At 61.2% G+C, this 57,671-nt stretch carries 46 protein-coding genes and 9 pseudogenes (2 of these 55 running past the window's edge); 36 read left to right on the top strand and 19 right to left on the bottom strand.

Annotation, left to right across the window (positions count from 1 at the left end):
- Window positions 1-174: the start of an IS5 family transposase gene (locus tag BF95_RS01245; protein ID WP_043148740.1), read on the bottom strand. 648 nt of this gene lie to the left of the window's left edge; only the first 174 of its 822 coding nucleotides appear in the window; the start codon lies at window positions 172-174; the stop codon falls past the left edge of the window.
- Between the two features lie 417 nt (window positions 175-591).
- Between BF95_RS01245 and BF95_RS01240 the strand changes: the two genes are divergently transcribed.
- Window positions 592-810: a DUF433 domain-containing protein gene (locus BF95_RS01240; protein ID WP_043148739.1), complete on the top strand. Its 219-nt coding sequence runs from the start codon at window positions 592-594 to the stop codon at window positions 808-810.
- Window positions 811-890: 80 nt separating this feature from the next.
- Here BF95_RS01240 and BF95_RS01235 read toward each other — a convergent pair whose 3' ends face one another.
- Window positions 891-2,102, bottom strand: coding sequence for a hypothetical protein (locus BF95_RS01235; protein ID WP_152542514.1), 1,212 nt, complete (start codon window positions 2,100-2,102; stop codon window positions 891-893).
- Window positions 2,103-2,338: 236 nt separating this feature from the next.
- Here BF95_RS01235 and BF95_RS01230 point away from each other — a divergent pair, with 236 nt between their 5' ends.
- Together BF95_RS01230 and BF95_RS01225 are read left to right on the top strand one after the other, a co-directional pair.
- Complete coding sequence (locus BF95_RS01230) at window positions 2,339-3,367, top strand: hypothetical protein (RefSeq protein WP_043148737.1); 1,029 nt, start codon at window positions 2,339-2,341, stop codon at window positions 3,365-3,367.
- A 234-nt stretch (window positions 3,368-3,601) separates the two neighbouring features.
- Window positions 3,602-3,816, top strand: a pseudogene (locus BF95_RS01225) (cold-shock protein).
- A gap of 101 nt (window positions 3,817-3,917) precedes the next feature.
- Here BF95_RS01225 and BF95_RS28135 read toward each other — a convergent pair.
- Window positions 3,918-4,181, bottom strand: coding sequence for a hypothetical protein (locus BF95_RS28135; RefSeq protein ID WP_200866862.1), 264 nt, complete (start codon window positions 4,179-4,181; stop codon window positions 3,918-3,920).
- Between BF95_RS28135 and BF95_RS01215 the strand changes: the two genes are divergently transcribed.
- Complete coding sequence (locus BF95_RS01215; protein WP_043148733.1) at window positions 4,180-4,392, top strand: hypothetical protein; 213 nt, start codon at window positions 4,180-4,182, stop codon at window positions 4,390-4,392. The genes BF95_RS28135 and BF95_RS01215 overlap by 2 nt on opposite strands.
- A gap of 133 nt (window positions 4,393-4,525) precedes the next feature.
- A complete protein-coding gene (locus BF95_RS01210; protein ID WP_043148732.1) occupies window positions 4,526-4,885 on the top strand; it encodes a glycine zipper 2TM domain-containing protein in 360 nt (119 codons plus the stop codon).
- 75 nt (window positions 4,886-4,960) lie between these two features.
- Here BF95_RS01210 and BF95_RS01205 read toward each other — a convergent pair whose 3' ends face one another.
- Window positions 4,961-5,890: an electron transfer flavoprotein subunit alpha/FixB family protein gene (locus BF95_RS01205; RefSeq protein ID WP_043148731.1), complete on the bottom strand. Its 930-nt coding sequence runs from the start codon at window positions 5,888-5,890 to the stop codon at window positions 4,961-4,963.
- Entirely contained in the window at window positions 5,887-6,636 is a 750-nt protein-coding gene (locus tag BF95_RS01200; RefSeq protein WP_043148729.1) for an electron transfer flavoprotein subunit beta/FixA family protein, read from the bottom strand. The genes BF95_RS01205 and BF95_RS01200 overlap by 4 nt, the downstream gene beginning before the upstream one ends.
- Window positions 6,637-6,766: 130 nt before the next feature.
- Here BF95_RS01200 and BF95_RS01195 point away from each other — a divergent pair, with 130 nt between their 5' ends.
- The 3 genes and pseudogenes from BF95_RS01195 to BF95_RS26010 form a co-directional block, all read left to right on the top strand.
- Window positions 6,767-7,501, top strand: coding sequence for a FadR/GntR family transcriptional regulator (locus BF95_RS01195; RefSeq protein WP_043148728.1), 735 nt, complete (start codon window positions 6,767-6,769; stop codon window positions 7,499-7,501).
- Window positions 7,502-7,570: 69 nt separating this feature from the next.
- Window positions 7,571-8,756 (top strand): annotated as a pseudogene (locus BF95_RS01190) (CaiB/BaiF CoA transferase family protein).
- A gap of 44 nt (window positions 8,757-8,800) precedes the next feature.
- Window positions 8,801-9,105: pseudogene (locus tag BF95_RS26010) on the top strand (transposase); the annotation flags it as partial.
- A 76-nt stretch (window positions 9,106-9,181) separates the two neighbouring features.
- Here BF95_RS26010 and BF95_RS01185 read toward each other — a convergent pair.
- The 5 genes and pseudogenes from BF95_RS01185 to BF95_RS01175 form a co-directional block, all read right to left on the bottom strand.
- Window positions 9,182-9,423 (bottom strand): annotated as a pseudogene (locus tag BF95_RS01185) (hypothetical protein).
- Window positions 9,424-10,267: 844 nt separating this feature from the next.
- Window positions 10,268-10,609 (bottom strand): annotated as a pseudogene (locus BF95_RS26000) (transposase); the annotation flags it as partial.
- Between the two features lie 231 nt (window positions 10,610-10,840).
- On the bottom strand, window positions 10,841-10,975 hold the full coding sequence (locus BF95_RS30900) for a transposase (protein ID WP_081764292.1): 135 nt from the start codon (window positions 10,973-10,975) through the stop codon (window positions 10,841-10,843).
- An 86-nt stretch (window positions 10,976-11,061) separates the two neighbouring features.
- Window positions 11,062-11,454 carry a GNAT family N-acetyltransferase gene (locus BF95_RS25990; RefSeq protein WP_200866861.1) on the bottom strand — a complete coding sequence of 131 codons (393 nt, stop codon included), beginning with the start codon at window positions 11,452-11,454 and terminating at the stop codon, window positions 11,062-11,064.
- Window positions 11,455-11,773: 319 nt separating this feature from the next.
- A complete protein-coding gene (locus BF95_RS01175) occupies window positions 11,774-12,259 on the bottom strand; it encodes a pyridoxamine 5'-phosphate oxidase family protein (protein ID WP_043148726.1) in 486 nt (161 codons plus the stop codon).
- 70 nt (window positions 12,260-12,329) lie between these two features.
- Here BF95_RS01175 and BF95_RS25985 point away from each other — a divergent pair, with 70 nt between their 5' ends.
- Window positions 12,330-12,554 (top strand): BLUF domain-containing protein, encoded by a 225-nt coding sequence (locus BF95_RS25985; protein WP_152542512.1) that lies wholly within the window; start codon window positions 12,330-12,332, stop codon window positions 12,552-12,554.
- A 64-nt stretch (window positions 12,555-12,618) separates the two neighbouring features.
- Window positions 12,619-13,807 (top strand): annotated as a pseudogene (locus BF95_RS25980) (IS256 family transposase).
- 262 nt (window positions 13,808-14,069) lie between these two features.
- On the opposite strand, the gene BF95_RS01160 reads toward BF95_RS25980, so the two are convergent.
- Window positions 14,070-15,209, bottom strand: coding sequence for an acyl-CoA dehydrogenase family protein (locus BF95_RS01160; protein ID WP_051519802.1), 1,140 nt, complete (start codon window positions 15,207-15,209; stop codon window positions 14,070-14,072).
- A gap of 203 nt (window positions 15,210-15,412) precedes the next feature.
- Between BF95_RS01160 and BF95_RS01155 the strand changes: the two genes are divergently transcribed.
- Window positions 15,413-16,645 carry a LysR family transcriptional regulator gene (locus BF95_RS01155; RefSeq protein WP_043148724.1) on the top strand — a complete coding sequence of 411 codons (1,233 nt, stop codon included), beginning with the start codon at window positions 15,413-15,415 and terminating at the stop codon, window positions 16,643-16,645.
- A 2-nt stretch (window positions 16,646-16,647) separates the two neighbouring features.
- On the opposite strand, the gene BF95_RS28050 is transcribed toward BF95_RS01155, so the two are convergent.
- The 6 genes from BF95_RS28050 to BF95_RS01125 all read right to left on the bottom strand — a co-directional run bounded on the left by BF95_RS28050 (window position 16,648) and on the right by BF95_RS01125 (window position 23,845).
- A complete protein-coding gene (locus BF95_RS28050; RefSeq protein ID WP_043148723.1) occupies window positions 16,648-16,866 on the bottom strand; it encodes a hypothetical protein in 219 nt (72 codons plus the stop codon).
- 10 nt (window positions 16,867-16,876) lie between these two features.
- Window positions 16,877-18,364: an aldehyde dehydrogenase family protein gene (locus BF95_RS01145; protein WP_051519801.1), complete on the bottom strand. Its 1,488-nt coding sequence runs from the start codon at window positions 18,362-18,364 to the stop codon at window positions 16,877-16,879.
- Entirely contained in the window at window positions 18,361-20,004 is a 1,644-nt protein-coding gene (locus tag BF95_RS01140) for a GMC family oxidoreductase (RefSeq protein WP_043148722.1), read from the bottom strand. Before BF95_RS01140 ends, BF95_RS01145 begins: the two co-directional genes overlap by 4 nt.
- A complete protein-coding gene (locus tag BF95_RS01135; protein WP_043148721.1) occupies window positions 20,001-21,371 on the bottom strand; it encodes an MFS transporter in 1,371 nt (456 codons plus the stop codon). The genes BF95_RS01140 and BF95_RS01135 overlap by 4 nt, the downstream gene beginning before the upstream one ends.
- Before the next feature lie 80 nt (window positions 21,372-21,451).
- The gene (locus BF95_RS01130; RefSeq protein WP_043148720.1) at window positions 21,452-22,384 is read right to left on the bottom strand and encodes a PDR/VanB family oxidoreductase; all 933 of its coding nucleotides are present in this window, start codon (window positions 22,382-22,384) and stop codon (window positions 21,452-21,454) included.
- Between the two features lie 147 nt (window positions 22,385-22,531).
- Entirely contained in the window at window positions 22,532-23,845 is a 1,314-nt protein-coding gene (locus tag BF95_RS01125) for a Rieske 2Fe-2S domain-containing protein (RefSeq protein WP_037479160.1), read from the bottom strand.
- Window positions 23,846-24,065: 220 nt separating this feature from the next.
- On the opposite strand from BF95_RS01125, the gene BF95_RS28130 reads away from it, so the two are divergent.
- The 5 genes from BF95_RS28130 (at window position 24,066) to BF95_RS01105 (ending at window position 29,148) form a co-directional block, all read left to right on the top strand.
- Entirely contained in the window at window positions 24,066-24,653 is a 588-nt protein-coding gene (locus BF95_RS28130; protein WP_200866859.1) for a TonB-dependent receptor plug domain-containing protein, read from the top strand.
- Window positions 24,545-26,317 carry a TonB-dependent receptor gene (locus BF95_RS01120; RefSeq protein WP_200866858.1) on the top strand — a complete coding sequence of 591 codons (1,773 nt, stop codon included), beginning with the start codon at window positions 24,545-24,547 and terminating at the stop codon, window positions 26,315-26,317. The genes BF95_RS28130 and BF95_RS01120 overlap by 109 nt, the downstream gene beginning before the upstream one ends.
- Before the next feature lie 59 nt (window positions 26,318-26,376).
- Window positions 26,377-27,156 (top strand): SDR family NAD(P)-dependent oxidoreductase, encoded by a 780-nt coding sequence (locus BF95_RS01115; RefSeq protein WP_051519799.1) that lies wholly within the window; start codon window positions 26,377-26,379, stop codon window positions 27,154-27,156.
- Window positions 27,157-27,301: 145 nt separating this feature from the next.
- The gene (locus BF95_RS01110; RefSeq protein ID WP_043148825.1) at window positions 27,302-28,345 is read left to right on the top strand and encodes an aromatic ring-hydroxylating dioxygenase subunit alpha; all 1,044 of its coding nucleotides are present in this window, start codon (window positions 27,302-27,304) and stop codon (window positions 28,343-28,345) included.
- A 71-nt stretch (window positions 28,346-28,416) separates the two neighbouring features.
- Entirely contained in the window at window positions 28,417-29,148 is a 732-nt protein-coding gene (locus tag BF95_RS01105; protein WP_043148719.1) for a MerR family transcriptional regulator, read from the top strand.
- Here BF95_RS01105 and BF95_RS01100 read toward each other — a convergent pair.
- A complete protein-coding gene (locus BF95_RS01100; protein ID WP_043148717.1) occupies window positions 29,135-30,238 on the bottom strand; it encodes an NAD(P)-dependent alcohol dehydrogenase in 1,104 nt (367 codons plus the stop codon). The genes BF95_RS01105 and BF95_RS01100 overlap by 14 nt on opposite strands.
- A 221-nt stretch (window positions 30,239-30,459) precedes the next feature.
- On the opposite strand from BF95_RS01100, the gene BF95_RS01095 reads away from it, so the two are divergent.
- The 6 genes and pseudogenes from BF95_RS01095 to BF95_RS01070 all read left to right on the top strand — a co-directional run bounded on the left by BF95_RS01095 (window position 30,460) and on the right by BF95_RS01070 (window position 36,955).
- Window positions 30,460-31,521 (top strand): cytochrome P450, encoded by a 1,062-nt coding sequence (locus tag BF95_RS01095; protein WP_200866857.1) that lies wholly within the window; start codon window positions 30,460-30,462, stop codon window positions 31,519-31,521.
- Window positions 31,522-31,562: 41 nt separating this feature from the next.
- A pseudogene (locus tag BF95_RS28615) lies at window positions 31,563-32,012 on the top strand (helix-turn-helix domain-containing protein); the annotation flags it as partial.
- Window positions 31,910-32,644: an IS630 family transposase gene (locus BF95_RS25975; protein WP_235209509.1), complete on the top strand. Its 735-nt coding sequence runs from the start codon at window positions 31,910-31,912 to the stop codon at window positions 32,642-32,644. The pseudogene BF95_RS28615 and the gene BF95_RS25975, both read left to right, overlap by 103 nt.
- Window positions 32,641-32,925 carry a cytochrome P450 gene (locus BF95_RS01080; protein WP_043148712.1) on the top strand — a complete coding sequence of 95 codons (285 nt, stop codon included), beginning with the start codon at window positions 32,641-32,643 and terminating at the stop codon, window positions 32,923-32,925. The genes BF95_RS25975 and BF95_RS01080 overlap by 4 nt, the downstream gene beginning before the upstream one ends.
- Window positions 32,926-33,015: 90 nt before the next feature.
- Entirely contained in the window at window positions 33,016-35,379 is a 2,364-nt protein-coding gene (locus BF95_RS01075) for a TonB-dependent receptor (RefSeq protein ID WP_043148711.1), read from the top strand.
- Window positions 35,380-35,524: 145 nt separating this feature from the next.
- Window positions 35,525-36,955, top strand: coding sequence for an aldehyde dehydrogenase family protein (locus BF95_RS01070; RefSeq protein WP_043148709.1), 1,431 nt, complete (start codon window positions 35,525-35,527; stop codon window positions 36,953-36,955).
- A 173-nt stretch (window positions 36,956-37,128) separates the two neighbouring features.
- Here the strand turns inward: BF95_RS01070 and BF95_RS01065 are convergent, their stop codons facing one another.
- Window positions 37,129-38,838 carry a recombinase family protein gene (locus BF95_RS01065; protein ID WP_081763988.1) on the bottom strand — a complete coding sequence of 570 codons (1,710 nt, stop codon included), beginning with the start codon at window positions 38,836-38,838 and terminating at the stop codon, window positions 37,129-37,131.
- A gap of 413 nt (window positions 38,839-39,251) precedes the next feature.
- On the opposite strand from BF95_RS01065, the gene BF95_RS01060 reads away from it, so the two are divergent.
- From BF95_RS01060 to BF95_RS27180, 14 genes and pseudogenes are all read left to right on the top strand, one after another.
- Entirely contained in the window at window positions 39,252-40,148 is an 897-nt protein-coding gene (locus BF95_RS01060) for a LysR family transcriptional regulator (RefSeq protein ID WP_043148707.1), read from the top strand.
- An 82-nt stretch (window positions 40,149-40,230) separates the two neighbouring features.
- Window positions 40,231-41,466 carry an amidohydrolase family protein gene (locus BF95_RS01055; RefSeq protein ID WP_043148706.1) on the top strand — a complete coding sequence of 412 codons (1,236 nt, stop codon included), beginning with the start codon at window positions 40,231-40,233 and terminating at the stop codon, window positions 41,464-41,466.
- 22 nt (window positions 41,467-41,488) lie between these two features.
- A complete protein-coding gene (locus tag BF95_RS01050) occupies window positions 41,489-42,991 on the top strand; it encodes a bifunctional 3-(3-hydroxy-phenyl)propionate/3-hydroxycinnamic acid hydroxylase (protein WP_043148704.1) in 1,503 nt (500 codons plus the stop codon).
- Complete coding sequence (locus tag BF95_RS01045) at window positions 42,988-43,419, top strand: GlcG/HbpS family heme-binding protein (RefSeq protein WP_043148702.1); 432 nt, start codon at window positions 42,988-42,990, stop codon at window positions 43,417-43,419. Before BF95_RS01050 ends, BF95_RS01045 begins: the two co-directional genes overlap by 4 nt.
- Window positions 43,416-44,324, top strand: a complete 909-nt coding sequence (locus BF95_RS01040; RefSeq protein WP_043148700.1) for a VOC family protein — start codon at window positions 43,416-43,418, stop codon at window positions 44,322-44,324. The genes BF95_RS01045 and BF95_RS01040 overlap by 4 nt, the downstream gene beginning before the upstream one ends.
- Window positions 44,324-45,153: pseudogene (locus BF95_RS01035) on the top strand (fumarylacetoacetate hydrolase family protein). Before BF95_RS01040 ends, BF95_RS01035 begins: the two are co-directional and overlap by 1 nt.
- 43 nt (window positions 45,154-45,196) lie before the next feature.
- Window positions 45,197-47,410: a TonB-dependent receptor gene (locus tag BF95_RS01030; protein ID WP_043148698.1), complete on the top strand. Its 2,214-nt coding sequence runs from the start codon at window positions 45,197-45,199 to the stop codon at window positions 47,408-47,410.
- Between the two features lie 75 nt (window positions 47,411-47,485).
- Window positions 47,486-48,337, top strand: a complete 852-nt coding sequence (locus BF95_RS01025; protein WP_043148697.1) for an alpha/beta hydrolase — start codon at window positions 47,486-47,488, stop codon at window positions 48,335-48,337.
- Window positions 48,338-48,354: 17 nt separating this feature from the next.
- A complete protein-coding gene (locus BF95_RS01020; protein ID WP_043148696.1) occupies window positions 48,355-49,671 on the top strand; it encodes a family 1 glycosylhydrolase in 1,317 nt (438 codons plus the stop codon).
- A gap of 9 nt (window positions 49,672-49,680) precedes the next feature.
- Complete coding sequence (locus BF95_RS01015) at window positions 49,681-50,109, top strand: hypothetical protein (protein WP_043148820.1); 429 nt, start codon at window positions 49,681-49,683, stop codon at window positions 50,107-50,109.
- Entirely contained in the window at window positions 50,106-51,035 is a 930-nt protein-coding gene (locus tag BF95_RS01010; protein WP_043148695.1) for an alpha/beta hydrolase, read from the top strand. The genes BF95_RS01015 and BF95_RS01010 overlap by 4 nt, the downstream gene beginning before the upstream one ends.
- A gap of 17 nt (window positions 51,036-51,052) precedes the next feature.
- Window positions 51,053-54,381: pseudogene (locus BF95_RS01005) on the top strand (glycosyl hydrolase).
- A 969-nt stretch (window positions 54,382-55,350) separates the two neighbouring features.
- Window positions 55,351-56,442, top strand: coding sequence for a hypothetical protein (locus BF95_RS28605; protein WP_235209506.1), 1,092 nt, complete (start codon window positions 55,351-55,353; stop codon window positions 56,440-56,442).
- Window positions 56,443-56,916: 474 nt separating this feature from the next.
- Window positions 56,917-57,671: the 5' portion of a FadR/GntR family transcriptional regulator gene (locus tag BF95_RS27180; protein WP_161774200.1), read on the top strand. It continues 391 nt past the right edge of the window; 755 of the gene's 1,146 nt are visible here — the first part of the coding sequence; its start codon is at window positions 56,917-56,919; the stop codon falls past the right edge of the window.

Genomic DNA, 57,671 nt, shown 5'->3' with positions numbered 1-57,671 from the left:
CAGCAAATACAGGATCGCCTCGACAATCCGCCTGAGCGGCCACTTGCGCGGGCGGCCCACATGCGATGGCGGCGGCAGAAACGGCTCCAGCAAAGCCCATTCGTTATCGGTCAAATCGCTTGGCAAAGCCAAGTCCGCACGGGCATACTGCGCCCGAGTGGTGTCGGTCCACATCGTTGATCTCCGGTAGTCTTCGCAAAACCACCTGAATCAATGGCCAGGGCTAGCGTCAAGCTAACCCGCTGATACCACTCAACTTAGTTTCGGATCAGGCTCTTAGAAAATTGCGGAGAAACCCAGTTGACCATGATGCGACGTAGCAAGGCATGGATGCGGAGGAAATAGACTAACTAGGATTTTTAATATCTTGCAATCGGGAAGCTTGCCGCGATAATTTATCGTACCTTAACCAACCGCATGCCCCATCTGTCGATGCCCCCGTCTGTTCCCATTGCGGCTCCAACCAGGTCCCCAACGCTCGGCTTATTGCATTTGCGCACCGAACGGTGGCTGTTTACTAAATGCGTCAGCGGGAGCAGAAAGACAGCGCCCGTTGAGCGACTTGCCCCCCCTCCCCCACATAATCCGCCCATGGCCACACGCATCGTCATCGACCCCAATGTCTGCGGCGGACGACCCATCGTCGCTGGAACCCGGATGCGCGTCAGCGACGTGCTTGACGCGCTGGCCTCTTCCGTCGCGATCGAGGAACTGCTGGCCGACTTCCCCTATCTCACCCGTGAAGACGTCCATGCCTGCCTGGCGTATGGCGCACGAGCCGTCGATCATACGGTCGTGCAAGCCGCCTGATGCGCTTCCGATAGACACGGAAATGCCACCTCAGATAACGCGAAATTCTGCCAAAGCTCAAATCAACACCTGATCCTGCCTCAGGACGCCATACAGTCAGGAAATGCGGACAGATCAATCTTCGCCGCGATGTCGGATGGCACATTTTCGGAATGCAGCGCCGCCTGCGTGATCAGGCGGCCGTCCAGATCATTGAGCCCCAGGGTCGCTATTGCACTACGGATCTTCCTGCAGAAGGCGGCCCGGTCCGTTTTGTCATCGCTCAGCTTGGTCAGGTCGCTGGCCCACCAATCCTGCTGTTTAAGATACCCTCCGATGCTGGCATATTCGCCCAGTTTGTTGACCAGCTCGTACGACAAAATGGCGGGATATTTTGCCTGCGCTTCGGCGATAGCTTCCCTTTCGTTCCGTTTTGTGGAAAAGATCGACGGGCGGGCATCGGCGAATTTGATCGTCCATTTGCCAATCAGTACCGATGCATAGGTCTCGTTTACTTCAAAACGAGGGCCATATATCTCTATAGTGTACACGCCGCCGTTTTTCAGATCGATGTCGAAATCCACTGCTTCCTTGATACTGGTTGCGTAGAGAGAGCCAATCGCCTTATCTAATGCTTCCGCCACATCCTTGCTGCTTTGCTCGGACAAAGACGTCAAAACGCCCGACGTTGGTGCAACAGCATTGAGGGCCTTGGTGACGAGCGCCAGCGAATGGGTCGCGATATCGAGATCGGTTTCTTCGGAAACGTCAACAGTCAGCTTGAAACGCCCTACGCCATTGCGGGAATCGCTCCCAACCAGAAACAGCGGAAAGTCTAGACTGTCATAGTTGATGGAACGCGAGAAATTCTCTCCTTTTTTTCGCGAACTTTCATATTCACGACTTAAAAGTGGCGTTGTTGCAGAAAATCGGGCCGCATCGGCTTTCAAAGACACCGTCGCACTGTATTTCTTCGCAATTCCGAGACGAGAATACCATTTTCTCTTGGCATATGAGAGTTTCTTCGTCTCAATCGATCCACCCGACAAAGCATTCTCGACAACCAGCCTCGTATACCAATCTGTCTGAATTGGTCCACCTGACGCCTTTGATGTGACAGTGAACGGCAGCAACCGCACCTCATCGTTCAATTTCGGCGCCTCACTGTTGTCTTCTGGCTCGCCTTCAGATTTTGTCGTTGGTGCGGTCGGCGCTCCGCCCTGTGGTTGTCCCATGGCCGGGACAGTGAACAATGTACCTGTCAGACAGGCTATCATTATTGTTAAAGCACCAAATTTCCGAGGTCCCTGCATTTTGTTTCTCCGTCAGCCAGACTGATATGGAAAAGAACACTATTTGATATCGTTTCGGTTATAGCAATCATTTTGGTTAAGTCCTCATCAATTGCATTCATTTTGGCATTTGCTTTGAAATGACCACGCATGCGCATTGTGATCACCTGAGCCGCCCGTTCCCATTTTGTTCTTTCCTACATCCCCCCTTTCTGCCTACCCTTGCCGCAAACCCCACTGCCGGAGCGCGCGCAATCATGTCGTACCACTTCCCCACCCTCACCCCGTCGCCCGAAACCCGCGCCGATGGCTGGTCCCCCGCGCGCCAACGCCGCTTTCTCGAAACCCTCGCGGCCACCGGCGTCATCCGCCTCGCGTGCGAAGCGGTCCGCATCACGGCGCGCTCGGCCTATAATCTGCGCATTCGTCAGGACGGCGCGGCCTTTCGCCTGGGCTGGGACGCGGCGATCCTCATCGCCCGCGCGCGCCTCGCCGATGATCTGATGGCCCGCGCCATCGTCGGCCAGACCGAAACCATCCGCAAAGATGAGGATAATTTCGAAGTCACCCGCCACCGCCACGACAATCGCCTCGCCATGTCGATGCTCGCCCGGCTCGATCGCATGGCCGATTGCCCGACACCGGGCAGCGACGCCGCGCTCGCCCGCGTCGTCGCGCAGGATTTCGCCGCCTATCTCGACATGCTTTGCCCGGCCGACGAGGCGCAGGCGGAGGCCGACCAGCTCGGCCTGCCCCGCCCCGGTGCCGAAACGATGGCGCGCGACATGGACGATGCCCGCCTGCTCGACGGCACCAGCCCCGCCACGCCCGAAGCGGTCGAAACCGCCGCCACCGCGCTGTCACCCGGTGCCTCCGCCGCTTTGTTCGTCGCCGCGCGCATGACGCTGATGACCGGCACCGCCAAGGCCGCGTATCCGCCCTTTTCCGCCTTCCAGGAACGGTGTGAACTTCCGCCCGATCCGCCCCGCGAACCGGAGCTGGACCTCACCACCCTGCCGCCCGAAGAGGCCGTCACCCACCTGCGCGGCATCTGGTGGGATGAATTTCTCGAACAATGGCGCACCGATTATCCCCCTCCGCCCGGCTTCGTTGGCGAGGAAAGCGACAGCGTCTATGAGATCGACGCCTATGAGCGTGACCTGACGCCGGAGGAGGAGGATGCCGTCAACGCCCGCGTCGCCGCCGATCGCCGCCCCTATGAGGAAGCCGCCGCCCGCGCCCGGGACGCCTATTTCGGCACCGCCAGCGCCGCCGCATCGGGCTGAACGCGGCGCGTTTGGGGCCAGTCGCGCGGCATTTGCGATCGCACGAAAGGGGCCATCGGCTGGGCCGCGCGCACGCCATTTGCTTTTTGCTGCGCCTTGCCCTACATAAGGGGGGCTACAGTCGCAAATCGACGGTTTTTGGCGCTTTGCGGCACCTTACTTCCTTCTTTCCCTGCCCCTTAGCAACCCGGCGCGTCCACACGGGGTTCGCCGACAGCAAAGAAGGAATAATTTATGAGCAGCATCACTGGCGTCGTCAAGTTCTTCAACGCCGACAAGGGCTATGGCTTCATCGCCCCCGACAATGGCGGCGCGGACGCGTTCGTTCACATCAGCGCCGTCGAGCGTGCTGGCCTGGCTACCCTGCGTGAAAAGGACCGCGTGTCCTATGACCTGGAGCAGGACAAGCGCGGCAAGATGCTGCGGTGAATATCTCGCACGCCGAGTAATTCAGACGGCCTTCGGATCGGGCGCGGCGCTTTGCAAAAGAGCGCCGCGCCCGCCCCACTTTCCCTTTCCCCAAGAGGAGACCCGACATGGCCGCCCCTGATTACCGCACCCTCGCTGCCAAGCGCGCACCGACGCCGACGCCGCCACCCTCAACAATGTCCGCGACCGCTGCCTGCGCGCTGAAGCCGCATGGCTCGCCATGGCCGGCCGCCAGGATCTGACCGACGCGGGCCGCGCCCGTCGCGACAAGGCCGTGCTCGACGCCGCCTGACAATCCCCCGTCCTGCCAATCCGCATTGAAGCGGAACTCCTTGGGCCGCCGCCGGTTATGACTGGCGAACCCCATCCCCAAGGAGTATACCATGATCCGCACTCTGATTTTCGGCGCCATCGCAGGTTATGTCGGCAAGAAGCTGTATGACGACGGCAAGCTGACCGAGTTCAAGGACGACCTGGTCGCCCGCTACGGCGATGCCAAGGCGGAACTCGCCGACAAGACCGCCGACGCGTCGCGCACGCCGACCACCCCTGCCATGACCAGCCCTTCGGTGGCATCGGCGACCAACTTCAACTGATTTTTTCAGGATACCGGCGGCCGCTCACCCCCGTTCGCCGCCGGTTGCCGTCCGTCCTGAGCCGCCGCTCCCTCTAGCGGCTCGGACGGGCGGCCACTTCATCTGCCCGGCCATCCCAAGAAGGAGCCACCCCATGCGCAAACCCATTCTCGCCGCTGCAATCCTCAGCATGCTGCCACTCGCCGCCTGTGCGACGGACAATTATGGCGGCGGCGGCTACGGCTACGACCGTCCCAGCGACCGTCGCGGCCCGCCCCGCGGTCAACGCCGCGTCCTGCGCGACAACGACCAAATCTACCGCGACCGCGACGGCCGCTATTATTGCAAGCGCGACGACGGCACCACCGGCACGATCGTCGGTGCTCTGGCCGGCGGCGTGCTCGGCAACGTCATCGCCCCCGGCGGCTCCAAGACGCTCGGCACCATCCTTGGCGGCGGCGCTGGCGCTCTGGCCGGTCGAGCCATCGACAAGAACGACGTCAACTGCGAATAACCCCGCCGACGACAACGAACAAAAAAAGGGCGCGGACCACATGGTCCGCGCCCTTTTTTGTATCTTGCCCAGCTCTTAGAGTTTGCTGGTCAGTTCCGGCACGATCTTGAACAGATCGCCCACCAGACCGATATCCGCGACCTGGAAGATCGGCGCATCCTCATCCTTGTTGATGGCGATGATGGTCTTGCTGTCCTTCATCCCCGCCAAATGCTGGATCGCCCCGGAAATACCGATCGCCACATAGACTTCCGGCGCAACGATCTTACCGGTCTGCCCGACCTGATAGTCGTTGGGGACATAGCCCGCATCGACCGCCGCCCGGCTGGCCCCGACCGCAGCGCCCAGCTTGTCGGCGAGCGGATAGATGACTTCCTCGAACGTCGGCCCATCCTTGAGCGCCCGGCCACCCGACACGATGATCTTCGCACTGGTCAGTTCCGGCCGCYCCAGCTTGACGATCTCGGCACCGACAAAGGACGACAGCGCCTTGTCCCCGGTCGAAGCCACCGCTTCCACCGTCCCCGAACCACCTTCGCGAGCCGCCTTCTCGAACGCCGTACCGCGGACGGTGATGACCTTCTTGGCGTCCTTGCTCTTGACCGTGGCAATCGCATTGCCCGCATAGATTGGCCGCGTGAACGTGTCTTCACTTTCAACCGACAGGATATCGCTGATCTGCATCACGTCGAGCAGGGCCGCGACGCGCGGCGCGATATTCTTGCCGTTGCTTGTGGCGGGCGCGATGAAGGCGTCATGATGCCCCATCAGTTCGACAACCAGCGGCGCGATATTCTCGGCGAGCGCATGGCCATAGGCGGCATCGTCAGCGACATGCACCTTGCCCACGCCGGAGATCTTGGCGGCTTCGGCGGCAACGCCATCGACGCCTTCGCCAGCAACCAGCAGATGCACTTCGCCCAGCTTCGCAGCGGCGGTGATGGCCGAAAGCGTCGCGTCCTTGACCGCGCCGCCCTCATGTTCAACCCATACAAGCGTCTTCATGCGGCAACTCCCATGGCCTTGAGCTTGGCAACCAGTTCATCGACATCGGCGACTTTGACGCCAGCGGTGCGCTTGGGCGGTTCAACCACCTTCAACGTCTCCAGCCGTGCGCCAATATCCACGCCATAATCGGCTGGCGTCTTCTGCGCGAGCGGCTTGGACTTGGCCTTCATGATGTTGGGCAGCGATGCGTAGCGCGGCTCGTTCAGGCGCAGGTCGGTGGTGATGATCGCCGGGGTCGACAGCTTCACCGTTTCCAGCCCGCCATCGACTTCGCGCGTCACCGACACGCTGTCGCCTTCGACCTCGACCTTCGACGCAAACGTGCCTTGGGGCAGGTTCAGCAGCGCCGCCAGCATCTGGCCGGTCTGGTTGCTGTCATCGTCGATCGCCTGCTTGCCCAGGATGATCAGGCCAGCGCCTTCTTCTTCCTGCACCTTGGCGAGCAATTTCGCCACGCCCAGCGGCTCGACTTCATCGTCGGTCTGGATCAGGATCGCCCGATCGCAGCCCATCGCCAGCGACGTCCGCAGCGTTTCCTGCGCTTTGGCCACACCAATGGACACCGCGATCACCTCAGTCGCCACGCCCTTTTCCTTCAGGCGGATAGCTTCTTCGACGGCGATTTCGTCAAACGGGTTCATGCTCATCTTGACGTTCGCCAGATCGACGCCCGTGCCGTCCGCTTTCACCCGCGGCTTCACATTATAATCAATGACCCGCTTCACGGGCACAAGGATCTTCATGACTTGCTCCATCTTTATAATGGTCGGACCATTAAAGGATGGTAGACGTCTGTCAATCCTGTTCGGTCCGGCCATTGCGCCTTTCTGGGCGTCGGCTATACATTTGCGCATTCCTATCGGAGCGCACCCTATGGCATCGTCCCCGTCCCCCAAACCCAGTTTCGCCCCTATCAAGACGCGGCGCGCATTCGAAGTGATCTGTGAACAGATCCGTGAGCAGCTGGCGTCGGGTACGCTCAAGGCTGGGGACAAGCTGCCTGCCGAACGGGAATTGGCGGTCGAATTTCAGGTCAGTCGCAGCGCGTTGCGGGAGGCGCTGCGCAGTCTGGAGGTTGCGGGGATCATCCGCAATGTGAAGGGCGCGAAGGGCGGGGCGTTCGTGCAGACCGCCGAGCCGGACCGGATCGTGCAGGCGATGCAGGATTATGTCCATCTGGGCGATATTTCGCTGGGCGAACTGACCGAGGCGCGGCTGGCGTTGCAGGATATCATCGTCCGCCTGGCGTGCGCGCGCGCCACGGAGACCGACCTCGCGGAACTGGAGGCGATTGCCGAGCGGACCAAGCGGGAAACCAGCGTGGAGGCGCGTTATGCCTGTGCGGTGGAATATTATGCCGTGCTGGCGCGGGCAACCAAGAACCGCATTTTCGGTATCTTCGTGGATTCGCTGTCGGCGATCCTGCACGAATTTGTGCGGGGGCCGGACTATGAAACTTTACAGCATTCGTTGATCGAATCCCGGTTCAAGCTGGTGCGGCATTTGCGGGCGAAGGATGAGGAGGCGGCCGTCGCGGAAATGCGCAAGCATCTGGAGCGGGTGCATCGCCATGTCCGCAAGAACAGCAAGGCCGCCGTCAAGGGCTGATTGACCGCGCCATCTTTGCCATGCAATAGGTAGGACCATTGAATATATGGCTTTATAGGTAGGTGCGGCATGGCGGATGATGGCAAGATAATGATGGCGGGCGCGCTGGACGGCGTGCGAGTGCTGGATTTCACCAGCGTCATGGCTGGGCCGTTCGCCACCCGGATGCTCGCAGACCTTGGCGCGGAGGTGATCAAGGTGGAATCGCTTGAGGGCGATCAGGTCCGTGCGCGGCCGCCCAAGCGGGATGGCCATAGCGCCTATTTCGGCAATCTGAACGCGGGCAAGCAGTCGATCGCTTGCAACCTCAAATCGCCTGCCATTATCGACCTTATAAAGCAACTGGTCGCCACCTGCGACGTGCTGGTGGAAAATTTCCGGCCGGGCGTCATGGCACGCTTCGGCTTGATTTCTCGGCGCTGGCGGCGATCAATCCGCGGCTCATCTATTGCTCGATCTCCGGCTATGGTCAGACCGGGCCTAAGGCGCTGTTCCCGGCCTATGCGCCGGTGATCCATGCTGCCAGCGGATTCGACATGGTGAACCTGCGCTATCAGGACGGGTCAGACCGGCCCGCGACCAGCGGCATCTTCATCGCCGACGTGCTGGGTGGCACCCATGCGTTCGGCGCGATCCAGGCGGCGCTGTATCAGCGGGAGCGGACGGGGCAGGGGCAGCATATCGACCTGTCGATGCTGGAGGCGATGGTCGGCATGCTGGTGTTCGAAACGCAGGAGGCGCAATTTCCCGGCGACGCGCGGCGGCCGCTCTATACGCCGCTGAAGACCAATGACGGCTTCATCATGGTCGCGCGACCAGTCCGCGCAATTTCGAGCAATTGTCGGACGCGGTCGGCCATCCCGAATGGCGCGACGATCCGCGCTTCCTGACCAATGCGGACCGCAATGCCAATTGGGCGACCTTGCTGGCGCTGACCGAAATATGGACGTTGGAGCGCAGCGCGGCGGAGGCCGAGGCGATCCTGTCGCGCCATGGCGTGCCCTGCGCTCGCTATCGCGAGATTGGCGAGTTGCTGGACGATCCGCAACTGGCGGCGCGCGGAGCCTTTGCGCAGATGCATGACGGCGCGGGTGCCTTCAAAGTGCCCAACCCGCCCTTCCGCATGAGCGGATCGCGGGCCGAGGCGCGGGATCATGTCGCGCGGCTAGGCGAGGATGGCGCGGCCGTGCTCGGCGCGCTGGGCATCAGCGCGGACGCGGTTGCGGCGCTGCGGGCACGTGGCGACCTGGGCTGACCAGCCCCGCTGCAAAGGCTGCGAAGTTCACGCCGTTGGGGTAGCGCTATCCCGCCATCGGCCAGAGCTGTCGGCGCGGGTGGGGCGATGTGATCCCTTTTTTTTCGTTCACTGACGAGGTCCGCCGGATCATCTACACCACGAACGCGATCGAAGCTTTGAACTCGAAACTCAGGCGGGCTGTCAGGGTAAGGGGAAACTTCCCGAGCGACGGGCCGCCACCAAGCTGCTCTATCTCACCTTGAATCGGTCGGAGAAAGAGTGGAAGATGCCGCCACGTGAGTGGATCAGGGCGAAGGCACAATTTGCCGTGATCTTCGGCCAACGTGTCATCAGAGCCATGGCGGCCTGCAGATCAACCGCCCACCCACACATGGAAATACTGACAGTCTCATCCGCACCTTCCGCAAAACTGCTATGTCCAGTCAACATACATCGTGTTCGAGGACAACAGGCCGCCCCTCCCGGGTTGCTCGCATACGGCTCGCCTTGTCCTCGACGTCGGACGTCAGCACGACATGATCGTTATGCACTTCCAACAGGCGCCCGCGAACGGAAAGCCCTCCAGGCTGCCGGTCACGCGGTAACTCACGCTGTCGCCGACCTTGAAACTCGTTGGATCGGTGTTGAAATTGAACGGACAACTGCCGTCACCCATACCCTGCACTATCTGTCTCCTACGCCATGGGACTAGTTTATCTAAAGTATCGCCTGTCTATTAAGGCCTTAAAAATCGCTGCCAAAGGCAGCCTGCTTTAACCAAAAATTTTTTACTGGGTGCCTGTACATTATTTAAACACAGATTCACAGTAGCGCCACCCTGTAAAGCTGTCGGTCAACCGTCGATCATAATCGGCCGTTCCGAACTGGACGTTTCTTTCCTAAACCCCGTCAGTCTCGATCTGATACCAAACTTGTTGTCAAGGATTCTGAATTATAGCTGGTTTGCCATTTCCTGGGCAGGCCTGCCCCCCTGGGATCATATGAAAGCGCGGTATGCGTGTTGGAGAACCCTCTATTTTTGACCACCTTCCAGATGTGCACTTTCCACATGTTGCGCATTGGGCCAGACGCGACGCTGGAACTCGCCGCTTAGTCTGTCGCACTGGGATTAAGCTCGTCACCAGAGCCAAGGCGCTCTAGGCCCGCAAACAACCGATCAAGCCGATCCCGTATGTCTCGCCGATAACCTGACCTGTCTACCGGACGAGGCGCACAAACAACAATCTCGTCTGCTATTGAGATTTTAATCCGGTCCAAAGCATCGTTATCGATGATGCCTGCGCGCCGCAATTCGACACAAAGCTGCACTAAACCTGCCGCTGTGGCTTGGGCCCTTAGTCCAACATTTGTTAGATCATAATGCAGCTTCTTGTCTCTGCTTGCGGCAGTTGTCATATTTAAATCCTCTCGAGTCACAACATAGGGTTTTTGGGTCAAATTCAGACCTTTCACGAGAACCCTTGTCGCTTGTTTATATTTTCATACCCTATGTTTGCTTGCAAATACAGCTAGGTTTCGTGGACAAACAGTATCCATTGCAGAACTGCCACGAGGCTGACGAAGCCGAGGTTGAAATTTTTGGTCTTGTCGTAACGCGTGGCGATACGCCGCCAGTCGTTGAGTTTGTTGAACAGGCGCTCGACGAGGTTGCGCCAGCGGTAATTTTCGCGGTCTTGGGGGATGGGTTCGCGTCGGTTGCTCTTGGCCAGGATGACGATTTCAACTTCAGCGTTCTCCAACTCTTCACGGAGGGCGTCGGCATCATACCCTTTGTTGGCCAGTAGCGTCTCGATCTTGTCGGTGATCATGCGAAACAGCGGACCGACTGCTTGAAAATCGTGGACCTGTCCTGGCGTAGAACGAAGCCGAGCGGGCGGCCTTTGGCGTCACACCGCGCGTGGAGTTTAGTGCTGAAGCTGCCGCGCGATGGGCCAAACGCCTCGGTTTCGCGAGTCCCTTTTTTATGCCGATTGCACAATGATGTGCCCGGACGACGGTGCTTTCGATCATATCGGCGCGGGCATCTCGCTCCACCATTTCGGCAAGCGTTTCAAGCAGGCCTCAAACATGCCAGTCGTCATCTAACGCCGATAGCAGCGAAAAACACATTTCCACTTGCCATCTCGGTCTGGCAGGTGTCGCCATTGCGAGACTGTCCGGTTGATCCACATCATCCCTTCGAAATGCTGTCGGTTATCCAGCGAGGTCGGCAGCATCGGCGCGACTCGCTGCTTCCTTAGCGCCAATAAATTGCGGGGGGGGGGGGGGGGGGGAAGCGAAAGGATGGCTTTGAAACTGAGGTTTATCGAGCGCTGACGTTCGGACGAACAAGGTCGAGGTGGAGAAATTGTTGAAGTCGCCGTGCTCGTAGCCGCTGAAGGCCGCCCCGTTTGTGAACTCTCGCCGCCCTTACTAAAGTGAGCGCAGTATCAAATGCCGCCCAGCTTCCTGTTTCCAAGCTAAGATGGCGAAAACTCTGGGCAATGGCTGCGGCGATGATCCTCTCTAAAATCACACCGCCATTACCCATCCTCAGGAAATCAGGATAAGTTCGCATCGACTTCACTTCGGCAACTTCGTGCGAAAGCATCTTCAATGCGCCTATTGCGGCGACGCGTCCCACAACCCAAGATGTCCAGGCAGTAATATCTGGTGTTTGTAAGCCCGTGAGATCGAGGGCGAATACGCTGCCCAATGGCGAACTAGCCATCATCCCTTGGAGGTGAAGTGCCAACAGGGTGCGCGTCTGTTCTCCCGTCTAATGGTCCTCTCGAACATCAAAAATGTTGCGCCCTGCTGAATGATACGCGGCAGCATATCCATTTCTGAAGAGGTCATCAGCAAAATTGAAGGTCGCATTTTGGTCAGCGGTCGACCGGCAGATTTCCCTTACCTGATGGGCCAGTCAAATCTGAACGAATGGCTGCTTCCGGGAGATGAGAATGAGCAGCCGGACGGCAACGAGTTGCGCATACAGGTCGGCGAGCGAATCCCGCCGACCTGTAATCGCAGGCCTAAACGATCGTGTTGGACACCACGGCGTGGCTGCCCTCTTCGTCGGCCTCAATCTTTCCGCCAAAGAGCATCTTTAGTTTCCCCGTTAGAGACATGTCAGCCTCCCACAGCTCCGCTTCATCGATGTTAAAGCGGAGCAGTGCCAGATTTGGGTCGGACTTCCCACCGGGGAACCAGGCCTCGACAGGCTTGGACCAAAGTTTCTCGATCATTGCCGGGTCGTTATCGATAGCCACTTTCCCAGATAGGGAAGCAAAGAAATCTTGTCCCTTCGAGACAAACTGGGCCATCGCGACTCCACCCGTTGAGAGGCGATTGTCTTTGCCGATAAAAAACCAGATTGTATCGACCTGATCCTTGTCGAGCTGCGCGGTCAGCGGTTCCGAGTGGGTAACGCTTCCGTCGGCAAGGCCGACCATGATAAACGGGCCTTTATCAAGCTTTTCCCACATGTGCTGTTTCAGGGTGTGATTATTAGTTCCCATAGCGATCTCCTCGGTTTGTGGAACTACAACAACTCAGGATCAAACAAGGTTGCGAAGAAGGCCGAAGACGGTGCCTTGCAGGCTCCGTAAGCACAAAACTCCTTACGCACGTGCAAACTTGCCGAAAAGATGCCGCAAGGCGAATTCCGATGCGGACCGGACGGGATTGCTGGAGGTAGGCGGTCGTCGATTTCTTGAGGTTGTCGAAGGCCCGGAGCCGGCGGTCATAGCTACCTATGAGCTGATCAGGCGTGACCCGTGGATCGTCCCATGTGGTGGTGTAGCTGGGTGTTGAGGTGGTCACCATGATTTCCGGATAGGTTTGGGTCGCGAAGCTCGAACCTGCGGAAGGAACCACGATGACCGATTCCATGATTCACCTGCGTTCACTGGTGGAAAAGCCCCCCGACGCCGATATTTTGCGCGACATGATCTCGTTTGCCGCCGAACGATTGACGGAGATGGAGGTTGGTGGCCTGACCGGTGTGCCATACGGCGAGAAGTCGCCCTCCCGGCTCGTCCAGCGCAATGGTCACCACGAGCGCGACTGGAAGACCCGCGCCGGAACGGTAGAGCTGCGCATTCCCAAGCTCAGGAAAGGCAGCGACTTTCCGGGCTTCCTCGAACCGCGCCGGATGGCGGAGGGCTCTCTCCGCCGTCATTCAGGAAGCCTATATCTAGGGCATCTCGGCCCGCTCGGTCGATGATCTGGTCAAAGCCTTGGGCATGGATGGCATCTCCAAGAGCCAAGTGAGTCGGCTTTGCGAAGATATCGACGAGCGTGTTCACGCCTTACTCCACCGGCCGATCGAGGGGGACTGGCCGTATCTGTGGATCGACGCCACCTATGTGAAGGTCCGCCAGAACGGGCGGATCGTCTAGGTCGCCGTGATCGTTGCGGTCGGCGTCGACAGCGACGGCCGCCGGCAGGTGCTGGGCATGGACATTGGCCATTCAGAAGCGGAACCTTTCTGGACAGCATTCCTGCGCACGGGGCCTGCGCGGCGTGAAACGGGTCATCTCCGACGCCCACGAAGGCATCAAGGCGGCCGTCTCCAAGCTGCTGTGTGCCACCTGGCAGCGCTGCCGCGTCCACTTCATGCGCAATCCCTTGGCCCATGCCGGCAAGAGTGGCAGGCGCGTCGTCTCCGCGTCTATCGCCACCGCCTTCGCGTAGGAAACGCCCGAAGCGGCAAGCCAGCAGTGGCGTTCTGTGGCCGATCAGGTGCGACCCAAACTACCCAAGCTGACCACCCTGATGGACGACGCCGAACCCGACGTGCTTGCCTACATGACTTTCCTCAAGGAACATCGCACAAAGCTTCACTGCACGAATCCTATCGAGAGACTCAACGGCGAGATCAAGCGCAGGACAGAGGTCGTCGGCATCTTCCCCAACGACCCGCCATCACCAGAATCATGGGTGCCATCCTCATGGAATAAAGCGATGAGTGGGCGGTCCAGCGGGCGCGCTACATGACGCTTGAAACGATGGCGTCGCTCGGCGATGATTCGATCATCGTGCGCTTGGCAGTGCCCGGGACATGATCGGCTAAGGCTGACGCCGGAACGCGCGGGTGATCGACCCCAGCTACACCACACCACCGTCTGGGACACGATCGAATGCCAATAGTATCGCAAATTGCCGATCCCAGCTGTGCGCATATTTTACAGGCTTCGCCAAAAGCAACACTTTGGTATAGGCGACCGTCGGCTTTCCGGACGCCGCTGTCGACCATCAAATGTCAGGAAATGGCGCAAACCAGACATTAGGCGGAAGCGGTCTGCATCACTCCCGCTCCCACACTTGTCACCGCAACAACTCCCGCGCAATCGTGTTCTTCTGAATCTCCGACGATCCCTCGTAAATCCGCGTGATGCGAATGTCGCGATACAGCCGCTCGACTGCAAAGCCCCGGCAATAGCCTGAACCGCCGAAGATTTGGACCGCCGTGTCGACCGTCCGGCTGCCGGCTTCGGTGGCGAACAGCTTGGCCATGGACGCCAGCTCACGCTTTTTCTCACCCTGGTCGTAACGCCAGCAAGCGTCGAACAGGATGAGGCGGGCAGCGCGCATGTCGGTGGCCATGGTGGCGATATAGTGGCGGATCGCCTGGAAGTCCGAAATGACGCCGCCAAAGGCTGGGCGCTGTTTCGATTCCGCGATCGCCAGTTCCAGCGCATATTCGCCCATGCCGACGGCGGTCGCGCCGACATTCATGCGGCCCTCGTTCAGGCCTTCCAGCGCATAGTGGAAGCCGCGCCCTTCTTCGCCGATCAGGGCTTCGGGCGGTAACTGGCATTCATCGAAGCTCAGTTCATAGACGCCGGGCGTTGCGGTGCCCATCAACTCAATCGTGCCGGTGACGGCAAAGCCGGGCGTGTCGGCTGGCATCAGGAAGGCGGAAATGCCGCTGCGCGGCCCCGCTGCCTTGTCGGTATAGGCATAGACGATCACATATTTGGCGTTCTTGCCGTTGGAAATATAGGTTTTGGAGCCGTTGATGACCCAGCCGTCGGCGTTGCGGGTCGCTGTGGTGCGCATCGACCCCGGATCGGACCCGCTATTGGGTTCGGTCAGGGCAAAGGCGATGCCGATTTCGCCCGAAACCATGCCGGGGATCAGCTGCTGCTTTTGTGCTTCCGACGCATGATAGACGATGTTGCGCGCGCCCGGACCCATGAGCGGGCGCAATTCGGTCCAGAATTGGGGGGGAAGGCGGGCGAGTTCCATCTGCACCGCCGCCTGCGCGAGTGCGCCCAGGCCCAGGCCACCATATTCTTCCGGCAGCGACAGGCCGAAATAGCCATTGTCGACCAGCGTTTGCCGCACGATCGGCGGGACTTTGCCGGTGGCCTGAAATTCCGCTTCATAAGGGAGCAGGTCGCGCACGATGGCGCGGGTGACGTCGCAAAATTCCTTGATGTCGTCGGGCAGTTCAAAGTCCATCTTGTGCCTCCTTCTTATCCGAATCCGTGGGGCGCCGTGCGCACCTCTCGCTAATGGTCCTACCATTGCAGTAATGGTCAGTCCATTAGAATTTCGGCTGATCGGGGCAAGGGGCCGCTGTCCTTTGGGGCAGTTGTCCTTTAAGGATGGGGCCGCCCGATGACACCACAGCGCGCGGGTAGAGGGTAACAAGAGTAAGCGGCATGGCGACCGATCCGTTCGACCTTAATCTGCGCCACCTGCGCGCGCTGCTGGCGATCCGCGAACATGGCAGCATCACCGCCGCCGCCGATGTGGTCAGCCTGTCGCAACCGGCGCTGACGCAGGGGCTGGCCAAGCTGGAACGGCAATTTGGCTATACGTTTTTCGAGCGGCGATCGGGCGGCATGGTGCCGACGCCCATGGGCGAGATCGTCATCGAGCGGGCGCGGGCAGCTTTGGATCATCTGTCGCAGGCGGCCAAGGGCTTGTCGGGCGTGTTCCACTATCCTGAGCGGCTAATGACGATGACGCAGCTGCGTGCCTTCCTGGCGCTGGCGGAGGCGGGGAGTTTCGCGGCGGCGGCGCACGGCAGCACCCTGTCGCAGACCGCGGTGCATCGCGCGGTCGGCGACCTGGAGCAGATGATCGGCGGGAAGCTGGTCGAGCGGCGGGGGCGGGCGGTGTGGCTCAATCCGGCGGGCAAAAGGCTGGCGCGGGGCACAAGGCTGGCAGTGGCGGAGATTGTCGCGGCGCTGGCGGACATCGGTCGCGATAGCGGGAGCGGGAGCGAACTGATCGCGTTCGGCGCGCTGCCATTGGCGCGGCCTTATCTGGTGCCCGCTGCGATGGCGCGAATGGCGCGGAGCGATCCGCGCGCGGCGTTCAAGGTGCTGGAGGGAAGCTGGCGCGAACTGGTCGAGCCGCTGCGTGACGGGGTGATCGACATGGTGGTCGGCGCGCTGCGGCCGTTCGAGATTGCCGACCTGTACCAATTGCCCTTGTCGGAGGATCGGCTGGTGATCGCGGCGGGGAGCCAGCATCCGCTGGCCCAGGTGGCCAAGCCGACGATGGAACAGCTGGCGAGCTATCCCTGGATCGTCGCGCCCGCCAATTCGCCGTTGCGCGAACAGTGGGAAAAGCTGTTCGGGCAAGGCAAGGTACCGGCCACGCCGGTAGAGTGCGGGTCGGTGATGATCATCGGGCGGTTGTTGACGGAGGGGAATTTCCTGACCCTGCTGTCGCCCGATCAGGTGGCGTTGCAGATCCGCAGCGGGCTGCTGACACAGGTCGGTCCGCCGCTGGAGGACAGCAAGCGAGTGGTGGGGATCACGACGCGACGCAGCTGGCGCCCGACCGCGACGCAGCGGCGCTTTCTGGAAATGCTGGGCGAGGCGGCCAAGGGCGAGCGGGTGGCGGGCGCGCCGCCGGACTTGCGGGAATCGGGCTGGGTGTGAGGCTATCGCGGATTGCTGGCCTCAAGCGCGGCGATGCGGCCCTTCAGACGATCAGCAAGCGAAGGGCGGATCGGCTGTCCGGCGAGCAATTTGCGCCATGTATTGTAGCTGATGCCGAAGCGGGCGTTAAGCGCTTCGTCGGTGCGGCCAGCCACCAGCCTTTGCATCTGGAGGATCATCTCCTCCTCCAGATGCACGCCATTGCTGTTGTTCTGCTGCACGATGCGCGCCTCAGTCCAGGTTGATCCAGACCGCCTTCGTCTCCAGATAATCCTCGATATGGTGCGCGCCGGACTCGCGGCCGAAGCCGCTCATGCGATAGCCGCCGAAGGGGACGGCGGGGTCGAGCATCTGGTAGCAATTGACCCAGACGGACCCGGCGCGGATGCCGCGCGCCATGCGGTGCGCTGTGGCCAGGTCGCGGGTCCATACGCCGCTTCCCAGGCCAAATTCGGTGGCGTTGGCGCGGGTTAGAACCTCCTCGATCGTGTCGAAAGTGAAGGCGGAGAGGACCGGACCGAAAATCTCTTCCCGCGCGATCGTCATGTCGTCAGCGACATGGGTGAAGATGGTGGGTTCGATGAAATAACCCGCATCATAGCCAGCGCCGCTCATGCGATTGCCGCCGGTCAGCGGGCGGGCGCCTTCTGTATTCGCGCCTTCGATGAAGCCGAGGATCTTGTCCATCTGGGGCAGGGAAACGACCGGACCCATCTGGGTGGTCGGGTCCAGCGGGTCGCCGACCTTGATCGTCTTCGTGAAGGCGGCGAGGCGCTCCATAAATTCGTCGTGGATTGTGCGTTGCACGAACAGGCGCGTGCCCGCGCTGCAAATCTGCCCGGCATTGGCGAACACGGCCATGGCGGCGGCGGGGACTGCCTTGTCGAGATCAGCGTCGGCAAAGACGATGTTGGGCGACTTGCCACCCAGTTCCACCGTTACACGCTTCATCGTCCCGGCGGCGGCGTGCAGGATTTTTTCGCCGACGCCGGTGGAGCCGGTGAAGGCGATCTTGTCGACGTCCGGGTGGCTGGAGAGCGCCGCGCCTGCATCGCCAAGGCCCGTGACGATGTTGATGACGCCGTCCGGCACGCCCGCTTCCAGGCACAATTCGCCAAAGCGCAGCGCGGAGAGGGGCGTCTGTTCGGCGGGCTTCATGACGAGGGTGCAGCCGGTGGCCAGCACCGGCCCCGCCTTCCACACCGACATGCCGATCGGGCCGTTCCACGGGTTGATCGCTGCGACCACGCCGATGGGTTCCTTGAGCGTGTGGGAGAGGACGTCGCCCATGGCGCTGTTGTCGATCGTGTCGCCCGCGATCAGCGTCGCTTGCCCCGCATAATAGCGCAGCAGCGCACCGGCGCGCGCCTTGCCCATGATCGTGCGGCTATAGGGTGCGCCAAGGTCCAGCGTGTCGAGCATCGCCAGTTCCTCGAAATGCTGCTCCACCAGATCGGCAAGGCGCAGCATGATGCGCTGTCGCTCCACCGGCTTCATCCGCCGCCATGGCCCCTCGAACGCAGCGCGGGCCGATTTGACCGCGCGGTCGACATCCTCCGCGCCGCCCTGCGCCACGGTGGCGAGCAGATCGCCGGCGGCGGGATTGCGGGTCTCGAACCGCTGCCCCGACAAAGCGGGGACGCGCTGGCCGCCGATCAGCATGTCCTGATGCGGGGTGTCGAGGAGGGCGGGGCGCGGGGGGATGATGAGCTGGGTCATGAAGGATTCTTTCGGGCGGCGATGTTGGATGTGACGGCGTCTTGCAGGATGAACTGAAATGCGCGCTGGGCGATCATCATGGTGGGGGCGGAGGTGTTGCCGCTGATGATATCCGGCATGACCGACGCATCGACGACGCGCAGGCCGGATACGCCGCGCACGCGCAGGCGATTGTCCACGACGGCCATCGGGTCGCTGTCCGGCCCCATCTTGCAGGTGCCGGTGGGGTGATAGGCAGTGTTGACGATCTTGCGCAGGGCGCCATCGATCTCGGCGTCGCTTTGATGCTGCGTGCCCGGTTCGATTTCCGCGCCGGTCATGGCGGCGAGCGCGGGCTGCGCGAAGATATGGCGGCAGGCGCGGAAGCCGGCGATCAGCGTTTGCATGTCATAGGGATCGGCAAAGAAATTGGGATCGATGACTGGCTTGTCTTCCGGTCGGTTGCTGGCCAGTCGGACTGACCCCGCGCTTTTGGGGCGCAGTAGCTGAATGAGGCCCATATAGCCGTGGCGGCGGGGGACGGAGCGGGCGTCCAGCTTCAGCCCGGCGAGGAAGGTGATCTGGATGTCGGGGCGACCCGTTCCGTCGGTGCAAAGGAAGCCGCCCGCCTCCGCGACATTGGAGGCCAGCATGCCTTCGCGCTTCAGCAGATATTTGAATGGGCTGGCCAGGATGCGGGGCAAGACCTTGGCCGACACGGCATAGGATTCCGCCGACGGGTTTTCCATCGCGACATGGACGGTGGGATGGTCCTGCAAATGCGCGCCGACGCCGGGCAAATGGTGGACAAGGTCGATGCCCATCTCGCGCAGATGATCCTGCGGCCCGATGCCCGACAGCATCAGCAGGTGCGGGGAATTGGTCGCGCCCGCACACAGGATGATCTCTCGCCGCGCCGCGATGGTGCTGCGCCCCCCGTCCGTCCCTATTTCCAGCCCCACCGCGCGACCCCGGTCGAACAGGATGCGGCGGACCATGGTGTCCGCCATGACGGTCAGGTTAGCGCGATCCAGCGCGGGATGGAGGAAGGCGCGGGCGCTCGACAGGCGGGTGCCGTCGCGCTGGTTAAGGTCGTAGCGGCCAAATCCGTCCTGGCGATCGCTGGCGAAATCATCATTGCGGCGATGCCCCGCCTGTTCCGCCGCATCGACGATAGCGGCGCTCACCGGATTCCAGCTTTTGGGTTTCTGCACGTCCAGTTCGCCGCCCTTGCCGTGCCAAGGCGTATCGGGACCGGCGTAATTTTCAACCGCCTTGAACGCGGGCAGGACATCGTCATAGGCCCAGCCATCATTGCCCGCATCGGACCAGCCGTCATAGTCCGCCCGTTGCCCACGAATATAGACGCCACCGTTGATGGCGCTGCATCCTCCGAACAGCTTGCCGCGCGGAAAGTTGATCGTGCGGTTGTTGACGGCGGCGTTGCCGGTCAGCGCCTGTTTCCAGTTATATTTTTCGTGCGGCAGCAGGAAGATATTGCCGACCGGCATCGCGGTCTTGAGGTTGACCGGCCATTTTTTGTCGGATGGCCCCGCTTCGATCAGGGCGACGCGGTTGGCCGGGTCGGCCGACAGGCGATTGGCCATCAGGCTGCCCGCCGAGCCGGAGCCGATCACGATATAGTCGAAGCTGTCGCTCATAGAATTGCGTCCTTGCGGCCGAGCGCGGGCACATGGCCCCGTACGGCGATGAAGCCCAAGGCGTTGACCAGCATCAAGACCGCGAGCGCGCCGAAAAAGCCGAGATTGCCCCAATCGATCAGGACGGCGCCCGCCACCGCGCTGACGATCGCGCCGATGCGGCCAGCCGCACCCATCAGACCCAGGCCCCGCGCGCGCAGTCCGGTCGGGAAAGCGTGCGCACCGACCGCGAACATGGCCGATTGCGCGGCGCTGGCGAAGAGGCCGAGCGCGCCGAGGCAAGCGAGGACAGCGCCTTCGTTGCGCGCGCCACTGATGGGGAGGAGGGCGAGGGTGGCGCAGACGGCCGTCCCGACGATCGCCATCAGGATCAGCACCGGGCGCGATCCGAAGCGGATGATGGCCAGCGACGCGATCATCGCGCCGATGGTGCCGCCAATGTTGAAGCTGGTAAGGCCAAGACTAGCGGTCTGCAGGCCAAAGCCCGCGCTGGTAAGCATGGTCGGCGCCCAGTTGAACATGAGGTAGATCATGAACATGCCGGAGAACATCGCGACCGACAGCGCCAGCGTGTCGCGCAGCAGGGCCGTGCCGAACAGGTTGCGCATCGGTTCGTAGCGGGGCGCTTCCCCGGCGGCGAGGGGGATGTGGGCGACAGAGGCGGGATCAGGGTGGCCGATGCGGCGCAATATACGGTCCAGTTCAGCGGCGCGATCGGGCCGTTCCGCCAGATAGCGGGGGGATTCGGGCAGGATGAACCAGAGCCACGCGACGAAGATCATCGTCACGCTGCCGCCGATATAGAAGAGCCAGCGCCAGCCAAGGCCCGGCAGGATCAGCGCGGCCGCGACACCGCCCAATATCCCGCCGATCGACACGCACACCACGCCGAAGGTCACGGCGACGCTGCGCCAGCGGACGGGGGTGAATTCGGCGATCATGGCGCTGGCGGTACCGGGGACGCCGCCAAGGCCCACGCCCGCCAGCGTCTTGAGCGCAGCGACTTGCCACAATGTCGTGGAAAAGCCGGTGAGGAGGGTCGCAACGCCGAAGATGGCGACGCCGATGATGAGCGCGCCGCGCCGTCCGAAGCGATCGCCGACCCAGCCCGACGTCAGCGTGCCGATGGCCATGCCGACAAAGCCCAGCGCGAACACGGACCCCAATGCCGTCCGGTCGATGCCCCATTCCTGGAGCAGCGAGGGGGCGGCGAGGCCAAGCATCTGATTGTCGAGGCCGTCGAGAATGACGGTCGCGGCGATCATCAGCACGGACCAGATCTGGTAGGACGACATGGGTATGTCATCCAACATGCCCCCTGATCCCGCCGGACTGCTGCTGCTGCCTTCTATCGTGGCGACCGCCAAGATCGTCTCCTTGAGCCTGGGCCGTTTGCGGCCGCTTCATTCATTTGTCGGCGTGACATTGAAAAACCGGAATATCGCAATCAGATGTCGAGGACGAGGTTGGCACTTTTCGACCCCGAACAGCAGACCATGATCGACCTGTTGGCGGCTTTGTCGTCATCCGACAGGAAATGGTCGCGATGGTCGGGAATGCCGTCCAGCACCTTGACCTCGCAGGTTCCGCAAATTCCTTCCGAACAAGCAAAGCCGACATTGACACCGGCGCTGAGCAGCGCGTCAAGCATCGTTTCGCCTTCTTCCACCGCGATGGTCTTACCGCTCCTGGCCAGTTCCAATGTGTAGCCGCCCTCGGTCGCCATTTGGGTTTCGGCCGAGAAATATTCGATATGGGCATGGCCCTTGGGCCGGTCGCAATTGATCGCCACGAAAGCATCAAGCATCCCGCCGGGGCCGCAGCAATAGAGATGCGCGTCGGCAGGCGCAGCGGCGCAGATGGCTTTGAGGTCGAGGCGGCGGCCGCCGGGAATGCCGTCATAGGCGATTTCCACCCGGTCATAATCAGACAGGCGATCGACATAAGCGGCGCGCTGCGGCGAGGCGGCGACATAATGGAGTTCCCAGCTACGCCCAAGTTTTTCCAGCCGCGCGATCATGGGCAACATCGGCGTAATGCCGATCCCGCCACCGATCATCACGGTGTGGCTGGCATCCTCCACCATCGGAAAATTGTTTTTCGGTTCCGAGATGTCGAGGATCTGGCCGACCTGCCATTTTTCATGGATGTGGCGCGATCCGCCGCGACCGTCGATCGCATGATGGACGGCGATTTCATAATAGCCGCGAATGGCGGGATCATTGACCAACGAATAGCTGCGCGCCAGTCCGGGGGAAAGCTGCACGTCGATATGTGCGCCGGGATCGAAGGGCGGCATCAGCCCGCCATCGACCGGTTCGAGGATGTAGCTGTTGATGCCTTCGGCTTCCCAGCGGATATTCTTCAATCGTGCGCGCATCACCCTCTCCGTCCGGTGCGATGCGTCTCTTGGCAGGGCCGGGGCGCCATGGATCGGCGAACCGGACAAACCGCAATGCGTGTCGTCACCTCTATCATCCTTGTCTGAGGTACCGGGGCATGGATCGCCCCGGCCCTTATATATGTGTCACTCAGCCGCTTCGACCTTGTCGGGCCAGCGTACCGCCTTGGCCAGTGCCGATTCATAGGCGTTGGCGAGCGTGTCGCTGGGGTCGTGCAGGAAGGAGCCTGCGCGCGCGCGATAGAAGATGCTGGGGTCTTCGATCCCCGGTGGCAGCGTGCCCTTGTTGGCGAGCGCGCGGGCGGCCAGCAGCACGCGGCGGCGCACGCGGGCGATCATCTGGTCGGTGGGGGCCAGATTTTCAAAGCTGTGGTCGGTGATCGGCCCCATGCTTTCGGTCACCGCCTGATCCTGCATCGTGATGTTGGGGATGCCGGTGAACTGGGTGCCGTTGCGCTGGGATTCACGGTCGATCGCCCAGTCATTCTTCTCGCTATCGGGCGAGCGCCAGCGGCCAAACCAGTCGGTGGTCGTCGGCGCATATTCGAGCGGTGCGAACAAGGGCGTGCCGTCCTTGAGCGTCGACGTATAGGCCGGGTTGCCCGCATCCACGCCACAGGTGATGTCGAACAGCATCGAATGTTCGTCGTCCATCGGCACCCAGGCGCGGGCAATGGCGCGCGTGGCGAACCGATTGTTGGGCGTCTGCGTCCAGAAGGGGAACATATAGTGGGCGACGCGCCAGCTCATCTGGCCATCATCGTTCGGGCGATAGCCGCCATACATGACGCCCCAGTCGGCCTGCGCCACTTCATAGTCGGGCGCGCGGTTGAGGACGGTCGGGCGCATCGGATGATCCTCATCCAGATCGTCCGCCTCGATCGAGCCGACATGCAGGAAGCCGACATGGCTGGTGTCGATGTCACCCTCCAGCGCCTGAAGCCAGTTGCAGTCGCGCTGCAGGCACCAGATTTCGGCGTCGGGGTGCATCGTCGCTTCGATTTCCGGCAGGGGTGGCGGGGCGGACTGGTTTTCGCCCATATAGACCCAGATCAGGCCGTTGGCTTCGTGCGTCTTATAGGCCTTGGCATGGACCTTGTCCTTGAAGTCCATGCGCGCTGGGACGGACGGCATGTCGACGCACTTGCCATCGACGTCGAACTTCCAGCCATGATAGACGCAGCGTATGCCGTTTTCCTCGTTGCGGCCGATGAACAGCGATGCGCAGCGATGTGGGCAGCGATGGTCCATGATGCCTACGCGACCTGAGCTGTCGCGGAAGGCGATCAGCTTTTCGCACAGGATCATCAGGCGCAGCGGATCGCCATCGGCGGCAACTTCGGACGACAGGCAGGCGGGCAGCCAATATTGGCGCATCATCGTGCCCATGACCGTGCCCGGTCCTACCCTGGTCATGTCGGCGCTATCTGTGGACTGCATGAGTTTTTCAGCCTCTTCCTTGCTTTTCGTTATCGGCGCGGCGTGAATCGAAGCCAGCACCATTCCCTGATCCCTGACTAGAGCCACTCCACGCCCCGCCCCAATCGGAATGTGGTCGGACCATTCATTAACCGGGACGATGCTATTGCGCCTCTTTTGTTTTTGCTGCTTCACGGTTGGCAGACGGCATCAAGCCGTGTTGTCAAGGGAGAGTCCGGGAATGCCTTTCAGCCTCAAAACATCCTGCGCCATGGGCGCGATCATCGCCGCCATGACGAGCGTTTCGGCCTTGGCGCAGGCCGATCAGCCAGTGCCGCAGGACGCCGCGCCCCAGCAGGCGATCTTCCCCGAAGACATCGTCGTCACCGCCGAGCGGCGCGAATCGACGGTGCGCGAAGTGCCCTTTTCCATTGCGGCGTTCGGCGGCGAATTGCTGCGCGAGGCGCAGGTCTACAGCCCCGCCGCGCTGACGCAGCAGATGCCGGGCATAACCATCAACACCGCCGACAAGTCGCTGTCGATCGTCGCGATCCGTGGCAATGTGTCGACATTCCGTACCGCCACGCTGGACACGCCGGTCGCCTTTTTCATGGACGACGTCTATTATGTGTTCAACAACGACCTGAACGCCAATTTCTACGACACCAACCGCGTCGAAGTGTTGCGCGGCCCGCAGGGACATTGTTCGGGCGCAATGTGGTGGGCGGCGCGATTGCGGTGGTCACCAACAATCCTGAGTTCAATGATGATTATTTCGCCCAGATCAGTGGCGGCAATGGCGGCTTCGTGCGGAGCGAAGGGATGCTGAACGGCGCGCTGGTCGATGACAAGATTGCCGGCCGCTTCGCGTTCAGCACTGAACATAGCGATGGCCTGATCGACACGCCCAACCAGTCGGGACGTTACGGCAAATATGACAGCTATTCGGCGCGCGGCAAGCTGCTGTTCCAGCCGACCGATACGCTGCAGGTCGTCCTGTCGGGCGACTATAGCTATACCAAAGGCAATGGCGGGGCGATCCAGCTCGGCATTGGCGGCAATCAGGTCATACCCGATACGTTCGGTGCCTATACCGATGACGAATGGACCAATAACGACTTCGTATCGTCGCCCTATCGCCAGCGGCTGCGCGGCGGCTATCTGCGCGGCGACCTCGACCTGCTCGGCGGCACGCTGACGTCGATCACCGGCTATCGCATGAACGACAGCCGCGCGATCAACGACGACGTGCCGGTGGGGACGGTCGTGCCGGTGTTCGACCGCCGCCAAGTGGTCAAGAACCGCAGCTTCACGCAGGAAGTGCGCTTCGCATCGGCACCGGGCCGCTTCTCCTATGTCGTGGGTGCCTATTTCCTGTCGGCGGATGTTTCGACCACCAACATCTTCTTCTACAGTCCGCTGCCCGGATCGGCCGTGCCCGGCAGCATCCGCCGCAATCCCGACGTCACCAACATCACGCGCGTCCAGGACGGCAATGTCCGCAGCCTAGCCGTGTTCGGCGAGGCGACGTTCGAAATCACCGACAATCTGGCCGTGGTCGCGGGCGGTCGCTACACGTCGGATCGCAAGAAGGTCGATTATCGTGCCTTTTCGACGACGGATGCAGGGGCCATCCCCGGTTTCGGTTTCCCCGGCGAAGTGCGCGCATCGGGCGGCCGTACCTGGGACGCCTTCACGCCGCGCTTCACGATCAAGTTCGAGCCGACCCAACAGATCAACATGTATGCGACCTACGCCAAAGGCTTCAAATCTGGCGGCTTCGTTGACAATGCCTATCGCGACCCGACCATTCCGCTGGAGCCGGAAAATGCCGAAAATTATGAAATCGGCGCGAAATCCCGCCTGTTCGACAACAAATTGGACCTGAATGTCGCGCTGTTCCACCAGACGACCAAGAATCTCCAGAATTTCTCCGGCGCGGGCGGCATTGCCCATACCTATAATGGCACGCTCAAGATGAAGGGGATGGAGGTCGAATCCGTTATCCGCCCAGTCGAGGATCTACGCCTGACCGCCAATTATACGCATTTGGTCGGCACCTATACCGATCTGCGCGATCCGCTGGTGAACCTCGATTATTCGGGCAATCCGGCCAAGTTCGCACCGCGCGACAGCTTCACCGTCGGCGCGGCCTATACCGGGCGACTGGGCAATGGCGCGACACTGACGCCGCAGGCGGATTTCAACTTCTCTACCCGTATTTCGACCGACGACGCCAATACGCTGCGGCTATATGACAATCTGCATCGCGACACGCGGGGCCGGACACTCAATGCGCGTCTGAATTATGAAACCGCCGATGGCCGTTTCCAGATCGGCCTGTGGGGCAAGAACCTGACCAACAATTATCAGATCGTGAATGCGGACGACATCACCGCCTTCCTGGCGGTACCCGGCAACGGCACCACCTATTGGAAGATCTTCACCAACACGCCGCGCACCTATGGCCTGACGCTGTCGATCCGCCGCTGACCAACGGCATGGGCGGGGAGGCCGCGGCCCTCCCCGCCATTTTATTGTAGGACGATATCATGAGCGATCACTTCACGCTGCCAGCCAATGGCAGTTTTTCCTTTGCAGGCCGCACCGCACTGGTGACGGGCGGTGGCCGTGGTGTGGGCGAGGCGGTGGCGCGCGAAATCCATACCGGGGGCGGGCGCGTGGCTGTGAGTGATGTCGATATCGATGTCGCGCAGGCGGTGGCGGCCTCGCTCGATCCGTCGGGCGAGACGGCGATCGCCTTGACGCTGGACGTGCGGGAGAAGGCGCATTTCATCGCTGCGCGCGATCAGATGGCGGACCTGTGGGGCAAGGTCGACATCGTGGTCAACAATGCAGGCTTCGCCAAGCGCACGCCGACGCAGGATATCGCCCCGGAAGAGTTTGACGCGATCGTTCAGATAAACATGCGCAGCGTGTTCCTGAGCTGCCAGATATTCTCCGACCATATGCGCGAGAATGGCTATGGGCGGATCGTCAATATCACCTCGCTCGCCGGGCAGAATGGCGGGACGGTGGCCTCCCCCCATTATGCCGCGTCGAAAGCCGGGGCGATCATGCTGACCAAATATTTCGCGCGCTATCTGGCCGGAACCGGCGTGACCGTAAACGCCATCGCCCCCGGCCCGATCGACACCGCCAAGGCGCGGCTGTCGGCCGAACAGATTGCGCGGGTCGAAGGCGAAGTGCCGGTCGGCCGCTTCATGGCCGTGGGCGAGATCGCGGCGGCGACCGCGCTGCTGGCGTCGGACCGGGGCGGGTTTTTCGTGGGCGCGACGCTGGACATGAATGGGGGGCTGTATTTGCGGTGATCCCGCTTTACCGTCTTTGTTTCCCGCTTTTCTTATGGCGCTATTGGATTGCAATTGGCGGTTCTGCGTGGGCCATCCATAATCACAACCAACAATAGGGTAGCGCCGGAGCCCTGAACGGCCCGGCCGGATAATGGAGAGCAGCATGTTCATTTATAACGCATGGTATGTGGCCGCTTTCGCCGCCGATATCGAACCGGGCAAGACGCTGGGGCGCAAATATCTGAACAAGGCGGTCGTGCTGTTCCGCACCGAAAGCGGCGAGATCGCAGCGCTGGAGGACCGGTGCAGCCATCGCGCGATGCCGCTCTCTTCGGGCCATGTCGATGGCGACGTCATCCGCTGCTGCTATCATGGCGTGGAATTTGACGGCAAAGGCACCTGTACCCGCATTCCCAACCAGGCGCGTATCCCCGCCGCCGCCAACGTCCGTCATTATCCGGTGGTGGAAAAGGATCATCTGATCTGGATATGGATGGGCGAACCGGCGCTGGCCGATCCGTCGATCATCGTCGATAGCCCGGAACATAATGATCCGGCCTGGACGTGGCGGCCCTATAATTTTCCGGTGAAGGCCAATTGGCAGCTGATCATCGACAATATCATGGACCTGACCCATGTGCCCTATATCCATGCGCGCACGATCGGCGGGAACCCGGAGCAACATTATAATGCCGATACCAAGGTCGAGTTCGACGGCCGCAAGGTGACGTTGCTGCGCAAGATGCCCAATTCGATCCCACCCAAATCCTATATCGACGCTGGCGGTTTCAAGGGCCGGGTCGATCGCTGGCAGGAAGTGCGGTTCGAGCCGGGCATCGGCATGACCTGCCGCGTCAATGCTGGCGGTTGTGATGCTGGCACGGGCGCCTATGAAGGCAAGCGCGACAATGGCTTCATGCTGGCCAACAACCATTTCATCACGCCGGAGACGGAAACGACCAGCCATTATCTGTGGACCATCTGCACCACTGCGCCCAAGGAAAGTGGTGTGCCGGACGTGCTGTTCGACCAGTTTTTCGATACCATCACCGAGGATGAGGAAACGCTCGAAGCGCAGCAGCGCCGGATCGACGACGAACCGGAACGGGCATTCGTGGGCATCGCCAGCGACGGCGCGGTCAACCAGGCACGCCGACTGCTCAGCGCGATGCAGGAAGCGGAGGATGGCGGCAAGGTCGCGGCCTGAACCACCGGGCCTTGCGTATATACGTAACATAGCAGCTTGCCCTGTCCGGTGCGCCATGCTGTAGCGCCATCATGAAGATGCGCGAACTGGAGGATCGGACGGGGGTTCATCGGGAGACGATCCGCGTCTATCTACGCGAAGGATTGATCCCGGAGCCAGAGCGGCCGCGCAAGACGGTTGCCGACTATGGTGAAGAGCATGTCCAGGCGATCCTGTCCGTGCGTCGGCTCCAGCGTGAGAACCGGCTGACGCTGGCACAGATCAAGGCGATCATCGGCGGCGAAGGCACCGAAGGGCGGGTCGAGGCCAGCGCGTTCGACCAGCTGGAGCAGCTGGTCGCACACCGCGTCGGCGTCGATGGGCCACCAGTGACGATCGCTTCGCTGCTGGAACGCTATCCGCATGCGGCGGAGGATGCCCGTACGCTGGCGAAGATCGGCATATTGGATATCATCGAAACGGATCAGGGCGAGGCGCTGAGCATCACCTGCGCGCAACTGGTGCGCATCTGGGGCGACATGCGCAAGGCCGGGTTCGATCAGCGGCTGGATTATACGCCTGACATTCTGGGCTTTTACACTGAGGCGGCGGATTTCGTCGGACGCTGGGAAGCGTCGACCTTCATGGAACGGGTCGACGGGCATATCGATGTGGCGGAAGCAGCCACCATGGTCGAACATGCGCTCCCGCTCATGCTGGATTTCTTCGGCTTGATGCGTCAGCGCGCTTTCTTCCGCCATGTCGAGGCGATCCGCGCCGGCAAGGAAACGGATCGCCCGGCGGTCAAGGTCATGCCATCGTGAGCACAGCCTTGACGCAGCGCCCGCTATGCTGGTCCTCGATCGCCTGGTTGATGTCTTCCAGCCTATAGGTCGTTATCAGCTTCTCGAACGGAAACATTCCTTTCGCATTGAGCGCGATCAGTTCGGGCAGGAAGGCCTGTGGATCGGCATTGCCTTCGGTCACGCCGCAGATTGAGATGCCAAGCGACAGGAGGGTAAGGATGTTGAGGCTGATCGCCGCATCCAGCGCCTTGGGCACGCCAACGATGGCAAGGCGCCCCAGAGGGGCAAGAGAGGCCACGCCGGAGTCGATCGCCGGGACCGCGCCTGACGTGTCCAACACGCAATCGACGCCTTGGGGCAACAGCTTGCGCAACTGTTCGGCGGTGTCGTCCGTGGTCACGTCGATGACATGGGTCGCGCCCAGGTCGAGCGCCATGGCGCGGCGTGTTCCCAGTGGATCGGCGACAATAATCTGCCGCGCCCCCGAAGCCTTCGCCGCCATGACGGCGCTCAGACCGACGGGGCCGCCGCCAGTGATCAGGATGCTCTCGCCAGCCTGAAGTTTGAGCGCCTTCATCACCGCGCCTGCCCCGGTCATGATACCGCAGCCCAGCGGGCCGAGCAGTTCGAGCGGTGCCTCGGTCGGTACCTTCACCAGATTATGGGCGGCTGCGATGGCGTGGCTGGCGAAGGAGGATTGGCCGAAGAAGTGACTGCTGACCGGCGCTACGCCGTCATGCAGGCAGGTCGAGCCGTCCGCCCGGCAGCCGCCAAAGTTAAGCGCGGAAAAATCGCGGCAATAGGCTGGGTGCCCGGCCACACATTGGGGGCATTGGCGGCAGGCGGCAAAGCCCATCACGACGCGATCACCCGGCACGAGCGTGGTGACATCAGCGCCGACCGCCTCGACGATGCCCGCGCCTTCATGGCCCAGCACAGCGGGCAGGGGCGTCAGCAGCAACTGATCGCGCACGACGATATCGGTATGGCACAGGCCCGTCGCGACGATCCGCACCAGCACTTCGTCGGCGCGCATATCGGACAGGGTGAGCTGCTCTAGCGTAAAGTCACCACCCGCTATCCGGGCGACAGCTGCCTTCACTTCCATGGGTCTTCTCCTATTCAATCTTTGGGTTCGTCATTCAGTTTCGGGGACGGAAACGGATGAATTTGGCCGTAAAGCCGCGCACTTTCTGCGATTCCCGTTCCTGAAAGGCTGAATGGTCCGACCTCTTTTTACGATTGACGAATCCGCTTGTCCATAGTTACGTAATGGAAATACGTAATACGTAAGTGTCCCTAGGACAGCGTGTAGGAGAGGGTAGTTTCATGGCGACTTCGCTGGATGCCGACGTGCGTCCCATCATCCCCGACGATATTGCGCGGATCGTGATCGCGCCCAAAAGCTACACGGACGACGCGACGATCTATGGCGCTTTTCGCTGGCTGCGCGAACATATGCCTTTGGGTATCGCACAGGTGCCTGGTTATGACCCGGTGTGGGTCGTCACCAAACATGCCGACATTAAGGAAGTGGAACGCAACGGCAAGCTGTTCCACAATGCCGATCACAACCCGATCCTTGTCGATCAGGCATCGGACGCCTTCACGCGGGACATCAACGGCGGGTCGATCCGCATCTTGTCGTCGCTGACCTATATGGACCCGCCCGAACATGCGTCCTACCGCACGCTGACGTCTAACTGGTTTCTGCCCGGCAAGATCAGCAAGCTGGAGGATCAGATCCGCATGCTGGCGCGCCAGTCGGTGGACAATCTGCTGAGCTTTGATGGCGAATGCGATTTCGTCCGCGATTTCGCGCTGCATTATCCGCTGCGCGTCATCATGACGCTGTTCGGCGTGCCACCCGAAGACGAACCGCGGATGCTCAAGCTGACGCAGGAGTTTTTCGGCGTGCATGATCCCGAGGAACAGCGGCCCGAAATGGCGGCCGACCCGGTCGTTGCGGCAAAGCAGTGGGCAGCCTCGATCGAGGATTTCTATACCTATTTCGACAAATTAAGCGCTGATCGCCGGGAAAGGCCGACCGACGATCTGTTGTCGCTGATCGCCAATTCGCGGATCAACGGTGCGCCGATCCCGCGCGACGAGGCGAATGGCTATTATGTCGCGATCGCCACGGCGGGCCATGACACGACGTCATCCTCTACCGCCGGTGGGCTGCACGGGATGATGGTCTATCCCGAAAATTGGGCCAAGGTGAAGGCGGACCCGTCGCTCATCCCCGGCCTGGTGGATGAGGCGATCCGCTGGACCAGTCCGGTCAAGCATTTCATGCGCAATGCCACCGCCGATACGCAGGTGCGCGGCATGGATATCCGCGCGATGGAACGGCTGATGATCTGTTATACCAAATCTCTGAGAGCGTGACTCTGGAGGGGGTTGCCAAGAGGTGCGCGGCTTGATTCAACATGGCGAACAGCTGGAGTTTTGCCATGCCGATCCCTCTTCGTCCCGATTTTGACGCCGCCGCGACCAGGGCAGCGGCACGCAGATCGAAAGATGGGGGGCAAGCCCGGCGATTGCTTGCGCTGGCGGCGATCTATGAGGGAGCAAGCCGAACGGAGGCGGCGCGGCTCGGCGGCGTGACGTTGCAGATCATCCGAGACTGGGTTGTGAAGTTCAACGCAACCGGGCCCGACGGATTGATTGACCGCAAAGCCCCTGGGCAGCCGTCGATCCTGAATGCGACCCATCGCGCGGCTTTGGTAGAGGCAATCGAAAGCGGTCCGATCCCGGCGGCTCATGGGGTGGTCCGGTGGCGGATCATCGATCTGGCACAATTGCTTTGGGACGAATTTGGCGTGTCAGTTTCAAGGCCAACATTGAGCCGCGAACTACGAGCGCTTGGCTACCGCAAACTTTCCGCGCGGCCCAAACATCATGCTCAGGATCCAGAGGCGATCGAGGCCTTCAAAAGGGGGGCTTTGCCGCCGAGTTGGACAAGGTCAGAGCGTCCCTCCCGCGCGGCACGCCTGTAGAAATCTGGTTCGCGGACGAGGCCCGGATCGGGCAAAAGAACAAGATCACCCGGCGATGGGCGAAACGGGGGACACGCCCCTCGGCGCCACAGGACCAGCGTACGAAATCCGCCTATATCTTCGGTGCAATCTGTCCCCAGGAGGGAAAGGCGGCAGGGCTCATCCTGCCATTTTGCAATACCGACACGATGAACCTTCACTTGGCAGAAATCTCATTGGCGGTTGCGCCCGGCGCTCACGCGGTGCTCCTCATGGACCAAGCCGGTTGGCACCTGACCCCAAAACTCGTGCTTCCGCCCAATATCTCCATCGTGCCAATCCCTTCGAAAAGCCCCGAACTCAATCCGCAGGAAAACATCTGGCAATATATGCGCGACAATTGGCTATCGAACCGGGTGTTCGGTTCCTATGAAGAGATTGTCGACCACTGCACCTACGCCTGGAACCAGCTCGTCGATCGACCATGGAAGATTATGTCCATCGGCCTCCGAGACTGGGCACACGGGTTATGATCAATGAATCTTGGTATTACCCGTCGGGCAATCGCGACGAGGCGGTGTTTGACGACGCTGACCGCTTCGACATTACCCGCTCGCCCAATCCGCACATCGCCTTCGGCTTCGGTCCGCACATGTGCCTGGGCCAGCATCTCGCCAAGCTGGAGATGCGCATCCTGTTCGAGGAATTGCTGCCGCATCTCAGGTCGGTCGAAATGGCGGGCGATCCCCGCATGGTCGAGACCAATTTCGTCGGCGGGTACAAGGCGCTGCCGATCCGCTTCACGAAGAACTGACGCACATCGCCGCTGGATCACCGTCAAAGCGGGACCGGCGCACAGGCCGAGGATGGGAACATCCGGGCGATAAATGGGAGGAGTCTGAACATGACCAAGAGGATTATCACGCTGGCCGCCACCGTATCGGCCGTTGCATTGCATGCGCAGGCCTGGGGCCAGACCGACGCCGCGCCACAGGCGACATCCTCGGGCCTTGGCGACATCGTCGTGACGGCACAGAAGCGCGAGCAGGCGATCAACGATGTGCCGCTGTCGATCACCGCGGCATCTGGCGAGAAGCTGGCGAACCAGGGCATCACCAATGTCGCCGATCTGGTAAAGATCGTGCCGGGCTTCAACTATACCGAGAGCGCGTTCGCAACGCCTGTCTACACATTGCGGGGTATCGGCTTTTACGACACCAGCCTGGCTGCCAAGCCCACCGTCAGCATCTATCAGGATCAGGTGCCGATTCCCTTTTCCATCATGACGCGCGGCGCGACGCTCGATCTGGAGCGCGTGGAAGTGCTGAAAGGGCCGCAGGGCACCCTGTTCGGATCGAATGCGACGGGCGGCGCGATCAACTATATCGCGGCCAAGCCGACCTCAACCTTCAAAGCCGGTCTTGACGCGGGTCTGGACAGTTTCGGGCAGGTCTCGGGCGGCGGTTTCATCAGCGGGCCGATCAGCGACACAGTGTCGGCGCGGGTCGCGGTGCGGACCGAGCAGGGCGGGGCATGGCAACGCAGTTACACACGCGATGAAAAGCTCGGCGATCGCAACTTCACCACGGGCCGCATCCTCATCGACTTCGAGCCGTCCGATAGCGCACGCTTTTCCCTCAACCTCAACGGTTTCATCGACAAGAGCGACGGGCAGGCAGCGCAACTGATCGGCGTGGTGCCGCTGGGCAATCCAGCGCGGCTGGGGCCTCTGGCCACCTATCCCATCGCGCCGCGTAACAATCGTGATGCCGACTGGACGCCGGAACAGAAGCCCCAACGTGACGATTGGTTCTATCAGGTTTCGTTTCGGGGCGATATAGATGTGACCGACGATGTCAGCCTGACCTCGATCAGCAGCTGGTCGGAATATCATAACGACCAGGATATCGACCCGGACGGCGTTGCCCTGCGTGACTATTTCTACAACACCACAGGAAAGATCACGGCGCTGTCGCAGGAATTGCGTCTGCAAGGGCGGACCGGCGGCCTGACCTATATTCTGGGTGCCAACTATGCGCGCGAAAAAACCTATCAGCAGGATGATGCCGGCCCCTACGACCAATCGACATCGGCCTATAATTTCGTTGACGCCGGCCTTGGCATCCCCTTTTTCGTCTACAGCCAATATGCACGCCAGAAATTCGTCAACAAGGCGGTGTTCGTCAATCTGGACTATGACATCGGCAACAGCATCACCCTGCATGGCGGGGTGCGTTATACCAAGACCAATATCGATTTTGCCGGTTGCACGGCCGATCGCGGTAATGCGCTGGGACTGGGGATCGAAAATCTGGTCAACTTCATTCGCGGTGGCGCAGGGCTGGCACCCATCGACATTCCCACCAATGGTTGCGTCACGATCGACGGATCGACGCTGACCGTGGGCGAAGTGCGTAAGTCGCTGGACGAGGATAACATGTCCTGGCGCGCGGGTGTCGATTACAAGCCGAGCAGGGACGTGCTGCTCTACGCTTCCGTCAGCAAAGGATACAAGTCGGGCAGCTTTCCGCTGCTGTCGGCCAGCGACGCCAACCAGTTCAATCCCGTCACGCAGGAATCCGTGACCGCTTATGAACTCGGCGCGAAACTGACCTTGCTGGAGAACACCGCCCAGATCAACGGCGCACTCTTCTATTACGACTATAGCGACAAGCAGTTGAAGGGCCGCGTGATCGCCAATCCCAATGTGTTTGGCCCGCTCGAAGCGTTGGTCAATGTCCCGAAAAGCCGGGTCAAGGGCGCGGAAATTCAACTCGACCTCGCGCCGACCGATGGCCTGCGCGTCAGCATCGGCGCGACCTATCTCGACACACGGATCAAGGGCAGTTTCGTCAACTATGACAGCTATGGCAACCAGCTGGATTTTGGCGGATCGGCCTTTCCCTACACGCCCAAATTTCAGATCGTGACCGATGCCCAATATGACTGGGCGCTCAGTGACGATGTCGAGGCTTTCATCGGTGCCAATCTGAATTTCCAGAGCGATACCAAGGCTGTGCTGGGCAACGCCCGAGCCACGCCATCGGCGGACCTGAGCGCGCAAGGTGGCCTGACGATCGAGGATTATACGCTGATCGATCTGCGCGCAGGGCTGTCCTTTGCCGACAAGCGCTACAAGATCAGCGCCTTCGTGCGTAACCTGGGCAACACCTACTACTGGTCCAACGCCACGCGAATCACGGATACGACGGTCCGTTTTGCCGGACGACCACGCACGTTCGGCGCGACCCTGTCGGCGCGCTTCTGACCCGCTCTCCCTGGGCCGCGCCCTGAAAGGCGGGCGCGGCTCTTTCTTTTCGATCCCCGGAGACATGTTCCATGACAGCACCCGTTTCGATCGCAGCCGGATTGCATGGTGACGCCGGTTTCGAGGTCCGCCTTCCACAGCAAAAATGTTAATCGGCCGATCATGGGAAGCGGCCGGGGACGGCCGCGTTATCGACGTTGAAGACCCGGCGACAGGACGAGTTTTCGCCAGCGTTCCGGCGGGCAGCGCAGCCGATGTCGATCGCGCTGTGGGTGCAGCACGGGCCGCGTTCGAATCAGCCGCCTGGAGCCGGATGCGCCCGCTCGATCGCGGCCGGATCATCGAGGCGATCGCGCGCAAGATCGAGAATCATGCGCAGGAACTGGCGCTGCTCGAAAGCTATGACAATGGGAAGGCGGTGCATCATGCGCTGGCGGTAGACGTGCCTGCCGCCGTTGACATCTTCCGCTACATGGCGGGCTGGGCATCCAAGATTTATGGGCAGGTAAACCCCATTTCCGGCGATGGTCGCCAATATCACAGCTACTCGGTGCGCGAGCCGATCGGTGTCGTCGGCCAGATCGTGCCGTGGAATTATCCGCTGGCGATGGCGGCCTGGAAGATCGCGTCGGCGCTGGCGGCGGGCTGTACCATCGTGCTGAAGCCGTCCGAAGTCACGCCGCTGACAGCGCTGCGCTTGGCCGAACTGGCGCTGGAGGCAGGGCTGCCCGAAGGCGTGCTGAACATCGTCACCGGCTATGGGCATGAGGCGGGGCAGGCGCTGGTCGAGCATCCGGGCATCGACAAGATCGCCTTCACCGGGTCGACCCGCGTCGGCAAACACATCGTCCAGACCTGCGCGAAAGACCTCAAGCGTGTCACGCTGGAACTGGGCGGCAAGTCGCCCTCGTTGATCTTCGCCGATGCCGATCTCGACAAGGCGGCGATCGGCGCGGCGCTCGCGATTTTCTTCAATTCAGGGCAGGTCTGCCTTGCCGCCTCGCGCCTCTATGTCGAACGGTCGGTGTTCGACAAGGTGGTGGACGGCGTGGCGCAGGTGGCCAAGACCTTCAAGCTCGGCCATGGGCGCGACCCCGACACGATGCTCGGGCCGCTCGTGTCACGTACGCAGCAAGCACGGGTGATGGACTATATTGCGCAGGGTCAGGCAAGCGGTGCCGAATTGGTGACCGGCGGCGGGACGGGCGGGCAGGACGGCTATTTCGTGGAACCCACGATCTTCGCCAACCCCAGTGCCGAGGCCAGCATCGTGCGCGAGGAAATATTCGGGCCGGTACTGGTCGCCACTCCGTTTGATGATGTAGACGATGTGATCAGGCAAGCCAACGATACCCGCTACGGCCTTGCCGCTAACATCTGGACCCGCGACCTGTCGCGCGCGCATCTGACAGCGCGCCGATTGCAGGCCGGAACGGTCTGGATCAACACCCATGGCATGAACGATCCGTCGGCACCCTTTGGCGGGGTGAAGGAATCGGGCTGGGGTCGCGAAGTCGGCGAGGAAGGCGTATTGCATTATACCGAGACCAAGACGATTACGGCGCTCTTAGATTAGACAGGTTTATTCTTGGCAGACCCATATGAATTACAATGTTTGCCGACATGTGGGGCGCGCGATCAAGATTCTCTTTATAAGTGAAGGATCGTATTTAGCCTGCGTTTATGGGAATATTGGTAGGTACATTATTCAAAAGGCCAGGCCGTAATTACGATAAGGCGCACGCTGTATTAGATAGCAAATTTCATAAAATGTCGGTTTCGATAGTTGTGCCCTCCCGCAACCATCTGAAATTGCGATACTCCACAAAGCCCCGACGCAAAAGCGCCGGGGCTTTGTGCATTCTCGACCACTCGACGCTGCTCGATCCACTCTAGGATCCTGCCAAACTTACCGTAGAGCATGGCGTTGACCTCACCGCGCTTCGCGCCGGGCGTAAGCTCAATCCGCTCGATCAGCGCCAGCAACGCATCGGCGGCTTCCTGGCGCTCTTCCGGCTGCGATAGTGCGTGCGTCAGTCGTTCCACCTTGCGCCGATAAATCTCGGAGATGTTGGGATGGATGTCGGGCACATCCACCGATGCCGCAGCGAGCCGGGCGCGGAGCGCATCCTCTTGGGCTTCCAACTCCAAAAGCTCATCGACAAGCGCGCGTGTGCCCTTGCCTTCTTTCGCGAGTGTCACAAGGCCGTTGATCGCCTTGAGGACTTTCTGCAGATCCGTTCGATCGGCGATTTCTGACGCGCGGCGCTGGTGRTTGATGCGKTTGCTCTCCTCGACATAGGTCCGAATGGCCTCTGCCGCGACCTCGGGGGTCATCATGCGATCGCACAGACCATCAAGGACGCGCGCTTCGAGTTTGTCGCGCGTGATGCTATGCCCGTTCGAGCAGCTTTTCGTATCAGCATGGTTCGAACAGGCAAACCGCCCCTGCCCGCGAAGGGAATAAGGACCGCCGCAGCAGCCGCAGTAAACCAGGCCGGAGAGAAGGCTTTTCGGGCGATGCGTTCGATTGAGGGCTTTATGGGCGGAGCGGGTTGCCTCGATGACGTCGGCATATTGGATCGCGATATTTTCCTGCCTCGCCTTCACGGCCTGCCAGAGTTCTTCATCCACGATCCGCAGATCAGGAACCTCGGTCACAATCCATTCGGATTTGGGATTGATGCGGGAGACCCGCTTGCCGGTTTGCGGGTTCTTCAGATAGCGCAGCCGGTTCCAGACAAGTTTGCCGATATAAAGCTCATTGTTGAGGAGGCCGGTGCCACGTTTGACGTGGCCGCGGATCGTGGTCGATGTCCACAGCTTGCCCGTTGGGGCTGAAATCCCAGAGTCATTCAGACGGCAGGCGATTGCATGGGGGCTGAGCCCGTTGGCGAACTGTCGAAAAACCTGGCGAATGACTTCAGCTTCCGCGGCATTGATACTCCGCTCGCCGTGCACAGGTTCGCCTTCGCTCGAGAAGCGCCGCACGACGTCGTAGCCAAAGCAAAGCCCGCCCCCGGATTTACCCTTCTCGACGCGGCCGCGCAGACCGCGATGGGTCTTCTTCGCAAGATCCTTGAGGAACAGCGCGTTCATCGTGCCCTTGAGGCCGACATGCAGTTCGGAAACTTCGCCCTCGGCCAGCGTAACGATTTTGACGCCGGCGAACTGGAGATTCTTGTAGAGCTTCGCGATGTCGGCCTGGTCGCGCGACACCCGATCCAGCGCCTCGGCTAGCAGAATGTCGAAGCGCCCCATCTGCGCATCCTGCAAAAGTGACTGGATTCCGGGACGGAGAATGACGCTCGCGCCGGAGATCGCTGCATCCTTATAATTGGCGACAATCCGCCAGCCTTCGCGCGCTGCCTGTTCACGGCATATCAAAAACTGGTCGTCGATGGATGCAGGGCTCTGCTTGTCCTCGGAATAGCGGGCATACGGCGCTACGCGGGGCATTCGGAGTCTCCAGAGATGAGCTTCGGGGTCAGTCTACAGATTTGATCATTCTTGCCAATCTGAGGACGATATCAAAATTGCAGCGCGCTATTATGCTATCACTGGGATTCCACCCGGCACTGAACAGGGCATCTGCGATGCCGGAATCGATAAGCTAGCGGCGAGCTGCCGTCGGTTCTATTCGGTTAATCGTCGGAATATATTCATTTCGCGTGTGCCGTTCGTCTTCTGCTAATCCGGCGGGAGTCGACCAACTCACGCCGTTCACCGCTTGATGACGAACGGCCGCTTCTGCCGGAACCTTCCGTTCGTCTTAGCTCCGCATAGATCGGTGCGACCAAAGATGTGTAGGGGTGTAACCGCTTAGGCACTGCTCCCTTGCACGTGCTCATCGCCTATCCCAAGGAAAAGATATGATCGATCCCCGAGCTATCCGTACCTTCCTGGCCGTTGTCCGCAGCAATTCGATAAGTGGTGGGGCGCGGCTGCTGAATATATCGCAGCCGTCCGTGTCCAACGCAATAGCGCAACTGGAACAGGCGTTGGGCGCATCGCTGTTCGAGCGGTCACGTAGCGGCATTGTGTTGACGCTGGAAGGCGAAGCGCTACTGCGCCGGGCGGAATCGGTCGACAGCCTGCTGCGCGATGCTGAAGCGGAAGTGAAGCTGGCGAGTGTCGGGGTGGCCGGGCCCTTGCGCGTGGGTGGCACGCCGGGCGCTCTGGTCAGCCTGCTGCCTGACGCTGTGCGACGGCTGGAAGACCGGATCGGTCAATTCGCACTGCATGTGGTGGAGCGCCCAGACCATGATCTGGCGGCGATGCTGCACCGTGGCGAGATCGAACTGGCGTTCGTTACCACCGGGATTGAGCAGCCACCAGAGGGAATAGAGGAGCGCACTTTCTCACGCGATCCCTTCGCCCTCATCGTCGGGCGCCAGAACGACCATCTGCCCGCCAAAATGTCGCTCAAGGACATGGCGGCGATGCGCTGGGTATTACCCGAAGCACGCGGCGCATTCCGGCGACAGATCGACGCTCTGTTTATTGCGGCCGATATATCGGTGCCGCCGGATATCATCCGGTGCGATTCCCTGCTTACGACCAAAGCAATCGTCCGTGGCAGCCAACGCGTCACGATATTGCCGATGCAGGTCGCCTCAGCGGAACTGTCAATCGGCGTGCTGCGCGCGATCACGATCGAGGAAGCGGAATTTTCCCGCAGTATCGGCGTGCGTCGATTGGCGAGTGGCAGACTCTCGCGTCTGGCGTCCGAGATGTTGGAAACGCTCATCCATAGCTCCAGCCTATGAGGTAGGAAAAAATCATTATTTTTGTTCCTGATCAAACTTGCCCATAGAGAGCGCAACAAGAGTGGAATGCGGGAGAGACGGCATGCGACAGCTTATTCGCAATGTTCGCATATTTGACGGGCAAGGCACCGCGCCATTTGCCGGAGCCGTCCTGATCGAGCAGGATCGCATCGCCGCCGTGTTGCGTGATGAAGCGATGATCGCCGCCACGACAGCAGATCAGGTGATCGATGGGCAAGGCGGCACGTTGATGCCGGGCATGGTCGATTCCCACACGCATTTGACCTGGGGCAGCTCGGTCGAAAAAATCTATCACCAGTTCATCCTGCCTGCCGATGAGCTGAAGGTCGCAGCGTGGCGCAACGCGCGTGTGTTGCTGGACCATGGTTTCACCAGTGCCTATTCGGCTGGCGCGCTGGGCGATCATATCGAACCGGAACTGGCCCGCGCCATCGCAGCGGGTGAAACGCCCGGTCCGCGCCTTGTCCCCTCCACGCTGGAACGCAGCCCTGAAGGCGAAGAGGGCGTCGAGACCGGCGATGTTTTCAATGGCCGTGGTGCCCAGTCGATGCGGGATTTCGTCGCTTATTGCGCGCAGGAGGGCGTCCAGTCGCTCAAGCTGGTAATTTCGGGTGAAGATGCGTTGAAGCCCGGCTCGTCGGGGGACATCCTCTACACCGATGAAGAGATGCAGGCAGCGGGCGATGCCGCAAAAGAAGCAGGCCTGTGGATTGCCACCCATGCTTATTCACCCCGCGCCATCCAACTGGCGCTCGAAGCAGGTGCGCGCATCCTCTATCATTGCTCCTTCGCCGACGAAGCGGCGATGGACGCGATGGTCGCGCACAAGGACCAGATTTTCTATGCCCCCGGTCCGGGCGTTTCCGTCGCCGCGCTGGAAGCGACCCCTCCTCCGCACATCAACATGGCGTCGATGAAGGCGAGTGCTGCAGAGCGGTTGGAACTGGAAGCGGTGCTGGTGCCGGAGTTGAAGCGCCGTGGTGTGCGCGTGCTGATCGGCGGCGACTATGGCTTTCCGTTCAACCCCAATGGTCGCAATGCCCGCGATCTGGAGCATTTCGTCACCCGCTTCGGCTTCACGGCTGCCGAGGCGCTGAGCGCTGCGACGATGCTGGGCGGGCAGTTGATGGGACTGGACGTCGGGCTGGTGAAGAACGGCTATCTCGCCGACCTGCTGCTGGTCGATGGCGACCCGACGCAGGACGTGACGATCATGCAGGATGCCAGCCGGATCACGATGATCATGCAGGGTGGCAAATTGCACAAAGCCCCCGCGACCCAGCCGGTAACGGCCTGATACCGCCACAAGAAAGACGATCATGTTCGATGTTGCGATTATCGGCTGCGGGCCGGTGGGGGCCTTTGCGGCCAATTTACTGGGCAGGAACGGCCTGTCGGTCCTGGTGATCGAGAAGGAAGCCAACCCCTATCCGCTGCCCCGTGCGGTGCATCTGGACCATGAGATGATGCGCCTGTTCCAGTCGGCGGGCGTGATCGACGCAGTGGCGGGCGACATGCGCGATACCGAAGGGCACCTGCATGTCGGCGCCGACCATGGCGTCATCAGATATATGGGGACGGTGGGCCGGGCGCGGCCATTCAGCTGGTCCAACGACTATTTCTTCTACCAGCCTGAACTGGAGCAGCATCTGCGCGATGCGCTGGCGGGCCATGCTACGGTCGAACTGCGGCTGGGTGTTGGGTTCGAGGGGCTGGAGCAGGACGGAAATGGCGTGACATTGCGCTTGTCGGGCGGCGACACGGCGCAGGCGCGCTATGTCATAGCGTGCGACGGATCGCGCAGTGCCGTGCGCAAGGCGTTGAGCATAAAGCTCGACGATCTGGATTTCGAGGAACCCTGGCTGGTGGTCGATGCCGAAGTCGACGGTCCGGTCCGCTTCCCCGACCTTTGGGGCGTGCCGGAAGCAGCCGATCTGCAAAAACTGTCGGTGATGATGTGTGACCCCAAGCGTCCCGCGACCATCGTGCCGGGGCGCGGCAATCACCGCCGCTGGGAATTCATGCTGCTGCCCGGTGAAGATGACCAAGCGATGATGGAACCGCATAATGTCGCTGCCCTTGTCGCGCCCTACCTCTCCGGGGTGCCACACAGGATCGTGCGCGCGGCGACTTATCGCTTTCACGGTCTGATCGCCGAGCGGTGGCGGCAGGGCGGCGTCTTTCTGGCGGGTGATGCCGCGCACCAGACGCCGCCCTTTTTCGGGCAGGGCATGTGCCATGGGATGCGCGACGCGGCCAATCTGGCGTGGAAGCTGGCGGCCGTGGTGCGGGGCGACGCCCCCGACGCGCTGCTCGACACCTATCAACCCGAACGCGACCCCCATGTTCGCGCAGTGATTTCCGCCGCCGTGGGCGCTGGCCGCTATATCTGCGTGCTTGATCCTGCCGCCGCCGCCGCCCGTGACGCGGCGATGCGCGAAGCGGCTAAGGCCACGCAGCAAGGGACGGCCGCCGACCTGATCCCCGCCATATCGACCGGCATCGTCGCACGCGGCACGGCAGGGGCGGGCGAACGCTTCATCCAGCCGCGCGTCGGTGGCCAGTTGTTGGACGATGTGACGGGCGGCGGCTGGCGGCTATTTGTGCGGCACCCGGTTGCTGCGCCGAACGACGTGACCGTCGTGGCGCTCGATACACTGGACGATGCCGGTGCGATTGCGGGCTGGCTCAACATGCGCGGCGCGGATGCGGTGCTGCTGCGTCCCGACCATTATGTTTTTGGTACGGGCGAATCGGCGGACCTGATCGCGTTGCGCGACGCGCTGATCGCCCGGACCGTTTCTCAGGAGATTGCGGCATGACCCTCACACTTGTTCAGGCACGCACGATCATCGACACCGCCCTTGCGCAGCCGCGCGGTGACAACGCCCCGGCGCTGGCCGTGGTGGTGCTGGACGCAGGGGCGCACCCGCTTGCCTTCGCACGGCAGGATGGCGCGAGCCTGTTCCGGTTCGACATTGCCAAGGCCAAGGCGACGGGCGCATTGGGCATGGGCGCAGACACCCGCGTCATTGCCGGGCGCGCCGCAAATAACCCCACTTTCTTTCAGAGCGTGGTGGCCGTCACCGGCGGCCAGCTTGCCCTGTCGCCCGGCGGCGTCCTGATCCGTGAGTTGGAAGGCGCGGTGATTGGTGCCGTCGGGATCAGCGGCGACACCGGCGATTGCGACGAAGCCTGCGCCATTGCCGGTATCCTTGCCGCTGGCCTGACCCATGGAGACGCAAAATGAAGTTGCGCAGCATCGAATTGTCGCTGCCCGGCGCGGCGGAGGCTGCGGCCTTTCTGACCGACATCTGGGGCATGGCCCCGGCGGCAGTCGAAGGGGCGACGCATTATCTGCGCGGATCGGGCAGCTATCCCTATCTGGTCGCGCTGGAGGAGTCTTCCGACTGCTATGTGCGGTCCACGACCTTCGTTTGCACCGCCGACCGGCTGGAGCAGCTCAAGGCATCGGTCAGCGCGGCAGGGTTGAACGCAGCGCCGGTCGTGTCGCACGATCCGGGCGGCGGTCATGGCATCATCGTCGAACTGGCGGAGGGCGAATTGCTGCGCTTTCTGGTCGATGCGCAGGAAGTTGCGCCGATCGAAGGGGCCGACCTACCGGTCAAGCTGACCCATGTGGTGTTCAACAGCGCCGATGCCGAAATGACCGGCCATCTGGTCGAAGATGCGCTGGGTTTTCGCGTGTCTGACCGGACCAAGGGCATGGTGTTCGTGCGCTGCAACGATTCGCACCATTCGACGGCGTTTGCCCGCGCAGGCATTTCCAGCCTGAACCATATCGCCTTCGAAATGGAAGATCTGGACGCGGTAATGCGCGGCATCGGCCGCCTGCGCGATCAGGATATGGCACCGGCATGGGGTCCGGGTCGCCATGGTCCGGGCGCCAATGTGTTCGCCTATTTCATTGCCCCCTTTGGCCCCGTGATCGAATTCTCGACCGCCGTGAACAAGGTGCCTGACGATTATCAGGCAGGCGCCCCGGAAGACTGGACCTGGCCCGCCAAACGGATCGACCAGTGGGGAATTTCGACCAAGGATTTCGACAGCCTGCGCGCCGCCGAGGAAAAATTCCGCCATCGCCGCGACTGGGAACCGCAGTCGCTGGACGTTCTGACCGAGGAAAATATCTAATGCGTTATGTCAGCTTCCGCCGTCCCGACGGCACCGCCAGCTTTGGCCGCATCAGCGGCGAAACCATCGTCGAATTGGCAAACGACGCGGTGCCGAGCCTGAAGGCCGCGCTGACCGACGGCAGCCTTGCGACGCTGGCCGATGGCGCGACCTTCGCCGTTGCCGATGTTGTGCGTTTGCCGGTCATTCCCGATCCTGCAAAGATCCTGTGCGTCGGCCTCAACTACGCCGAACATGTCAAGGAAACCGGGCGCGAACAGAAAGCGCATCCCGCCATCTTCGTGCGCTATGCCGACAGCCTGATCGCCGATGGCCAGCCGATGGTGAAGCCGACCGTGACCGCCCGTTTCGATTATGAAGGCGAGCTGGCGGTCGTGATCGGCAAGCCGTGCCACAAGGTCGCCGCTGCCGACGCCATGGCCTATGTCGCGGGCTACAGCGCGTTCAACGACGGGTCGGCCCGCGACTGGCAGCGCCACAATATCCAGTTCACGCCGGGCAAGACTTTCCCCGGCACTGGCGGCTTTGGCCCCGCGCTGGTGACGGCGGACGAGATTGACGATCTAGGTGCGTTGCGCGTGCAGACCCGCCTCAACGGCGAATTGGTGCAGGATCAGGCGATTGCGACATGATCTGGGATATTCCCACGGTCATCGAATATATCAGCGCCTTCACGCCGCTCGCCCCCGGCGATGTAATCGCCACCGGCACGCCCGGCGGCGTCGGCGATAAGCGCATCCCACCATTGTACATGAATGCCGGTGACAAGGTGGAAGTCACGATCGGCACCATCGGCACATTGACCAACCGGATCATCGACGAAGCATAATCAACCTTAAGACGACCGAATGATAAGAAGGGGAGGAGTTACCATGCGTAAGTTCAACATCACCATCGCGGCGCTCGCCAGCGCGAGCGTCATCGCGCTGACTGCACCGGCCATGGCGCAGGATGCCGCACCGCAGGCGGCAGCCGAGGATGCCAATTCCGACATCATCGTCACCGCTCAGCGGCGGCAGGAAAAGGTAACGGAAGTGCCCATTTCCATCACCGTCGCCAGCCAGGCGCAGTTGGAACGGCAGCAGGTCAACAACCTCAACGACCTGAACCGTATTGCCCCCGCACTGGAAATTCAGTCTGCTCCGGCCCAGAATACCGGCGGTGGCGGTTCCATTCGCGGCATCGGCACGCAAAGCTTTTCACCCGGTGCGGTCGCGTCGGTCGGCGTCGTGGTCGATCAGGTGAGCCAGGGCAACGCCAACATCTCCGATCTGTTCGATGTGTCGCGCATCGAAGTGTTGAAGGGGCCGCAAGGCACGTTGTTTGGCCTGACCACCTCGGCCGGCGTCATCAACATCACCACCAACGCGCCCGACCCAACCCAGTTCAGTGGCCGGTTGCGCACAGAAGTGTCCGATCAAGGAACGGCAGGCTCCAAATATGGCCAGCAGGTCATTCAAGGCGTCATCAACGTGCCGGTCAGCACCACCAGCGCGCTGCGCGTGTCGGGTATGGCCAACTTGCGTCAGGGTGTGAACCGCAATGCGACCACGGGCGACTGGAACGATGTCAACCGTTACGCCGTGCGCGGCCGCTATCTGTGGAACGTCACTGATGATCTGACTTTCAACCTGCTGGGTGACTGGTCGAAGGGTTCTGCCGAAAATGGCGGCGACTTCTTTACCTTCCTTTCGAACACCCCGGCCAACACTGCATTGCTCAATAGCTGCGGCATTACGCCTGGCGAAGGTAATCAGGATTTCTGCATCGCCAATGGTCTTCGTAGCCGGAACGAGAGCTGGGGTGGATCAGCGCAGCTGGAATATGATGCCGGGCCGCTGACGCTGACGTCCATCACCGCTTATCGTAAGTCGGAGACCAGCACAGCCACTGGTGGCAGCATCTATCGCGCCGACCCTTTGGCATCGACACTGCGAAGCGGGCCTACGGCGAGCAATATCCGCCTTTTTACACAGGAATTCCGGGCCTCGTCCGCCAGCAATTCGACGTTTGAATATACCGTGGGCGCTTTTTATTCGAACCAAAAAACAGTGCAGCAGCCAGAACGCTTCACCATTTCGGTTCGTTTGCCCAATGGCGTCGTGATTCGTCCGGTGGATTCGCCCGGCGCGCTGAACGAAATCACCGACGAATCACTGGCTGTGTTCGGCCAGGGGACGTTGCATGCGACGGACAGCCTGCGCGTCATCCTGGGCGGTCGCTACACCGGCGGTCGGCTGTCGCTGGATCGCACCGATGCGGGCAATGGGGCCAAGAGCTTCCAGATCCTGAATGTCGATCGCGTATCGTGGCGCACAGGCCTGCAATATGACGTCGCCCCTTCGCTGATGGCTTATGCAACCGCGTCGCGCGGGTTCAAGGGCGGTCAGATCGCGGTGCCGACCGCGCCGTTGCTGCCCTATGTCGTGCAGCCTGAAGTGCCGATGTCCTATGAAGGCGGCGTGAAGGCGACCTTGTTCGGTGGTGCGGTGCTGGACTTCAGCCTGTTCTACAGCAAGATCAAGAACTTCCAGGCGCAGGAATGTATCGTCAATCCCATCACGGCTCAGCTGGTTTGCGCTCAAACCAACATTGACGGGGTCAAGACGCGGGGTGCCGAAGTCAATCTGTTCGGTCGCATTTCGGATCGCCTGTCGTTGAACACCGGCTTCATCTACACCAAGGCGACCTATCCGGGTGGATTCATCGGTAATGATGGCTCGAATATCGGTGGCAAGCAGCTTGCCTATTCGCCGCGCTACAAATTCACCCTGTCGGGCGAACATGAGCAGCCACTGACGTCCGGTCTCAACGGCTTCCTGGCAGCGGACACGATCTGGAAATCACGAATCCGCTATCAGAATACGTCGCGCACCGAGGAAACTTTCCGCCCCCACTGGACGGTCGGCGGACGCGTGGGCGTGCGCAGCGAAGATGAACGCTATTCGGCGGGCCTGTTCGTGCGCAACCTATTCAACGTCAACGAACCGTCCATCCTGCAAAGCAATTTCGGGTCGGGCCTCGGCGTGATCTACGGACCGCAGTCCTTCCGTCAAGTCGGCCTGCAACTCGATGCCAAGTTCTGATGCAGCGGGGCATGACGACGTATCGGACGTCGACATGCCCTGTTCGTTTGAATCGGTGCGGCTAGGATAGAGCGCATGAGCGATACCAGACATGCAATAGCAGCCATGGGGACAGGCCTTGGCCCTGAAGTCTTGGCGCGATGCCGCGCGCTGTTCGACGCTGAACAGTCCGCCCTTCAAGCGGCTGTTCCGGTCGCGCAGGGCGACATCGCCTATGGTCCGCACGAGCGGCACCAGCTGGATATCTACGCGCCGATGGACATCATCGGCCCCGCGCCGGTATTGGTCTTTGTCCACGGTGGAGGGTTCCTGAAAGGCAATAAGGGCGGAGCCGATGCCTGGCCCAACGCCAATGTCGGGCGGATAGCGGCGCAGGCGGGGTTTGTCGGCGTGGTCATCAACTACCGCCTGGCCCCCGACCATATGTGGCCCGCAGGCGCACAGGATGTTGCGGCAGTGGTAGCCTGGCTCAAAGCCAATGCTGCGCAGCATGGCGGCAATCCCGACCGCATCGTGCTGGCGGGAACATCCGCCGGAGCGGTGCATGTCGCGGGCTATCTGAAACTGGTAGGGGACGCGGACATTTGCGGCGCGGTGCTTCTGTCGGGCCTTTATGGCTATACCCCGCTGGATCAGCGCGACCATGCTTATTATGGCGACGCGGCGCTCTATGACGACCGCATGCCGATGGATGCAGTAGCCGCGACGACGCTGCCGCTGCTGATCGCCTGCGCGCAATATGACCCGCCACGTTTTCAGGCGGAGTTCGTCGGGCTGATGCAGGATCGTCTGGCGCGGCACGGCGCATTGCCGCGCGTGGTGATCATGACCGGGCATAATCATTACACGATGCCGATGCATCTTGGCACCGCCGACCGGCGGCTGGCCGACGAGATATGCGCCTTCGTGCGCGACATAAGCAATTGAATAGGGGAGACGATGTGATGCTTAATCGCAGGACGATGCTGGCGGCTGGAATGGCCGCGGCAGGCACATTGGCCGCGCCAGCGATTGCCGCGCGCAAGGCAGCGGCCAATCCGGCCTTCCCCAAGGATTTTCTATGGGGCGTAGCCACCGCGCCGCATCAGATTGAGGGCAATAATGTCGCCAGCGACCTCTGGTTTCTGGAAAATCAGCAGCCCACCATTTTCGCTGAACCCTCGCGCGACGCCTGCAACAGCTTCGCGCTGTGGGAGACCGACCTCGACATCGTCAAGAAGCTGGGCCTGACCTGCTATCGCTTCGGCATCGAATGGGCGCGGATCGAGCCGGAAAAGGGCTTGTTCAGCCAGGCGATGCTGGACCATTACAAGGCACTGATCGAGGCTTGCCGCGCGCGCGGGCTGGCCCCGGTGGTGACGATGAGCCACTTCACCGCGCCACGCTGGTTCAGTGCGCAGGGTGGCTGGACCAACCCGGACAGCGCGGAATTGTTTGCGCGCTATTGCGACCGGGCGATGCGGGCGCTGGGCGCGGGCATCCATAGCGTCATCACCTTCAACGAACCCAACATTCTGTTGCTGCTGAAACCCATGTTGCCGCCGCAAGTGTGGGACATCCAGAAACTGACGCTGGAAACGGCGGCCAAGCGGTTGGGCGTCCCGAAATTCGTATCCGCCAATGTCGCCGGGGTGGAGGATCTGCCCGCGCTGCAAAAGGGGATGCTCGCCGCGCACAAGGCTGGCAAGGCTGCGATCAAGGCGGTGCGCCCCGACCTGCCCGTCGGTTTTTCGCTGGCGATGATGGACGATCAGGCCGTGGGCAAGAACAGCATCCGCGACGCGATGCGGCAGGAACTCTATGGCGCATGGCTCGAAGTCGCCAAGACCGACGATTTCTTGGGCGTGCAAAATTACGAGCGCGCGCTGTGGACGGACAAGGATCGGCTGCCCGCCCCCAAGGGGTCGGTGGTCAACTGGGGCGGCACCGAAGTCTGGGCGCCGTCGCTGGCGGGTGCCGTGCGCTATGCCCATCAGGCGACCGGGGTGCCGATCCTGGTATCCGAACATGGCGTCGGCACGACCGACGACAGCGTGCGTCAGGCCTTCATTCCAGCCGCACTCGCCGACCTGAAAAAAGTGATGGACGATGGCGTCCCGGTGCAGGGCTATTGCCACTGGTCGCTGCTCGACAATTTCGAATGGATTTTCGGCTATAAACCCAAATTCGGCCTGCACAGCGTCGATCCGGTGACGTTCGTACGGACGGCCAAGCCGAGCGCGGCGGTCTATGGCGCGATCGCGCGTCGCAACGCCCTGTAAGCGCGCATGATGGTAACCGCCAAGCTCTCGATCCGGCGCGAGGCAGGCGTCAGTTTCGCGATCAATGCGGCACTGAGCCTTGCCTTTTTTTTGGCGGCGTTCGGCATAGCGGTCCGTCGGCTAGCATGGGCCGCGCCCGACGCACTGGGGCTGGACTTCATGCCGCAAAGCATCGCGGTGTCGCTGATGAGCGCGCTGGTCCCCGCCTTGATCGCGCGCAGGCGACTGTCGCTGGCGGTGCCGGTTCGGGCGATCGTCTTGCGAGCGTTCGGTTGTGCGCTGGCTGGCGGTGCCTTGGGCGCCGGGCTTGCCCTCGCGACGACGCAGGCGGACCTTCCCGCCATAGACTGGGGTGCGGCGCTGGGCCTGAAGCTACTATATGGCGGATCGCTCGGCGCGTCGATAACAAGCCTGATATTACAGAGGACGACCCGATGAAATCGCTTTCCCTGGCTTTGGCGCTCGCCATCGCAACACCTGCCGTGGCGCAGCCCGACGTCAAGATGACCAGCGTGCCCGCGCCCGACCAGAGGGCGGCGATCCCGCTCTATCCCGAACAGCCGACGGTCAAGGCGGGACAGGATGAGCAATGGTCGCGGATGCAGGTGACGATCGGCACCAATGCCATGGACAATATCATGGTCCGCAACGTCGTTCGCCCGACTATCACCCCCTATCTGCCCGACCCCGCCAAGGCGACGGGCGCGGCGGTCATCGTTGCGCCTGGCGGTGCATTCCTGTCGCTGTCGATGACAGGCGAAGGAAGCGACGTTGCACGCTGGCTGGCCGATCATGGCATCGCTGCTTTCGTCCTCAAATATCGGCTCAATGAAACGCCCCGCGATGACCGAGCGTTTCTGGGCATGATGGGCGCGCGTTTCGCCGACGCGGCCAAGCCCGGCGCGGTCCGCACGATCGAAGAACCACGCGCGACGCAGGATGCGCTCAAGGTGCTGGCGATCGTACGCAGCCGCGCAATGACCTATGGTATTGACCCGGCCCGCACCGGGATGATCGGCTTTTCGGCGGGGGCGATGACGACGCTGAACGCCACGTTGGAGGGTAAGGGCGATCAGCGGCCCGCCTTCATCGGCTATATCTACGGCCCGATGACAGGTGTCGCCGTGCCCGCCGACGCGCCACCGATGTTCAGCGCCATCGCCATGGACGATGGCCTGTTCAAGCGGCAGGGCTTTGCCATCGTCGAAGCATGGCGCGAGGCGGGCCGCCCGGTCGAACTCCATGCCTATGAGCGGGGCGATCATGGCTTTGGCGCGGGCAAGCCTGGTACCACCACCATGGGCCTGATGCCGCAATTTTATGCCTGGATGGAGGCACGCGGCCTCCTGTCCAAGCGCCCCTGACTGCAAGGATTGTGCCCATGCCCAAAACCGTTCGCCTTGCGGCCCTGCTGGCTTGCGTCGCCTTTGCCTCGCCATCGCTGGCCGACGATCTGGCTGATGGCTTCGCCAACCCGCCCCAGTCGGCGCGCCCGCGCGTCTGGTGGCACTGGATGAACGGCAACGTGACGAAGGACGGGATCGACAAGGATCTCGACTGGATGGCGCGCATGGGCATTGGCGGGGTCCAGAATTTCGATGCCAATCTGATGACGCCGCAAATCGTGGCGGACCGGCTGACCTATATGACGGACGGATGGAAGGATGCGTTCCGCCATGCGGTAAAGACCGCTGACGCCAAGGGACTGGAATTCGCCATCGCTGCATCGCCTGGCTGGAGCGAGACGGGCGGACCATGGGTGGAGCCGCAAGACGGTATGAAGAAGCTGGTCTGGGCGGAGGCCGATTTGCGCGGCGGTGCGCGGTTTGCGGGCCCGTTGCCCTTGCCGCCTTCGGTCATCGGCACGTTTCAAAGTGCCCGGTCCCATGAAGCCCAGGATGGCTTCCTCGCAAAAGGCAAGCCGATCGAGCCGCTCTATCGCGATGCGAAACTGCTGGCCTATCCCATGGCAGCGGCATCGCTACCGCGCCCAGCCGCGATGCAGGGCGATGGCAGGGCAGTTGCGCTCGATGCGCTGACTGACGCGGATATGGAAAGCACGGTTGCGCTGTCGGTCGGCTCCGATGCACAAGCGGGCACGCTGATATTGGATTATGGCAAACCCGTCACGGTGCGCGCTGCGACCCTCTACATTCCCAACGCGAAGCCACCCTTTCGTGATCCGCTGTATCAACCGGTGCTGGAAGTTGAGCAGGAAGGCCGATGGCATCGACTGGGCGATTTCCCGTTGGGGGAAGCCAGCACGACGATCGGCTTCGACGCCGTCACCGCGCGCCGTTTCCGCTTGATCCTCAGCCTCAACACCGGCCCCAAAACGCCTGCCCTGGATGAAGGCGCGCCCGGCGCGATCAAGATCGATATCTTCGCTCAGGAGAAGACGGCGACCTTGGCGATCGGCGATTTCCGTCTGCATGGGGAAGCGAAACTGGACCGGTTCGAGGCGAAGGCAGGCTATACTATCCTGCCCGATTATGCCGTGTTGAAGCCGGCGGGCAATGGCGACGCGATCGATCCAGCCAAGGTGATCGACTTGACCGGAAAGCAGCGCGCCGATGGCACGCTCGACTGGACCGCGCCAAAGGGAGAGGATTGGCGGATCGTGCGGATGGGTTGGTCGCTAACCGGCAAGACCAATCACCCTGCCACGCCCGAAGCCACGGGGCTGGAGGTCGATAAATATGATGCCGACGCCGTGCGCCGCTATCTGGAAACTTATCTTGGCATGTATCGCGACACGGTGGGCGCAGAATGGATCGGCAAGAAGGGCATCCGCGCGCTGCTCACCGATAGTATCGAGGTGGGCGCAGCGAACTGGACGCCACGCATGGTCGAGGAATTTCAGGCACGGCGCGGCTATGACCCGGTGCCGTTCCTGCCCGCGCTAACCGGCGCAATCATGGGATCAACCGCTAAGAGCGACGCCTTTCTCCATGATTTTCGTCAGACGCTGGCCGACCTGATGGCCGACGCTCATTACGGCACGGTGGCCAAGGTCGCGCACGAACATGGCCTGACTGTCTATGGTGAGGCGCTGGAAAATGGTCGCCCGGTGCTGGGCGACGACTTGGCGATGCGCTCATATGCCGACGTACCGATGGCGGCCATGTGGACCTTCAACCGCGGCGGCAAGCCTCGCCCGACGCTGATCGGCGACATGAAGGGCGCTGCCTCGGTCGCCCATATTTATGGCCAGAATATCGTGTCGGCCGAAAGCATGACATCGGCCTTTGCGCCCTGGGCGTTTGCGCCTTCGGATCTCAAGCGCGTCATCGATCTGGAATTCGTGTCGGGGATCAACCGGCCGATCGTCCACACCTCCGTCCATCAGCCGGTGGATGACAAGGTGCCGGGCCTCAGCCTCATGATCTTCGGTCAATATTTCAACCGGCATGAAAACTGGGCAGAGATGGCCAAGCCCTGGGTCGATTATATGGCGCGCACTGGATATCTGCTCCAGCAGGGCCGCGACAGCGCGGATATCGCCTATTTCTATGGCGAGGATCAGCCGATCACGTCGCTGTTCGAACATGGCGTGCCGGGCGACCTGCCGACGCGCTACGCCTATGACTTCGTCAATGCCGACATACTGGCAAAGCAGCTGACCGTCGAAAATGGCGAACTGGTCGCCAGAAGCGGTGCTCGCTATCGCGCCTTGTATCTAGGCGCCTCGAGCAAGGTGATGACCCTACCGACATTGCGCCGGATCGCCGCGCTGGTTGATGACGGCGCGACGGTGATTGGCATGGCACCGCAGCGCGCGCCGGGGCTGTTGGACGACGTATCAGCGTTCAAGGCGTTGGCGGACCGGCTGTGGGGCGGGTCGCTGAACGATAAGGGGCGCGTGATCGCCAATACCGTCGATGTCGAGGTGGCATTGGCAGGAATCGGTCTCGGCCCCGACTTTCATGTGACGGCTGGCGCAACGGACGCCGACTATCGCTTCGTCCATCGCAAGCTCGCCGATGGCGACCTCTATTTCGTCAACAACCGCACCGACAAGGCTGCCCGGATAGAAGCGAGATTCCGCGTGACGGGGCGACAGCCTGAATTCTGGCGCGCGATCGACGGCAGTGCCGCGCCGGTTTCTTACCGGACCGAGGGTGGTGAAACCATCGTCCCGCTGGACGTGGGGGCTGAAGATGCCTTCTTCATCCTGTTCCGCAAGCCTGCGAGAAGCACGGCACTGACCTTGCCAACGACGACAGCACGAACTGTCGGAACGCTCGACGGTCCCTGGATGGTCGGTTTTCAGCCAGGGCGCGGTGCACCCGGACGAATTGAGATGCCTTTTCTCACCCCTCTGGAAACCAGCGCCGATAAAGGGATCAAATATTTCTCCGGCATCGCCAGCTACGCCAGTCGCTTCACCTTGCCAAAGGGCGTGAAGCCCAACGGATCGCTATGGATCGATCTGGGCAAAGTCGGCGACATAGCGAGGTGTGGGTGAATGGGCAGATCGCCGGGACGACATGGTTCCCGCCATACCGTGTCGACATCAGCAAACTGACGAAGGCGGGGGCGAATCAGATAGAGGTGAAGGTCGCCAACCTGTGGGTCAATCGCCTGATCGGAGACCAGCAGCCTAACGCACAAAAGATTAGCTTCACGGCAGCACCAACTTATCAGCCGCACGCACCGCTGCGTCCATCAGGGCTGATCGGGCCGGTCACAATATTTTCAGAACCATAAGACGGAAGCCCATTCCCAATCAGACGGTGATCATGACAGTAAGCGCGACGTCAAATTAATATTCACGCTTGAGTTTTTCATATTGGATAGAGATTTTATGGTCGCCTCGGTCTGAACTGATTGCTGTCTGAAAGCGATATCGACATTTGATATGAAATGGTAACCCCTCTACAACATTTCGAAAGTGTCCAACCATTGAACTGAACGTTCTAGCAGGTGCCACTTGTGAGAATAGCGTGGCGTTGTTGTATACCTGCGTAATCGCTACCTCTCTACCGGTACATGGCCTTGGGTCTCGGACACATCGGCATCAAAAAAGGAAAGCACGGTCGTTTCGCGAGTGATAGTGTAGGTTATACGGGTTTCCTGCACTGTTCGATCACATGCGGATCTTACTCTTGAACGAGACCTGACTGCAATTGCTCGGCTAGCAATCGGCGTTTGCAAGGCGAACTGATTTCAAGCGGCAATGGCTGGTTCTGCCGACAGGTGCCATTGGACGATAGCCGCGCGATGGCGGCTTTGTCCCACGACTCAGCGTTCGCTTCCGGTAGCAGTCGACCCTTCTGAGACATTCATGACCGAATTTCTCGTTCCCGATTCCAGTCAGTCCGCTTCTTCACATTGGCACGGGTTGGAGGTGCTGCCTGGCTACATTTTTCACAGCATCGGTCATGTCCTGAAGGGTTTGGGCATGGAGACGGGATACTGTCCAAAATAGCTGGACGTCCATTGTGTGTTCCGGCACCAATTCGACCAGAGTACCTGCATGGATGTGCGGTTTTGCCAATGTCTTCGGTTGAAGGCCCCAACCAAGACCGGCGCAGGCGAGGTCGAGAAATCCCTGCGTCGATGGAATCTAGTGCGTTGGTGCATTAAGCTTGGCGTCGAAGGCGGCTTACGTCGAATGACCCATGGTGACAATGTACCTCTTCGCTATCATTTTTCTCTCATCGTCGGGAATCTTGCATGACACGCTGGCCGCTTATCTCTTCCGCCGTTCTACTCGCCGTGGTAATGATCGCGCGTGGAGACGCCGTGCCAACAAAGAAGTCGGCCTGGAATGGCACCGCAGCAGCAGCCTATCTGGACAATCGTCTCACCTGGTGGCGTCAATGGCCTAAGGCTGAGCGGGACCATGGCACGCGCTGTGTATCCTGCCACACCTCGCTGCCGCATGTCCTTGCCATGCCCTCGCTCCGCAGCCAGTCAGGCAAGCAGAGGCAAAGCGTCGATGAGATGGGAATGTTCGATGACGTGGTTAAGCGCGTCTATCTTTGGGATGAAGTCGAACCCTTCTATCCCGACCAGACGCGCGGCGTACCCAAGTCGGCGGAATCGCGCGGCGTCGAAGCCGTTCTCAACGCGCTGATACTGGCGACACGGGATCAGGAACGCGGCCACCTTGGACCCGACACGCGACAGGCCTTCGCCCACATGTGGGGCGTGCAGATGAAGGCGGGCGATCAGAAGGGCGGCTTTACCTGGCTCAACTTCCGGTTGGAACCCTTCGAATCCCCGACAGCGACCTATTGGGGGGCGACGTTGGCCGCGCTGGCCGTCGCGCGTGCGCCGGATGGGTATGCAGCCGATCCGGCGGTTGCTCCGCAGGTTGACGCACTGCGCGCCTATCTACGAACAGGCATCGGCGGCTCGCTTTATTCCCGCGCACTTATCCTGTGGGCTGACAGCCAGCTTGGCGGCGTATTGCCGCCGGATCAGCGAAGCAAAGTGATTTCGGATTTGGTCGCATCCCAGCGAGCGGACGGCGGATGGAATTTACCAAGTCTATCGACCTGGCAGAGGATCGACGGCTCCAATCTGCCGCAAGAGAGTGACGGATATGCCACCGCGATAGTCGCGGTCATTCTGCGTGAAGTAGGAGGACCGACCGGCGCGGTGGCGCTCAAACAGGCACAGGCTTGGCTGGCTGCTCATCAAGGCCAAGACGGCGCTGTAGCAGCGCGGTCAATCAACAAGGACCGCAAACCTGGCACGGACGCCTATCTTTTTATGACAGACGAAGCGACCGGCATGGCTGCACTTGCCATGCGCCGTTAGAGATCGGCAGGCATAGGTCGACCCTTGTGAGACATTCAAGCGTGATTTTTTGTTTCTCGCCTGCAGACAGTCCGGTTTCCGGTACTGGTCGACAAACTCACGCCATTCCACGTTGCGCCATGGACCGCAGTTAACACCGAAACCTACCACTGTCCGGTCACACTGCCACACGCCTTTTTGACCTCTTTGGGTTTTACTGGAATCCGCCTGCATCAGGCCAAAACCCTTACTTCCATCGATGTGAGCATGATACGAATTTTGTGCAAACTGTGTTAAAACCCAGCCTGTCCGATTTTCATGTTAGCGCATAGTATTCAGTTAGCGCTTTCTGGGTCTAATTTGCTACCACTCCCCAATCTGCCGGTTCAAACCATACAACTACGCATCGATCCATAGATAGCCGTCATCCCCTTTGTCATCGCGCTCCAAACGCGCTATCCAATGCAAATGAGGGGGATCACACAACAAAGCGCCGTGCCGGGCAAATGTGACACACCTGTATTGGCGCGGGCGCGAGAACTGTTTGGCAACGTCGTTCGGGGCAAAGGGCACATTTGCTCGACAGCAGCCGATCTGGCGGACCGTATCGAACAGCATTTATCCTCTACGATTACCACGACGGACAACCTGACCGAAACGTTGATTGCCAGCCGCTATAAGGTTGGCCGCCGGGTCGCTCGTCAAGTCAGCCGGGTCATGCAACATCGGGGCATCATGGAACCACGCCGGGGCGGCAATGGGATGGGTGGATTATGGGCGGTCGTTCCCGACCCCGATGCCATCGTGTCCGCCCTTCATGCCGAAATCGACGATTGCGACCCGACGGTCGCGGCAAAGGAGGCGGTGGTCTGGCTGGCGCCAACGCTGACGTTGCAGATTGATGCATCGACCGAGCTGGTCAGGCGCCTTCTGGGCCACATGTCGGCCGCCAGTCGGGACACGCGCCTGCTCCATACCCGTTCCACCCAGGCGGAATGGGTCGCATCCTGCATTGTTTCAGACGCACAGGGGCATAGCGCGCCCGGTGCCTATCTTGGCTCACTCGCGGCCATCGCCGAGCGTTATGGCATCAGCCTTGAAGTCGCGGTCGAAGCGGTCAGAATATTGGAGGATCACCAGCAGGTTGTTTTGAAGCGTGGGCGGCAGGGAGGTGTCTTCCTGGCAGGACTGCGCCAGAGCAAGGCGCTGCACATGACTAATGCCTTTCTGGCGGGCCATCATGCGTCGCC

Origin of the sequence: Sphingobium sp. Ant17, assembly GCF_000588875.1 — a bacterium.
In the GTDB taxonomy this organism is placed as follows: domain Bacteria; phylum Pseudomonadota; class Alphaproteobacteria; order Sphingomonadales; family Sphingomonadaceae; genus Sphingobium.
Note: the sequence above shows the minus strand (reverse complement) of the source record. Positions and strands in the feature narration are given on the sequence as shown.

Bases quoted from the DNA above. Each gene is read 5' to 3' on its own strand.
- BF95_RS01240 (WP_043148739.1), top strand. From the start codon at position 592: ATGGCCACACGCATCGTCATCGACCCCAATGTCTGCGGCGGACGACCC.
- BF95_RS01235 (WP_152542514.1), bottom strand. From the start codon at position 2,102: ATGCAGGGACCTCGGAAATTTGGTGCTTTAACAATAATGATAGCCTGT.
- BF95_RS01230 (WP_043148737.1), top strand. From the start codon at position 2,339: ATGTCGTACCACTTCCCCACCCTCACCCCGTCGCCCGAAACCCGCGCC.
- BF95_RS01215 (WP_043148733.1), top strand. From the start codon at position 4,180: ATGATCCGCACTCTGATTTTCGGCGCCATCGCAGGTTATGTCGGCAAG.
- BF95_RS28135 (WP_200866862.1), bottom strand. From the start codon at position 4,181: ATGGTATACTCCTTGGGGATGGGGTTCGCCAGTCATAACCGGCGGCGG.
- BF95_RS01210 (WP_043148732.1), top strand. From the start codon at position 4,526: ATGCGCAAACCCATTCTCGCCGCTGCAATCCTCAGCATGCTGCCACTC.
- BF95_RS01200 (WP_043148729.1), bottom strand. From the start codon at position 6,636: ATGAAGATCCTTGTGCCCGTGAAGCGGGTCATTGATTATAATGTGAAG.
- BF95_RS01195 (WP_043148728.1), top strand. From the start codon at position 6,767: ATGGCATCGTCCCCGTCCCCCAAACCCAGTTTCGCCCCTATCAAGACG.
- BF95_RS30900 (WP_081764292.1), bottom strand. From the start codon at position 10,975: ATGCTGCCGACCTCGCTGGATAACCGACAGCATTTCGAAGGGATGATG.
- BF95_RS01175 (WP_043148726.1), bottom strand. From the start codon at position 12,259: ATGGGAACTAATAATCACACCCTGAAACAGCACATGTGGGAAAAGCTT.
- BF95_RS01160 (WP_051519802.1), bottom strand. From the start codon at position 15,209: ATGGACTTTGAACTGCCCGACGACATCAAGGAATTTTGCGACGTCACC.
- BF95_RS01155 (WP_043148724.1), top strand. From the start codon at position 15,413: ATGGCGACCGATCCGTTCGACCTTAATCTGCGCCACCTGCGCGCGCTG.
- BF95_RS01145 (WP_051519801.1), bottom strand. From the start codon at position 18,364: ATGACCCAGCTCATCATCCCCCCGCGCCCCGCCCTCCTCGACACCCCG.
- BF95_RS01140 (WP_043148722.1), bottom strand. From the start codon at position 20,004: ATGAGCGACAGCTTCGACTATATCGTGATCGGCTCCGGCTCGGCGGGC.
- BF95_RS01130 (WP_043148720.1), bottom strand. From the start codon at position 22,384: ATGCGCGCACGATTGAAGAATATCCGCTGGGAAGCCGAAGGCATCAAC.
- BF95_RS01125 (WP_037479160.1), bottom strand. From the start codon at position 23,845: ATGCAGTCCACAGATAGCGCCGACATGACCAGGGTAGGACCGGGCACG.
- BF95_RS28130 (WP_200866859.1), top strand. From the start codon at position 24,066: ATGCCTTTCAGCCTCAAAACATCCTGCGCCATGGGCGCGATCATCGCC.
- BF95_RS01115 (WP_051519799.1), top strand. From the start codon at position 26,377: ATGAGCGATCACTTCACGCTGCCAGCCAATGGCAGTTTTTCCTTTGCA.
- BF95_RS01110 (WP_043148825.1), top strand. From the start codon at position 27,302: ATGTTCATTTATAACGCATGGTATGTGGCCGCTTTCGCCGCCGATATC.
- BF95_RS01105 (WP_043148719.1), top strand. From the start codon at position 28,417: ATGAAGATGCGCGAACTGGAGGATCGGACGGGGGTTCATCGGGAGACG.
- BF95_RS01100 (WP_043148717.1), bottom strand. From the start codon at position 30,238: ATGGAAGTGAAGGCAGCTGTCGCCCGGATAGCGGGTGGTGACTTTACG.
- BF95_RS01095 (WP_200866857.1), top strand. From the start codon at position 30,460: ATGGCGACTTCGCTGGATGCCGACGTGCGTCCCATCATCCCCGACGAT.
- BF95_RS01080 (WP_043148712.1), top strand. From the start codon at position 32,641: ATGATCAATGAATCTTGGTATTACCCGTCGGGCAATCGCGACGAGGCG.
- BF95_RS01075 (WP_043148711.1), top strand. From the start codon at position 33,016: ATGACCAAGAGGATTATCACGCTGGCCGCCACCGTATCGGCCGTTGCA.
- BF95_RS01070 (WP_043148709.1), top strand. From the start codon at position 35,525: ATGTTAATCGGCCGATCATGGGAAGCGGCCGGGGACGGCCGCGTTATC.
- BF95_RS01060 (WP_043148707.1), top strand. From the start codon at position 39,252: ATGATCGATCCCCGAGCTATCCGTACCTTCCTGGCCGTTGTCCGCAGC.
- BF95_RS01055 (WP_043148706.1), top strand. From the start codon at position 40,231: ATGCGACAGCTTATTCGCAATGTTCGCATATTTGACGGGCAAGGCACC.
- BF95_RS01050 (WP_043148704.1), top strand. From the start codon at position 41,489: ATGTTCGATGTTGCGATTATCGGCTGCGGGCCGGTGGGGGCCTTTGCG.
- BF95_RS01045 (WP_043148702.1), top strand. From the start codon at position 42,988: ATGACCCTCACACTTGTTCAGGCACGCACGATCATCGACACCGCCCTT.
- BF95_RS01040 (WP_043148700.1), top strand. From the start codon at position 43,416: ATGAAGTTGCGCAGCATCGAATTGTCGCTGCCCGGCGCGGCGGAGGCT.
- BF95_RS01030 (WP_043148698.1), top strand. From the start codon at position 45,197: ATGCGTAAGTTCAACATCACCATCGCGGCGCTCGCCAGCGCGAGCGTC.
- BF95_RS01025 (WP_043148697.1), top strand. From the start codon at position 47,486: ATGAGCGATACCAGACATGCAATAGCAGCCATGGGGACAGGCCTTGGC.
- BF95_RS01020 (WP_043148696.1), top strand. From the start codon at position 48,355: ATGCTTAATCGCAGGACGATGCTGGCGGCTGGAATGGCCGCGGCAGGC.
- BF95_RS01015 (WP_043148820.1), top strand. From the start codon at position 49,681: ATGGTAACCGCCAAGCTCTCGATCCGGCGCGAGGCAGGCGTCAGTTTC.
- BF95_RS01010 (WP_043148695.1), top strand. From the start codon at position 50,106: ATGAAATCGCTTTCCCTGGCTTTGGCGCTCGCCATCGCAACACCTGCC.
- BF95_RS28605 (WP_235209506.1), top strand. From the start codon at position 55,351: ATGACACGCTGGCCGCTTATCTCTTCCGCCGTTCTACTCGCCGTGGTA.